We start from the raw sequence: 43,823 nt of genomic DNA, 5'->3' as shown, positions 1-43,823 counted from the left end.
GCTCGTCGTGTTCGACACGCGCAAGGAGGTCATGGACAAGCTGGTCGCGCGCGGTGCCATTGCTGCGTCGTCGCCGAAGGACGTCGCTGACCAGGTCGAGACCGTGATGGCGAGCCTGCCCTCGCTGCAGGCTTCGCTGGACGTTGCCACCGGTGCAAACGGCGTGATCGAGGGCAAGCGCGCGAAACGTTTCATTGATCTCTCCACCGTCGGCTCGGCGATGGCCGCGAAGATTCACGGCCTGCTCGCCCAACGCGGCATCGTGCAGATCGACTGTCCGGTCTCCGGCGGCGTCGGCGGCGCGGAGAAGGGCACGCTTGCGGTGATGGTGTCAGGCCCGAAAGCCGAGTTCGAGCTGCTCAAGCCCGCACTCGAGGTGATCGGAAAGGTGTTCTTCATCGGCGAGAAGCCGGGCGCGGCGCAGACCATGAAGCTCGCCAACAATTTCCTGTCGGCCACCGCGATCGTGGCGACGTCGGAGGCCGTGGTGATGGGCGTCAAGGCCGGGCTTGATCCCGCCGTGATGATCGACGTCATCAACGCGGGGTCGGGCATGAACACCGCGAGCCGTGACAAGTTTCCGCGCGCGGTGCTGCCGCGCACATTCGACTTCGGCTTCGCCACGGGGCTGATGGTGAAGGACGTGCGGCTGGCGCTGGAGGAGATGAAGCAGCTTGGCCTGTCGATGGAAGTCGCCAACGCGGTCGGGCGGCTGTGGGAGACGATCATCGCCGCGGAGGGCGCCGAGTCCGATTTCACTGCTGCGATAAAGCCGATCGAGAAGAAGGCGGGTGTTGTGGTCGGCGGGACGAAATAACGCCGGTTCCGTCGATCAATTGCTCACAGCCACGGCGCCGGCATATCCATCGCGATCAGTTGCTCCACCTCAATGCGCGGGCGCACCACGGCGTATTGGTCACCCTTCACCAGCACCTCGGGCACCAGCGGCCGGGTGTTGTATGTGCCGGCCTGCACGGCGCCATAAGCACCCGCGGTCATGATGACGAGGAGATCGCCGGGCGCGGGTGTCGGCAGCGTGCGGTCGAGCGCGAGATAGTCGCCGGTCTCGCAGACCGGGCCGACGACATCGGCCTTGATGGTGGCGGCGCCCTTCGCCGGCTGCTTCACCGGCAGGATGTCGTGATGCGCCTCGTACAGCGTCGGGCGGATGAGGTCGTTCATGGCGGCGTCGATGATGACGAAATTCTTGCCGTCGCCGTGCTTCACATAGATCACCTTGGTGACGAGAATGCCGGCATTGCCGACGATCATGCGGCCCGGCTCGAACATCAGCGTGCAGCCGAGATTGTGGCTGACGCGCTTGACCATGGCGGCATAGGCGGCGGGCGCCGGCGGTGCCTCGCGGTCCATGTAATAGGGAATGCCGAGACCGCCGCCGAAATCGACGTGGCTGATGTCGTGGCCGTCCGCCCGCAGCGTCTGCACGAATTCGGAGAGGATGCGGAACGCGGTCTCCATGCCGGACAGGTCGGTGATCTGGCTGCCGATATGCACATCGGTGCCGGTCACCTTGATTCCGGGCAGCTTCGCCGCGCGCGCATAGACCTCGCGGGCATGGACGATCGGGATGCCGAACTTGTTCTCGGACTTTCCGGTGGAAATTTTTGCGTGCGTGCCGGCATCGACGTCGGGATTGACACGGAGCGAGATGCGCGCGGTCTTGCCCATCTCGGTCGCGAGGCGCGACAGCAGCTCGAGCTCCGGCTCGGATTCGACGTTGAGGCAGAGGATGTCGGCGGCGAGCGCCGCGCGCAGCTCTGTTTCGGTCTTGCCGACGCCGGAGAAGACGATCTTGCTGGCGGGAATGCCGGCAGCCAAGGCGCGCTTCAGCTCGCCGCCCGAAACCACGTCGGCGCCGGCGCCGAGCTTGGCGAGCGTCCGCAGCACCGACTGGTTGGAGTTCGCCTTCATGGCGTAGCAGACCAGCACCTTCTCGCCGGCAAAGGCTTCGGTGAAGACGCGGTAGTGCCGCTCCAGCGTTGCGGTCGAATAGCAATAGAACGGCGTACCGACAGCGGCAGCCAGCTCGGACAGGTTCACCGCCTCGGCGTGCAGCACGCCGTTGCGATAGTCGAAATGGTTCATGGCGCAGGCTCGGTTGTCCCGGCTTATTTCTTGCCGGGAGGTTCGTCCAGGAGCGGGTCGAGAATAAACGATTTCTTCCGGCCTTTGGCCGCCGCGGGCGCGGCATCCGCGCTGGCAGTGGGGTCGAACAGGCTCGGCGCCTTCTGGGCCGCGGTCTCGGTCTCGACGGGCGCAGCGCCGGTGGCTGTAGGCGCGTTGGAGGCGGTCGGCGGCAGATCCAGCGGGCCCTTGCGGCCGCAGCCGGCAAGCGCGAGCGCCGTCAGGCTCAAGACAATGATGGCCCACCCCGAGCCGGCCGGGCGAAACTTTGACGTCACGACGAAATCCCCACTACGCGCGGCGCACCATACAGAGATTGGCGCGTTCTGGCGAGAGCCGGATGACCATGAAACATAAGCGAAATTTTGCCCTCAGCCCAATTTTCGCTCTTTTTCCAGCCGCTTCGTCCAGGCCTTGGCCTGGGACGTCACGTTCTTCGGCGCGGTGCCGCCAAAGCTGGTGCGGCTCTTCACCGACGATTCGACCGAGAGCACGCCGAGCACGTCTTTGGTGATCTTGGGCTCGATCGCCTGCATCTCCTTCAGCGGCAGCTCGTGCAGCGCGATGCCGCCCTCGGCGGCCTTGGCGACGATACGGCCTGTGACGTGGTGAGCCTCCCGGAACGGCATCTTCAGCGTCCGCACCAGCCAGTCGGCAAGGTCGGTCGCTGTAGCGTAACCCTCGCCCGCGGCCGCCTTCATCTTGGCTTCGTCCGGAACGAGATCACGGACCATGCCGGTCATGGCGCGGATTGCCAGCGACAGCGCGGCAAAACCCTCCATGGCGCCCTGCTTGTCCTCCTGCATGTCCTTTTGATAGGCGAGCGGCAGGCCCTTCATGACGATCAGGAGGCCGTTGAGCGCGCCGATGACGCGGCCGGTCTTGGCGCGCACCAGCTCGGCGGCATCCGGATTGCGCTTCTGCGGCATGATCGAGGAGCCGGTGGTGAACTTGTCGCTGAGCCGGATCATGCCGACCAGCGGCGAGGTCCAGATCACGATCTCCTCGGCAAAGCGCGACATGTGCACGGCGCAGATCGAGGCGGCCGACAGCGTCTCCAGCACGAAGTCGCGGTCGGAGACGGCATCGAGCGAGTTCGCCATCGGCCGGTCGAAGAGGAGCGCCTTCGCGGTGGCGTGACGGTCGATCGGGAACGAGGTGCCGGCGAGTGCGGCCGCGCCCAGGGGCGATTCGTTCAGCCGCTTGCGGGCGTCCTGGAAGCGGCCGCGGTCGCGCGCGGCCATCTCGACATAGGCCAGCAGGTGATGGCCGAAAGTGACGGGCTGCGCCGTTTGCAGATGCGTGAAGCCGGGCATCACGGTTGCGGCGTGCTCCAGCGCCCGCTCCACCAGGGCCTGCTGGAACGCGGCGAGCGCGGCATCGGTCTCGTCGATGATGTCGCGGACGAACAGGCGAAAGTCGGTGGCGACCTGGTCGTTGCGCGAACGCGCGGTGTGCAGCCTCCCGGCGGCCGGGCCGATCAGCTCCGACAGGCGGCTCTCGACATTCATATGGATGTCTTCGAGCGCGCGCTTGAATTCGAAGCCCCCCTTGCCGATCTCTGACAGGATTGTGTCTAGACCCTTGCCGATATTTTTCGCATCAGAAGCCGTGATGATGCCCTGATTGGCCAACATCGCGGCGTGAGCCTTGGACGCGGCAATGTCCTGGGCGAAGAGGTGACGATCGACGTCGATGGAGACGTTGATCTCTTCCATGATCTCGTCGGGACGTTCCGAGAACCGGCCGCCCCACATCTTGTTGCTCATGATTCCCTGCTCACGCCTGATTTTGCCGCACGTTTGCTGGCCGCGGCCAGCCGTATTAAGAGGCCCCTGATAGCCATATCTGCGACCGGATGACAAACGATATGCTGGAACCGAAGCCCTCCGCTACGCGCCGCATCCCCCTCGTCGTCGCCACCGTGGCGATCGTCGGGCTGGCCGGCTTTGCCGCGCTGTATGGGCTCGGCCTCAGCCGGGCGCCATCAGGCGATCCGACCTGCAAGGCGGCGGTGGCGACCGCGCAGAAAATCGCTCCGTTCGCGCATGGCGAGGTGGCGGCACTGACCATGGCAAGCGCCCCCGTGAAACTGCCCGACCTCGCCTTCGACGATTCCGACGGCAAGCCGAAGAAGCTGTCCGACTTCCGCGGCAAGACCCTGTTGGTGAACCTCTGGGCGACCTGGTGCGTGCCTTGTCGCAAGGAGATGCCGGCGCTGGACGAGCTCCAGGGCAAGCTGTCGGGCCCGAATTTCGAGGTGGTAGCGATCAACATCGACACCCGCGACCCGGAGAAGCCGAAAACCTTCCTGAAAGAGGCCAATCTGAGCCGGCTCGCCTATTTCAGCGACCAGAAAGCCAAGGTTTTTCAGGATCTTAAAGCCGTCGGTCGGGCGCTGGGCATGCCGACCTCGGTGCTGGTCGACCCGCAGGGGTGCGAAATTGCGACGATCGCGGGGCCGGCGGAATGGGCGAGCGAGGACGCGCTCAAGCTGATCCGGGCAGCAACCGGCAAGGCCACCGCGTCGCTTTGAAGCTTAGGCGGTGACGTTGAGATTGCCGCCGACGCCCGGGCCGACATTGGCAAGAGAAGGCTGAACGGCGCCGAGCAGCGTCAGGATGGTGGATTTCTCCATATCCGCGTTCTGCTTGGTCAGCGTCGCCGCAATATTCGACTGCAGCGCGCCTTGCTGAGCGGCCAGCATGGTGCTGACCATTGCCATCATGTCCATGACGCGAACCCTCGTACCGGCCGTAACCTAGGCGCGAGGGGTTAATGGGACATGAATTGGCACGCGGCTGCGGCGTGGCCGCCGTCTGTGTCCCGGACAAGGCGCGACACGGAGGGACGCGCCGCCGAGCCGGGACCCAGCCTCATCGTGCACGTGGCTTCTGGGCCCCGGCTCTGCAGCGCACCGCTAACGCGTTGCGCAGCGTCCGGGGCACGACACGACCCTTACCTTGTCGGCACCGGCTTGGCGCCGCGGTAATCGTAGAAGCCGCGCTGGGTCTTGCGGCCGAGCCAGCCGGCCTCGACGTATTTCACCAGCAGCGGGCAAGGGCGGTACTTGGAGTCGGCCAGCCCCTCGTGCAGCACCTGCATGATGGACAGGCAGGTGTCGAGCCCGATGAAATCGGCGAGCTCGAGCGGACCCATGGGATGGTGGGCGCCTAGTTTCATCGCCGCGTCGATCGCCTCGACGTTGCCGACGCCTTCATAGAGCGTGTAGATCGCCTCGTTGATCATCGGCAGCAGGATGCGGTTGACGATGAAGGCCGGGAAATCCTCGGAGACCGCGACCTGCTTGCCGAGCTTGCCGACGAATTCCTTGGCGGTCTCGAAGGTGGCATCGTCGGTGGCGATGCCGCGGATGAGCTCGACCAGCTCCATCAACGGCACCGGATTCATGAAATGAACGCCGATGAAGCGTTCCGGGCGGTCGGTGGCGGCGGCGAGGCGCGTGATCGAGATCGAAGACGTATCGGAGGCGACGATCGCCTCCGGCTTCAACACCGCGCAGAGCTCGTGGAAGATCTTGCGCTTGACCTCTTCCTTCTCGACCGCGGTCTCGATGACGAGGTCGCAGTCGGCGAGGTCGTCCAGCTTCTCGGCCAGCTTGATACGCGCGATCGCCTTGGCCTTGTCGTCCTCGGTGACGACCTTCTTGGAGACTTGGCGCGCCAGATTGCCGTTGATGGTGGCCATGCCCGACTTGAGGCGGTCGGCCGAAACGTCGTTGAGCACCACGTCGAAGCCGGCGAGCGCCGCGACATGCGCGATGCCATTGCCCATCTGCCCCGCGCCGATCACGCCGACCTTCTTGATCACTGCCGCCATATTGTCATCCACCGGAACGGCGCGCCGGGGGGCGCGCCCTGCCTATCCCCTTGAGCCGGGAGGTCCGATTTAATCAGAACCTTGGCTCGAAACCTAGATTGGATCGCTTCCAAGGCACGCCCCACGCCAAAGAAAACGCCTCAGAAATGCAACACCGGCCGGAGTTTATACCTCCGGCCGGTGTTTTCGATGCCTTTTACTTGCCGAGCTTGCCGAGTTCGGCTGTCAGCTCCGGAACCGCCTGATAGAGATCGGCGACCAGGCCGTAATCAGCGACCTGGAAGATCGGCGCGTCCTCGTCCTTGTTGATCGCGACGATCACCTTGGAGTCCTTCATGCCGGCCAGATGCTGGATGGCGCCGGAAATGCCGACCGCGACATAGAGCTCGGGGGCCACGACCTTGCCGGTCTGGCCAACCTGCCAGTCGTTCGGCGCATAGCCGGCGTCGACCGCGGCGCGCGAGGCACCGACACCGGCGCCCAGCTTGTCCGCGAGCGGCTCGATGTACTTGGCAAAATTCTCGCGGCTCTGCATGGCGCGGCCACCGGAGACGATGATCTTGGCCGAGGTCAGCTCGGGACGATCGCTCTTGGCGACCTCCTCACCGACGAAAGTCGACAGGCCCGGATCGGCCGCCGCCGCCACGGTCTCGACCGGGGCGCTGCCGCCCTCGCCCGCTGCGGCGAAGGTGGAGGTGCGCACCGTGATGACCTTCTTGGCGTCCTTCGACTTCACCGTCTGGATGGCGTTGCCGGCATAGATCGGACGCTCATAGGTATCGGGCGCGACCACCTTGGTGATCTCCGAGACCTGCATGACGTCGAGCAGAGCGGCGATGCGAGGCATCACGTTCTTGAAGCGCGAAGTCGCAGGCGCGACGATCGCGTCATAGCCGGACGCCAGCGACACGACCAGCGCAGCCAGCGGCTCGGCGAGATCGTGCGCGTAGAGGTCGCCATCGGCGAGCAGCACCTTCTTCACGCCATTGAGCTTGGCAGCGGCGTCCGCCGCGGCCTTGGCGTTCTGGCCGGCGACCAGCACCTCGACATCCGCGCCGAGCGCGCCAGCTGCGGTCAGGGCCTTGTTGGTGGCGTCCTTGAGCGACGCATTGTCGTGTTCGGCAATCAGAAGCGTCGTCATCAGAGCACCCCGGCTTCGTTCTTGAGTTTCGACACCAGCTCGGCGACGTCCTTGACCTTGACGCCGGCCTTGCGGCCCGCGGGCTCAGCCGTCTTCAGAACCTCGAGACGCGCGGCGATGTCGACGCCGTAATCGGCGACCGTCTTCTCCGCGATCGGCTTCTTCTTCGCCTTCATGATGTTGGGCAGCGACGCGTAGCGCGGCTCGTTGAGGCGGAGATCGGTGGTGACGATTGCCGGTCCCTTCAGCTTCACGGTCTGGAGACCGCCATCGACTTCGCGCGTCACCTTGAAGTCGGCACCTTCGACCTCAAGTTTGGAGGCGAAGGTCGCCTGCGACCAGCCGAGCAGAGCGGCCAGCATCTGGCCGGTCTGATTCGAGTCGTCGTCGATCGCCTGCTTGCCGAGAATGATCAGGCCCGGCTGCTCTTCTTCCGCAACCTTCTTCAGGATCTTGGCGACGGCGAGCGGCTCGACGGTGCCTTCCGCCTTCACCAGGATGCCGCGATCGGCGCCCATGGCAAGACCGGTGCGGATCGTCTCGGACGCCTGCGCCGGTCCGATCGAGACCACCACGACCTCAGTGGCCTTGCCGGCTTCCTTCAGGCGCAGCGCTTCCTCGACAGCGATTTCGTCGAAGGGGTTCATGGACATCTTGACGTTGGCGAGTTCAACGCCCGATCCATCGCCCTTGACGCGGACCTTGACGTTGTAATCGACCACCCGCTTTACCGGCACTAAGACCTTCATCGATCCTCTTTCACTCAATTTGGGAGGGGGGTTATCAACTGGCGCGGAACCTAAAGGCCTGATCTGCCCCGGTCAACGCGCCAACGGGCCTAATTTTAGCCTCCTGAAATGCGGGCGCGCGATGGGTCAGCGGTTCTGGCCGGGAACCCAGAGCACGTCGCCCACGCCATTGCCGTTCACCGCCCGGCTGGCCACGAAGAGAAAGTCGGACAGGCGGTTCATATATTGGATGCCAGCCGCGCTGACCGTCTCGCTGGGCTGGGCCGCCAGCTCCACGATCACGCGTTCCGCCCTGCGGCATATCGTGCGCGCCACATGCAGATGGGCCGCCGCCGGCGTGCCGCCGGGAAGCACGAAGGAGGTCAGCGGTGCGAGCTTGTCGTTGAGCGTGTCGATGTCGCGCTCGAGCCGCTCGACCTGGCTCGCCACCACCCGCAGGCGCTCCGCCTTACCTTCCCGCTCCGGCACGGCGAGATCGGCACCAAGATCGAACAGATCGTTCTGGATGCGGCCGAGCATCGCATCGAGCTCGGGCATCTCCCCGGTGTGGAGCCTGACCACGCCGATCGCGGCATTGGTCTCGTCGACGGTGCCATAAGCCTCGATGCGCAGATCGTATTTCGGACGCCGCTCGCCGGTTCCGAGCGCCGTCGTGCCGTCGTCACCGGTCTTCGTGTAGATGCGGTTCAGCACCACCATGATCAACGTCCCATCGCCCAGACCGCGAGCATCGCGATGATGATCGCCACGAACTGAAGCAGCACGCGCCAGCGCATCAGCTTCTGCGAGGTGTTGGGCGAGCCGCCACGCATCATGTTGATGAGCCCGAGCAGCAGCACCAGCGCCACGGCGCCGGCTGCGGCCGGCAGGATGAAAGTACTCAGGAGAGATGCCATTTGAGGGTAGATAACACCGTGTGCGCCGGTCCGCCATGGTGCCGCGACGGTCTCCGGCGTCATTTCCGGGGCGCTTCGCGAACTGGCTTTTGGGCCAATAATATCAGATGGTAGCGCGATGATTTCCGATTTGCGCCCATTGCCTGTTCTCCCGATCTCTCCCTGCACGCAGGGCGAGAGAGCAGCGGTGTAGGTGCCACGTGAAAGCGATCCGCTACATCTACGTCGTCGCGATGGACGCGTTCTACACGTTCTTGGCCGATGACGGCTGGGCGATCGCAAGCCACATCGCGCTATCGACGCTGATGGCGCTGTTCCCGTTCCTGATCGTGCTGACCTCGCTCGCCGGCTTCTTCGGCTCCAAGGAACTCGCCGATCAAGCCGCCAGCCTGATGCTCCAGATCTGGCCCAAGCAGGTCGCGGATTCGATCTCAGGGGAGGTGCATGATGTGCTGACCACCACCCGCACCGGCCTTTTGACCATCGGCGCGGCGCTGTCGGTCTATTTCGCCTCCAACGGCGTCGAGGCGCTCCGGATCGCGCTCAACCGCGCCTATGCGGTGGTGGAGATGCGGAGCTGGTACTGGCTCCGGCTGGAATCGATTGCCTATACGATCATTGCGGCCTTCACGGCCCTCGCCATGGCGTTCCTGATCGTGCTCGGGCCGCTGATCATCGAGGCCGCTCGGCGCCACATTCCGCTGTTCGTGGAATCCAACGAAAGCATCCTCACCTGGCTGCGCTACGGCATCACCATCAGCGCGCTGGTGGTGGCGCTGATCATTCTGCATGCCTGGCTGCCGGCGGGGCGGCGCAGCTTCTTCCAGATTCTGCCCGGCATCGTCTTCACCATCGTGGCGTCGCTGATCTCCGGCATCGTGTTCGGACAATATCTGGCGCGCTTCGCGAACAATTACGTGACGATGTATGCGGGGCTCGCCTCGGTGATCATCGCGCTGGTGTTTCTGTACTTCATCGCCGCGATCTTCGTTTACGGCGGCGAGCTGAACGCCGCGATCATCAAGTCGCGGCTTCCTCACGGCGTGTCGCTTCAAGCAGCGCAGTCGCTAGCGCCCGCGGAGACACAGGCTTGACCAGGAAGGCGTCGGCCCCGGCTTGGCGCGAGGCGGCCTCGTCCTCGCCGCGGCCGGACACGCCGATGATCGGGATGTGGGCCAGCGGCGTCGGCAGCTTGCGGATCCGCCGGATGGCCTCGATGCCGTCGATGCCCGGCAGCACCATATCCATCAGCACCGCGTCGAACGCGCCCTGCTCCAGCCGATTCACGGCGTCCTCGCCGCGCCCGATGAACTCGGCATGATGGCCGAGCTCGGTCAGGATGGTGTTGAGCACGACGCGGCCGAACGGGTTGTCCTCGACGCTGAGCACGCGGAGCGCAGCAACCGCCTCGGGCTCGCTGCCGTCCTTTGCCTTCCGGGTCTTGCCCGGTCCCGCCGCGTCCAGCGACACCGTCAATGTGAAGGTGGCGCCCCCACCGCGGCGCGGAGCGACATTGATGTCGCCGCCCATCGCCCGCGCCAATTGCTTGACCGAGGAGAGCCCCAAGCCTGCGCCGCCGAAACGTGAGGCAATGGTGACATTGGCCTGGGTGAATGGGCGGAACAGCCGCTTGATCTCGGCCATCGTCAGGCCGATGCCGCTGTCGGACACCGCAAAGGCCACGCCGACCTTGCCCTTTGCTTTGCCTCTAGCGGGACGCCACGGCTCGACGGCGAGGGCCACTCCGCCCTCGTCGGTGAATTTCACGGCGTTGTCGATCAGGTTCTCGAGCGCGGCGCGCAGGCGGACGGAATCACCGACCACGAGCCCTGGGATCTTTTCGGCGATCTCGACCTTGGCCTGGAGACCTTTGGCCGCGGCGCGGCCGGCCAGCGAATCGCCGGCGGTGCGGGCGAGCGTCTTGAGATCGAACAGGTCCTGCCGCGGCGTGCTGCCGCCCTTCCCCGTTCTGGCAGCATCCACGAACAGTGTGGCGAGGCTCGCCAGATGCTCGGCACCGGCCTTGATGGTGTCGGCCCAGCGCCGCTCCCGCTCGCCGAGATCGGAGGTCGCGAGCAGGTCGCTGATCGCGAGAATGCCGGTCAGGGGGGTGCGGACCTCATGAGCAAAAGCGGCCAGCGCCGCCTGAACGACATCCGGCGCAACCGCCTTGGTGCTGCGCTTGCGCAGCTGGCCGGCCGCCTTCCCGGCCGCCTTGGGCCGCTGCCGAAGCGGCCGCCGCCTGGACGTCCGGGTGGTGCGCACTGGACGCGTCTTCGCCGCCATGAATCCCCTTCGAAGTACCCTCTTCGAACCCCGCGCGGGCCAAGCATGGCACGGAGCAACGCCCGGAGTCACGGCGACGTTTCGCTAACCCCCAGAGAAACTTAACCTAATCCCACCAGCCGGCGGATCGTGGCAGGCGTGACGCCGGCCGCGCGCAACTCGCGCAGACCGGTCGAGCGGCTCGATTTCGACAGCTTCCGACCCGCCTCATCGCGAATCAGCCGGTGATGGCGATAGGCCGGCTCGGGCAGGCCGAGCAGGACCTGGAGCAGGCGGTGCACCGAAGTGGCGTAAAACAGGTCCTGCCCCCGCACGATCTCGCTGACGCCCTGGAGCGCGTCGTCGACGACAACCGAGAGATGGTAGCTGGTCGGCGTCTCCTTGCGGGCCAGGATGACGTCGCCCCAGGCCTCGGGCCGCGCCGGGACGATGCCGCCCCCGCCATCCGGCCCCTCGCCGAGCTCGTTCCAGCTCAGGCCGGCGACGCGACGGCACGCGGCCGCCATGTCGAGCCGCAGCGCATAGGGCGCGCCCGAGGCGATCAGTCGTGTGCGTTCGTCAGCCGGCAGCGATTTGGCATCACCGGGGTAAAGCGGCGCGCCATCGGGATCACGCGGCCAGGGCCCATGGGCCTCGCGCGCCGCCACCAACTTAGCGATCCCGGCGCGGCTTTCGAAGGCGGGATAGACAAGTCCGAGCGCAGAGAGCTTTTCCAGCGCAGCGCGATAATCGGCGAGATGTTCGGATTGACGCCGCACTGGCGTCTCCCAGGCAATCCCGAGCCAGGCGAGATCCTCGTAGATCGCCGTCTCATAGTCCGGCCGGCACCGCGTCGCATCGATGTCCTCGATCCGCAGCAACAAAAGCCCGCCGGTCTTTCTCGCGCGATCGAAGTTGAGCAGCGCGGAATAGGCGTGGCCGAGATGCAGGAAGCCGTTCGGGCTCGGAGCGAATCGGAAAACGGGTGGCATGGATACTCACGAGACTTGTCATGGCCGGGCTTGACCCGGCCATCCATCTTCCAAGACTCTGTTACGATAGGAGATGGATGCGCGGGTCAAGCCCGCGCATGACGAGCAGGGCCTTCATGACCATCCACCTCGAAACCCAGTCCGATCTCGAAGAGGCCGTTCACGCGCTGATCAAGCGCGATCCGCGCCTCAAGCCCGTGCTCGAGATCGCGGGCATGCCGGCGTTGCGGCGGCGCGAGCCGGGGTTTACGGGGCTCGCGCACATCGTCTGCGGGCAGCAGCTCTCCACCGCGAGTGCCGCGGCGATCTGGGGACGGCTGTCGGCGGCGTTCGATCCGTTCGACCATGGCGCGGTGCGCCGCGCCCGCGCCGACCGGCTGGGGCGGCTCGGCCTCTCTGCCGCCAAGATCAAGACCCTCAAGCATCTCGCCCGCGAGATCGCCGCGCAGCGGCTGAACCTCGACGTGCTCGCGGAGGAGGATGCCGACGCGGCGCATCACACCCTGATCGCGCTGCCCGGCATCGGCCCCTGGACGGCCGACCTCTACCTCTTGTTCTGCCTCGGCCACGGCGATGCCTGGCCGGCCGGCGACCTCGCCGTGCAGGAAGGCATCCGCATCGGGCTCAGCCTCAAGGCGCGGCCGACGGAGAAGCAGATGGCGCCGATCGCCGAGCCCTGGCGTCCGCTGCGCGGTGCGGCGGCGCATCTGTGGTGGAGCTATTACCGCGCGGTGAAGAAGCGCGAGGGCGTGCTCGCGGCATCGGGCTAGCCGCGCAGTCGCGCGCGGTCGGTCCGGGCGCATTCGGCGACGAATTCGATCACGGCGCGCACCGCCGGCAGCTCGACGAGGTCGGGGTGGGCCAGCAGCCAGAGATCCGCAACGCTGGCGAGCTTCTGCGGGGCGACGCGCACGAGATCGGAATAGGCTTCGGCGACGAAGCACGACAGCGCGGAGATTCCGATGCCGGCGCGGACCGCCGCCAGCATGTCCCCCTGGGACGAGCAGCGCATCGCCACCCTCGCCTGCCGCGTGACGACGTCGCTCCAGCGCGCAAGCTGCGCATTGGACGTCTGGTCGGCGAAGCCGATGACGCTGTGCTCCTTCCAATCGCCGCGCCGTTCGGGCAGGGGCCGCCCGGCGGCATAATCGCGCGAGGCATAGAAGCCGGTGCCGAGACGGCCGATCTTGCGGCCGACCAGGTTCTCCTCGCCACTGTCGAACGGCCGCAGCACCACGTCCGCCTCACGCCGGCGCACGCTCGCCGGAAACGGATGGGTGATGATCTCGAGCTGGATATGATCGTGCGCACGCAGGAAGGCAGGCAGGCGCGGCATCAGCCAGTGCGAGGCGAGCGTCGCGCCGATCGACAGCTTGACGATGCCGCGCGCCTTGTGTCCACCCGCCGCCACTGCAGTCTCGGCCCGCAGCGCTGCGGCCGCCATGGCCTCGGCGTGCTCGCGCAAGGCCCGTCCATCCGCGGTCAGCGCCAGGCCGTCGGCGGCGCGCGCCACCAATCTTGTGCCGAGCTGGGCTTCCAGCGCCGCGATCTTGCGGCTGACGGTGGGATGACTGGTGTGCAGGCGGCGGGCGGCGGCGGTGAAGCTGCCGGTATCGGCGACCGCGACGAAGGTCTTGCAAAGGTCCCAATCCATTCGGCGGCCCTGTTCATACCTGAATGATCGTCCGTTCATTATTGAACGGCCGGGCCGCGCCGTCCAACCTTATAATGGGATCAAATCCGCGGCCCCCGGGCGGTCCATCCGCCCGCGCGACAATCAAAACGGAAACGCCTCGTCATCCGCCAGCCGGCGGGACCGCGTTTCGGGAGGACATGATGGCACTGCCCACTCTCTTGAAGGATTCGCTCGAGCTGCCCGTGGTCGGCTCGCCGCTGTTCATCGTCTCCGGCCCGGAGTTGGTGATCGCCCAGTGCAAGGCGGGCGTCGTCGGCTCCTTTCCCGCGCTCAATGCCCGCCCGGTCGAGAAGCTCGGCGAATGGCTGAGCCGGATCGAAGACGAGCTCGGCGAATACAAATCGCGCAATCCCGGCAAGAAGGTCGCGCCCTACGCCGTCAACCAAATCTGCCACGCCTCCAATGACCGGCTGATGAAGGACATGGAGACCTGCGTCAAGCACAAGGCGCCGATCATCATCACCTCGCTGCGGCCGCCGGCGGAGATCGTCGAGGCGGCACACTCCTATGGCGGGCTGGTGTTCCACGACGTCATCAACGTCAAGCACGCGCGCAAAGCGGCCGAGCAGGGCGTCGACGGCCTGATCCTGGTCTGCGCCGGTGCGGGCGGACACGCCGGCACGCTGTCGCCCTTCGCGCTGGTGCGCGAGGTCAAGCAATGGTTCGGCGGCGCCGTCCTGCTGTCGGGCGCGATCAGCGACGGCTATGGCATCGCCTCGGCGCTGACGCTGGGCGCCGACCTCGCCTATATGGGCACGCGCTTCATCGCGACGCAGGAAGCCAACGCCGACGAGGCCTACAAATCGGCGCTGACGCAGCACGCCGCGCACGACGTCGTCTACACCAACCTGTTCACCGGCGTGCACGGCAATTATCTCGGCCCGTCGATCGCTGCCGCCGGCCTCGATCCGGACAATCTCCCCGTCGCAGACAAAACGAAGATGAATTTCGGCTCCGGCGGCAACATGAAATCGAAGGCGTGGCGCGACATCTGGGGATCGGGCCAGGGCATCGGCCAGATCACCGACGTCCCGCCCGTCGCGGAGCTCGTCGACCGCATGAAGCGTGAATTCGATCAGGCGAGGCAGGATTTCCTGATGCGCGTCAGCGCCTGACGACGTTGTCCAACGACAGGATTGGACTGGCAACAAACGGGAGGACATCATGAAGCTGGCAGCCGCTTTGATCGGCCTGTGCCTGCTGGCGTTCGCCGGCGGCGGCGCCCATGCCGAGGGCAGCGACGAGATCCGCATCGGACAGACCCTGCCCTATAGCGGCCCGGCCTCCGGCTTCGGCGCGATCGGCCGGACGCAGGAAGCCTTCTTCGAGAAGATCAATGCCGAAGGCGGCATCAACGGCCGCAAGGTCAAGTTCATCACGCTGGACGACGCCTATTCGCCGCCGAAGACAGTCGAGCAGACCCGCAAGCTCGTCGAGCAGGACGAGGTGCTGATGATGTTCGGCTCGCTCGGCACCGCAACCAATAGCGCCGTGCAACGCTACCTCAACGGCAAGAAGGTGCCGCAGCTGTTCGTGCTGTCGGGCGCCACCAAATGGGCCGATCCGCAGAAATATCCATGGACCATGCCCGGCATGGCCGCCTATGAATCCGAAGGCGTGGTCTACGCCAAGCACGTGCTGCGCACCAAGCCAGGCGCCAAGATCGCCATCCTCTCCCAGAACGACGATTTCGGCCGCGACTATGTCGCCGGCTTCAAGCGCGCGCTCGGCGACAAGGCTGCCGGCATGATCGTTGCGGAGGCGACCTACGAGACCAGCGCGCCGACGATCAGCTCCCAGCTCTCGACCCTGAGGGCGTCGGGCGCCGACGTGCTGTTCGGCGTCGTGCTCGGCAAGTTCACCTCGCAGATGATCAAGGGCGTCGCCGAACTCGGCTGGAAGCCCGAGCTGTTCTTCGTGCCGACCTCGGCCTCGTCGATCTCGTTCCTGGAGCCCGCCGGGCTCGACAACGCCGTCGGCCTGATCTCGTCGAGCAACCAGAAGGACACGATGGATCCGCAATGGACCAGCGATCCCGGCGTGAAGGAGTATTTCGCCTTCATGAAGCAGTACATGCCGAATGCGGACCTCTCCAACTCCAACTATGCGGCCGGCTACCATTACGCGACGCTGCTGATGACCGTGCTGAAGGCGTGCAAGGACGATTTCAGCCGCGACAACATCATGCGCCATGCCGCCTCGCTGAAAGAGGTGAAGCTGCCGCTGCTGCTGCCCGGCATCTCCGTCAGCACGGGCCCCGACGACTATCTGCCGTTCCAGCAGCTGCAGCTGCGGCGCTTCAACGGCAAGAGCTGGGTGGGCTTCGGCGACGTGCTGGACGATCGCTGACTCCAACGGAATGGGACAGACCATGATCATCAGCGGCGAACGCCGGATCGGCCATGACGAGATCCAGGCGCGCATCAGACGCGCGGCGAACGGGCTTCGCGCCCTCGGCCTTGCCGAAGGCGCACCGGTTGCCATGATGCTGCGCAACGACTTCGCCTTGTTCGAGGTGGTCGCGGCCTCGGCCGCGCTCGGCAGCCCTGTGGTGCCGATCAACTGGCACCTGAAGGCGGAGGAGGTCCGCTACATCCTGACCGACAGCGGCGCGAAAATCCTGATCTGCCACGCCGACCTGCTGCCGCAAATCCGCGGCGGCATTCCGGAGGATGTCCACCTGCTCGTGGTCGCGACGCCGCCCGAGCTGGCGGCGACCTTCGCCATTCCCTATGAGCTGACCGAGGTCCCGGCGGGCCTCACCGATTGGGACCGCTGGCGCGACGGCCACACGGACATGCAGGAGCCGCCGCGCCGGGCCGCGGCGATGATCTACACGTCGGGGACAACAGGCATGCCGAAGGGCGTACGCCGCATGCCAATGCAGCCGGAGCAGGCCGCCGCCTCCGAGCGGGTCGGCGCGATCGCCTACGGCATCAAGTCGCGCGAGGGCCAAGTCGTGCTCATCAACGGGCCGATGTATCACTCGGCACCGCATTCCTACGGCATGATGGCCTTCCGCAACGGCTGCACCATCGTGCTTCAGCCGCGCTTCGACGCCGAGGAGCTGCTGGCGCTGATCGAGCGCCACCGTGTGACGCATATCCACATGGTGCCGACCATGTTCGTCCGTCTGCTGCGCCTGCCCGAAACGGTCAGGCAGCGCTACGACCTGTCGTCGCTGCGCTTCGTCGTGCATGGCGCGGCGCCCTGCCCGCCCGAGGTGAAGCGGGCGATGATCGAATGGTGGGGACCGGTCATCAACGAATATTTCGGCTCGACCGAGACCGGCATCCCGGTCTGGCACTCGGCCGAAGAGGCGCTGAAGAAGCCCGGCACGGTCGGCCGCGCCATCGAAGGCGGCATCGTCAAGATCTTTCGCGACGACGGCAGCCTCTGCGATGTCAATGAGGTCGGCGAGATCTATATGCGCCAGACCGCGGTGCCGGATTTCGACTATCACGGCAAGGCGCAGGCGCGCGCCGAGGCCGGCCGCGACGGTCTCGTCAGCGTCGGCGACGTCGGCTATCTCGACGAGGACGGCTATCTGTTCCTGTGCGACCGCAAGCGCGACATGGTGATTTCGGGCGGCGTCAACATCTATCCCGCCGAGATCGAGAACGTATTGATCGCGATGCCCGGCGTACGCGATTGCGCCGTGTTCGGGATCCCGGACGCGGAATATGGCGAGCGGCTGTGCGCCTGCATCGAGCCCGACAGGGCCGAGCAGCTCTCGGCCGCCGCGGTGCAGGCTTTCTTGCGCGAGCGTCTGGCCAACTTCAAGGTGCCGAAGGAGGTCAAGTTCCTGGATGCGCTGCCCCGCGAGGCAACCGGAAAGATCTTCAAACGCAAGCTGCGCGATCCGTATTGGGCGGACCGCAGGCCGGGCGGCACTTAAGTCGTTCTCCGGCCGCGTCCGCACGCGTGGAATTCCGGCCATATTCCGTCCGGGCAGGGCCGCATGCCGGCCTCGCCCGGGTTCGCGGCTTTTGGCGGGCGGCGAAACCGTATAGCGTTCGATCTCTGAGGAAACGCCGCGAAGACGGCCATGAGGTCGCGCATGCTGGACCGGACGCAGGATATTTCCATCGCCGCACAGACCTGGCTCGACGAGTTCGAGCGCATCCTGGGCAGAGCCGATCCCGCGACGCTGGGCCCGCTCTTCCTCGGCGACGGCTTCTGGCGCGACGTGCTGGCGCTGAGCTGGAACCTGCAGACAATCGCGGGCCGCGACGCGATCACGCAGGAGTTGGCGGCGCGCGCGCCCAAGGCGGCGCCAACCCATTTCAAGATCGCACTGAACCGCGCGCCGCCGCGCTGGGTGACGCGGGCCGGCACCAACTGCATCGAAGCGATCTTCCACTTCGAGACCGCGATCGGTCGCGGCAGCGGCATCGTGCGGCTCGTGCCTGATGCTGCCGACGGCGACCGCCTGAAGGCATGGACGCTGCTGACAGCGCTCGACGAGCTCAAAGGCTTCGAGGAACAGCTCGGCACCTCGCGCCCGCGCGGCCAGGCCTATTCGCGCGACTTCCGCGGGCCGAACTGGCTCGACCAGCGCAACGCTTCGCGCGCCTATGCCGATCGCGATCCGGCCGTGCTGGTGGTCGGCGGCGGCCAGGCCGGGCTCGCGATCGCTGCGCGGCTGAAGCAGCTTAAGGTCGATACCCTGATCGTCGATCGCGAGACGCGAATCGGCGACAATTGGCGCAAGCGCTATCACGCACTGACTTTGCACAACCAGGTGCAGGTCAATCACCTGCCCTATATGCCGTTTCCGCCGAACTGGCCGGTCTATATCCCCAAGGACAAGCTCGCCAACTGGTTCGAGGCCTATGTCGATGCGATGGAGCTGAACTTCTGGACCGGCACCGAGTTCGAGGGCGGCTCTTATGATGAGGCCAAGGGCCACTGGACCGTCACGCTGCGGCGCGCCGACGGGAAGCGCACCATGCATCCGCGCCATGTGATCATGGCGACCGGCGTCAGCGGCATCGCCAATATTCCGGACATTGCGACCCTCGACAATTTCAAGGGCACGCTGGTGCATTCCAGCCGCTACGAGGACGGTGAGAATTGGACCGGCAAGCGCGCCATCGTCATCGGCACCGGCAACAGCGGTCACGACATCGCGCAGGATCTTCATTCCAGCGGCGCCGAGGTGACGCTGGTGCAGCGTTCGCCGACGCTGGTCACCAATATCGAGCCGTCGGCGCAGCTGGCCTACGCGACCTATAACGAGGGCACGCTCGAGGACAACGACCTGATCGCGACCTCGATGCCGACGCCGCTCGCGAAGAAGACGCATGTGATGCTGACCGAGCAGTCGAAGCAGCTCGACAAGGAGCTGCTCGACGGCCTCTCGCGCATCGGCTTCAAGCTCGATTTCGGCGAGGCCGGAACGGGCTGGCAGTTCAAATATCTCACCCGCGGCGGCGGCTATTATTTCAACGTCGGCTGCTCCAACCTCATCGTCGAGGGCAAGATCAAGCTCAGGCAGTTTTCCGAGATCGAAGGCTTCGTTGCCGAGGGCGCGCGGATGACGGACGGCTCGATCATTGCCGCCCACCTGATCGTGCTCTCGACCGGCTACAAGCCGCAGGAATATCTGGTGCGCAAGCTGTTCGGCGATGGCATCGCCGACCGCGTCGGCCCGATCTGGGGTTTTGGCGACGGCTTCGAGCTGCGCAACATGTATGCGCGCACCAAGCAGCCCGGCCTCTGGTTCATCGCCGGGAGCCTCGCGCAATGCCGGATCAACTCGAAATATCTCGCGCTGCAGATCAAGGCGATCGAGGCGGGGATTTTGGCAAGGGCTTTGGCTATGCCGTTGAGCACAGCTTGAGTAACACCGTCATTGCGAGCGCAGCGAAGCAATCCAGACTGCCCCCGCGGAAAGATTCTGGATTGCTTCGCTGCGCTCGCAATGACGACGCGGATGCAGACGTGCACGGCAGAAAGATCTGAAGGAAAGGACCACCCATGCCAGCCATTCTCGGCACCGGCGAGCATCGCTACCGCGTCGTCGACAATTTCGCGAAATTGCCGGACGGCTGGCAGCTTACCGACGTCGCCTCAGTCGCGGTCGACAGCAAGGACCGCGTCTACGTCTTCAACCGCGGCGCCCACCCAATGGTGGTGCTGGATCGCGAGGGCAATTTCCTGCGCAGTTTTGGCGAAGGCCTGTTCTCGCGCGCGCACGGCCTGCATATCGACGCCGACGACAATCTCTATTGCACCGACGACGGCGACCATACCGTGCGCAAATGCACCACCGACGGCAAGGTGCTGCTGACGATCGGCATTCCCGCAAAGCCGGCGCCGTTCATGAGCGGCGAGCCGTTCCACCGCTGCACCCACACCGCGCTGTCGCCAAGCGGCGAGATCTACGTCTCCGACGGCTATGGCAATGCGCGCGTGCACAAATTCACGCCCGACGGCAAGCTGATCAAGAGCTGGGGCGAGCCGGGCACCGATCCCGGCCAGTTCAACATCGTGCACAATATCGCGACCGATGCCGACGGCTGGGTCTATGTTGCCGATCGCGAGAACCACCGCGTCCAGGTGTTCGACGCCGAGGGCAAATACGAGACGCAGTGGAACAATCTGCACCGGCCCTGCGCGCTGTGCTGCTGCGGCGGGGCCAAGAGCCCGACCTTCGTGATCGGTGAGCTCGGCCCCGGCCTTGCCATCAACCGCAATGTGCCCAATCTCGGCCCGCGGCTGTCGATCGTGGACGCCAAGGGAAATCGCATCGCGCGGCTCGGCGGGGAGGAGGGGCCGGGCGTCGCCAGCGGCAAATTCCTCGCGCCGCACGGCATCGCGCTGGACTCGAAGGGCGATATCTATGTCGGCGAGGTCGGCGTCACCAACTGGCAGACCAGCTTTCCGGACGAGGAGATGCCGGCCACGGTACGCGCGACGCGCTGCCTGCAGAAGCTCGAGCGGGTAGCGGAATGAGCATCGGCGCGTGACCGGCGGTTCCGGGCTAACCTTGCCCGGCCCTTCGGAATCACGGCGTTTTTGGGCACTCCGCCACCCCGACGCCGCATTGGCCGCGGCTGAATAAGTCGCTCAACGGGCTTCACAATCCCGTCACGCTGCATGTAGTATGTCAATACATGCTGCTTCGCAGCGTATACTGGAGGCCGGGAGCGTTACTTGAACGCACATGTCTCGCAAGGCAGTTGGCCGGTGTTGGTGCTGAATGCGGACTTCCGGCCGCTGAGTTACTACCCACTGTCGTTGTGGTCGTGGCAGGACGCGATCAAGGCGGTGTTCCTCGACCGCGTCAACATCGTCGCACATTACGATCAGGCGGTTCGAAGTCCCACGCTGGAAATGCAGCTGCCCAGCGTCGTCTCGCTCAAATCCTTCGTCAAGCCGACCACCCACCCCGCCTTCACCCGCTTCAACGTCTTCCTGCGCGATCGTTTCGCCTGCCAATATTGCGGCTCGCCCGAAGACCTCACCTTCGATCACATCATCCCGCGCAGCAAAGGCGGCCAGACCACCTGGGAGAACGTGGTCGCGGCGTGCTCGCCGTGTAATTTGCGCAAGGGCAACCTCACGCCGGCGCAAGCCAAGATGTTTCCGCGCCAGACCGCTTTCGCACCGACCGTGCACCAGCTCCACCGCAACGGTCGCCTGTTTCCGCCCAACTATCTGCACGACAGCTGGCTGGACTATCTGTACTGGGATACGGAGCTGGATCCGTAGGGGGCTAGCCAGCGCGCTCTGCTATCCCCGCTGCAAGGCGAGCGTCACGCAGAGGCAGAGAGAGCCGATCGTCCCGTCGCGTCGTACCCTGTCCATACCCAGCACTTGGCAGGCCGGCGTCGGCCCCTCCACCTCGGCTGGTGCATGCGGGCCATCGCATAGCAGGGAACCCACAGCTTCCACGACCGTTCAGACCGTGGGCCAGGCACGCTCGCCTGCGCACGTTGCGCCCCACGCATGTTTCAGATGGCAAGATATCAAATGAGGGAAGGCCATGCCCACAGCCGAGCACGATCACGTCTACAAGATTCTGGACCTCGTCGGATCGTCCGAGACATCGATCGAGGATGCGATCAAGAACGCCGTCAGCCGCGCCTCCAAGACCGTTCGCGAAATTAGATGGTTCGAAGTCGTACAGACGCGCGGTCATGTCGAGAACGGCGCCGTACGTCATTTTCAGGTGACGCTGCGCGTCGGCTTCACGCTGGAGGAATGACGCCGGGGACGGCAAGCAAAGCCGTCAGGCTGGGGTGTGGTTAACGTCCGACGACGAGTGTGAACCGAGAGAGCGACGGTTCCCCGGTCGAGTACGGACCCCGCACAATCATCGCAGATATTGCAACAGGCCGTTAAGACCAAAGTGAGAGGTTTGCTCCGATTTGGAGCAAGCCTGATGGTCACCAGCCGCGAACTCGGCAAGACGCGCCTTCCGCTCTGGGCGGCCGGCTTCGTCGTGCTGATTTGCGTGGCGATCCTCGGCCTGAGTGCCTGGCGTGAATGGGAGGCGCGCAACGCCGATCTGAGGAACGCCGAGATCGACGTCACCAACCTTGCTCATTCGCTGATCCAGCACGCGGACGATACGTTCGAGCTCGCCGATACGATTCTTGTCGGGCTGGTCCATCGGCTGGAAATGGACGGAACGGGTCCGGACGCGATCATGAAGCTCCAAGCCTATCTGCCGATCCGCAAATCATCGGACCGCATCCGCGGCATCTTCGTGTATGATGCAACCGGCCGCTGGCTCGCCACGACGGAACGCCTCGACTTCTCCAAGCTCAACAACAGCGACCGCGATTATTTCCAGCGCCATCGCGATTCCCCGGAGACGGGCACGCTGATCGGGCGGCCCGTCAAGAGCCGCTCCGGCGGCCAATGGATCATCACCGCATCCCGCCGGATCAACGATTCCGACGGCGGCTTCGCCGGCGTTGCCCTGCTCACGATCGACGTCAGCTATTTCGTCAAGTTCTACGAGCGGTTCGACATCGGGCCGAACGGCTCGGCATCTCTGCTCAACGGCAGCGGCATCATGCTGGCGCGCAGCCGCGACGAGAGCGGCGCCTTCGTCGGACGCGACCTGTCGGATGCGCCCTTGTTCAGGAGCTGGAAAAGCCGCCCCGCCGCGGCGGTCTATTATTTCAAATCGCCGATCGATGGTGTGGAGCGGCTAAGCTATTACCAGCGCAGCAGCCGCTATCCGCTGATGGTGCTGGCGAGCAAGTCGCAGGACGACGTGCTCGCCCCCTGGCGGCGCGCAGCAGCAGCACGCATGAGCTTCGTCTCCGGACTCGTCCTGTTGATCGCGGTGATCGGCTACTATCTCGTCCGTCAATTGCTGCAGCGACAGCGCACGGCACAGGCCCTGGTCGCCAAGGAAGCCAATTTCCGCCTGTTGGCCGAGCAATCCAGCGACATGGTGACCCGGATCGGGCTGGATAACCGGCTGCTCTACGTCTCTCCCTCTTGCGCACGCATCACCGGCTGGTCGGCCGAAGAGCTGCTGGGCACCTCGGCGCTGGCCGGCATTCACGCGGACGACATGGAACGGGTCGAGCAGGCCATCGCCGCGCTGAAGAATGGCGAGGCGGAGGAAGCACGGTTCGTCTATCGGCAGCGTCATCGCGACAAAGGCGAGATCTGGGCCGAGGCGGCGCTACATGTGACCGTGGCATCCGACAGCGGCGTGGTCGATGGCGTCGTCGCAGTCGTCCGCGACATGACCGAGCAGAAGGATCTTCAGGACAGGCTCGCCTCGCTGGCAACCACCGACGGTCTCACCGGCCTTGCCAACCGTCGCGCCTTCGACGACCGCCTCGCCGACGAATGGGCGCGGGCTCGCCGCGACGGAACGCAGCTCTCGCTCCTGCTGATCGATGTCGATCATTTCAAAAAATTCAACGACCTCTACGGGCATCTGGCGGGCGACGCCTGCCTGCGCGCGCTGGGACGGATTCTATCCGCCCAGGCCAGGCGTCCAGCCGACCTCGCGGCGCGATATGGCGGCGAGGAATTCGCCGTGCTGCTGCCGAACACCGGCCCCGAAGGCTGCGCCGAGGTCGGAGAAGGGATTCGCCAGGCGCTGCACGATCTCGCCATGCTGCATGCACAAAATCCGCCTTCCCGGCTGGTAACAGCGAGCGTCGGCGGCGCTGCGGCTCTTCCGTCCCAGACTGCGATGGACTCTAGCACGCTGGTCGCCACCGCCGACCGTGCGCTCTACGCCGCCAAGGAGAGCGGCCGAGACCGGCTGGTGATGTCGGGCCAGGTGATAGCTTGGCCCGCGAAAAGCGCATGACCTGATCGGCCGGATTTGTTGTCCGCGATCCGGCAGGATATGTCCAAGAGCACGGCCTGCCGCTCGACTGAAGCTGCGTTTCGTCAGGCCAGATGGCACGCCACGAAATGCCCGCCCGCGCCCTCCTTCAGCGGCGGCGCGCTTTCCGCGCAGCGGGGTTGGGCGATCGGGCAGCGGGTGTGGAAGTGGCAGCCGGAGGGCGGCTTCATCGGACTAGGCACGTCGCCCTTGAGGCGGATGCGCTCGCGCTTCAGCTTGGGATCGGGCACCGGCACCGCCGACAGCAGCGCCCTGGTGTAGGGATGCTGCGGGTTGCGGTAGAGGTCACTGGCTTTCGCGAGCTCGACGATGCGGCCGAGATACATCACCGCCACGCGGTCCGAGATGTGCTCGACCACCGAGAGGTCGTGCGCGACGAACAGATAGGTCAGGTTCAGCTCGGCCTGGAGGTCCTCCAGGAGGTTGATGACCTGGGCCTGGATCGACACGTCGAGCGCGGAGACCGGCTCGTCGCAGACGATCAGCTTCGGCTCGACCGCGAGCGCGCGCGCGATCACGATGCGCTGGCGCTGGCCGCCGGAGAATTCATGCGGATAGCGCCGCATGTGCTCGGCCTTGAGTCCGACCTTGACAAGGAGGCCCGCAACGCGCTCCTCACGCTCTTTCGGGGAGGAGGCGAGATTGTGGATGGTGAAGGCCTCGCCGAGAATGGCCCCGACCGTCATGCGCGGATTGAGCGAGGCGAACGGATCCTGGAACACCAGCTGCATGTTCCGTCGCATCGCGCGCAGATCGTTGCCGCCGAGCTTGCGCACGTCCTGGCCGTCGAAGGTGACCTCGCCATCGGTCGGCTCGATCAGGCGCAGCACGCAGCGCCCGGTCGTCGACTTGCCGCAACCGGATTCGCCGACGAGACCGAGCGTCTCGCCGCGGTTGACCGAGAACGACACGCCGTCGACCGCATAGACGGTGCCGACCTGGCGCGACAAGAGGCCGCCGAGCACAGGGAAATGTTTCTTCAGGCCGCTAACGCGGAGCAAGGGCTCGCTCATGACGCGGCTCCCAGGTTCGGATCGCCGAGATGACAGGCCATGCGGTGACCGGGCGCGATCTCGCGCAGCAGCGGCTCCTTCTCGGTGCAGACATTCATCGCGAACTTGCAGCGCGGCGCGAAGCGGCAGCCGACCGGCGGATTGATCAGGATCGGCACAGAGCCGCCGATCGCCTCGAGCCGCGTCTTGTGCTCGCTGTCGAGATCGATGCGCGGGATCGAGCGGATCAGGCCTTGCGTATAGGGGTGACGGGGATCGCCGAAGAGGTCGTCGACGGGCGCCTCCTCCACCACCTTGCCGGCATACATCACGACGACGCGCTGCGCGGTCTCGGCGACGACACCCATGGCATGGGTGATCAACATCACCGCCATGCCGAAGCGGTCCTTCATATCCTGCAAGAGGTCGAGGATCTGCGCCTGGATGGTCACGTCGAGCGCGGTGGTGGGCTCGTCGGCGATGATCAGCTTCGGCTTGCAGGCGAGCGCCATCGCGATCATCACGCGCTGGCGCATGCCGCCGGAGAATTGGTGCGGATAATTGTGCACGCGGCCTTCGGCGTTCGGGATCTGCACCAGTTTCAGCATCTCGATGGTGCGCTCGAGCGCCTGCTTCTTGGTCACCGCTTCGTGCCGCCGCAGGCTCTCGGCGATCTGCTCGCCGATGGTGAGCACCGGATTGAGCGAGGTCATTGGCTCCTGGAAGATAAAGCCGATCTCCTTGGCCCTGATCTCGTCGAGCTGGTTGCTGGTCAGCGGCACGAGATCGCGCCCCTCGAAGATGATCTGACCCGCCGCGATCCGGCCCGGCGGCATCGCGATCAGCTTCAGGATCGACATCGCGGTCACGGTCTTGCCGCAGCCAGATTCGCCGACGACGCAGAGCGTCTCGCCCTTGTTGATGGAGATGTCGACGCCGTCGACGGCCTGGAGGATGCCGTCGTCGGTGGAGAAATGGGTTTTCAGGCCCTTGATCTCGAGCAGCGGCGCCATCAGATCACCCGTCGCGCATCGAGCGCGTCGCGCAGGCCGTCGCCGATGAAGTTGATGGCGACCACCGCGACGAAGATCGCGCCGCCCGGAAACAGCGCCCAGTGCGGGCCGATGTCGAGAAAATCCTTGGCATCATACAGCAGCCGGCCCCAGGTCGGGGTGTCCGGCGGGAAGCCGAGGCCGAGGAAGGACAACGTCGATTCCGCGATGATCGCGGCGGCGACGTCGATGGTGCCGGCGATGATCACCGGGCCGACCGCATTGGGCAGGATGTGCCGCACCACCTGCCGCACCGGGCTGGCGCCGAGCGCGCGAGCAGCTTCGACGAACTCCTTTTCGCGGAGCGACAAGAACTGGGCACGCACCAGCCGCGCCACGGGCATCCAGCGCAGACCTCCGATCACGAGCACGATCAGGATGAAGATGCCGCCTTCAGGCCCGAACACCTGCTTCAGCCCGTCGCGGAAGAGATAGATCAGCAGCAGCAGCAGCGGCAGCTGCGGCAGTGACAGGAACAGGTCGGTGAGCCACATCAGCCCGTGCCCGAGCGCGCCGCGCGACATGCCAGCGAGCGCGCCGATCAGCGTGCCGATGATGACAGCGACCAGCATCGCGGCGAGCCCGACCGCGAGCGAGATGCGGCCGCCATAGATCATGCGCGCCAGGATGTCCTGGCCGAGATCGTCGGTGCCGAAGGGGTGGGCGAGCGACGGACCCTGCAGGCCCGCGACAATATCGATCTCGTTGATCTTCACGCGCCACACGAACGGCCCAAGCACGACGGCGAGCACCAGAATGAGGAGCAGGACGGCGCTGATCACGGCGAGCCGATGACGGCTGTAGCGCCGCCACGTCTCGCGCCAGGGCGAGTAGACGCGCCGCTCAGCGGAGGGAGATGCGAGGGTCAAGCCAGCCATAAAGCACGTCCGCGATGAGATTGAACAGCACGACCAGGCACGCGAAGACGAAGGTCACGGCCATCACCACCGGCGTGTCGTTGGAAAGGATGGAGGAGATCAGCAGCGAGCCGATGCCGGGAATGCGGAAGATCTGCTCGGTGACGATGGCGCCGCCGAACACCGCGGGCATCTGCAACGCGATCAGCGTCACCACGGGGATCATGGCGTTGCGCATCACGTGCTTGATGATCACCGTGGTCTGGCCGAGGCCCTTGGCCCGCGCCGTGGTGACGTAATCGAGCCGGATGACGTCGAGCATCGCCGAGCGCACGAAGCGCGTCATCGATGCCGCCTGGAACAGGCCGAGCACCGCCACCGGCATGATCGCCTGACGGATCATCTCCAGCACCCAGCGGATGCCGGTGGCCTTGATATCGGTGGTGTAGACGAAAGGCAGCCAGTCCAGCGTGACCGAGAAGATCAGGATGAACAGGATGCCGGTGAAGAAGGTGGGCAGCGAGAAGCCGACGAAGGCGAGCGTGTTCGCGATCTGGTCGAACAGCGAATACGGTTTCGTCGCGGCATAGACGCCGACCGGAATCGCGATCAGCAGCGCCAGGATCTGCGCCGAGCCGATCACGTAGAGCGTGGCGGGCAGGCGCTGGAGGATCAGCGTGTCGACGTTCATCCGGCTGACGAAGGAGAAGCCCCAGTCGCCGTGCAGCATGGCGTTGAGCCAGTGCAGGTAGCGGAGGTAGATCGGATCGTCGAGACCGAACTTGGCCCGGAGCGCCGCCTGCACTTCGGGCGGCACGTTCGGATTGGTGGCTAGCTCGGAGAACGGATCGCCGGGCGCGAGCGCGAGCACGACGAACAGCACCAGCGAGATCGCCAGCAAGCTCGGAACGGCAATCAGGAGGCGACGCAGGACATATTGACTCATAGGGAAGAATCCCGTTTAGCCCGCGCTCATGCCTCCCGGTACCAGTCTTGGATGTTGTCGGTCCGATTGGCCCAGCCCGAGAGCGCCGGCCGCAACGTGTTGGAGCAGGCATCCACCAGCAGGCGATGCATCACCGGAATGAACACGGTGTCCTGCCACAACAGGTCATTGCACTTGATGTAGAGCGCGGCGCGCTTGACCGGATCGGTCTCGGTCTCGGCGGCAGCAATGGCGTCATCATACTCCTTGTTGACATAGCGCGGGAAGTTCTGCCCCTGCCATTTGTTCTCCTTGGTGGCCACATTGGCGGAGATGTAGCGGCGCATGTGCAGGGCCGGATCCGGCTGCGTCATCGGGATCTGGAACTCCTCGATGTCGGCATAGAACTTGGGATAGGTGTCCGGGTTGGCAACGTCCGATGAGAAGAACACCGAGGCGACGACCGATTTCAGCTCCACGTCGATGCCGGCCTTCTGACAGGCCTGCTTGACAATGGCCTGGGTCTTCTGGCGCGGACCGTTGGTCGAGGTCTGATACAGAAGCTTGAATTTCTTGCCGTCTTTCTCGCGGACGCCGTCGGCGCCGACCTTCCAGCCGGCGTCATCGAGCATCTTCGACGCCTTCTCGATGTTGAACTCCCACGAGGTGTTCTTGGAGACGAATTTTTCGGGACCGTTGAGGTAGTTCGCCGTGGTGCGTCCGGCCCGGCCGTAGATCGCTTTCTTGACGGAGTCGCGATCCACGAGCAGGGCGAGGGCCTTGCGCACGTTCGGATCCGACAGGATCGGGTGCTTGGTCTTGATCGAGGAGCGCTCGCCGTCGATCTCGACGTTGGGGTCGGTGAAATTGATGGCGATGAACTCGATGTCACCACCGGTGGCATAGACCGTTTTGCCCTTGCCGCCCTTCTCCAGACGCAGCAGCACGTCGTCTTCGACCTGCATGTTCCAGGCGAAATCGAATTCGCCGGTCTGGATCACCGCGCGCGCCGCCGAGACGGCATCGCCGCCGCCCTTCATCTCGATCGTGTCGAAATGCGGACGGTTGGGCATGTGATAGTCGGGATTGAGTTCGCCGCGGACCACATCACCCGGCTTGAACTCGACGAATTTATAAGGACCGGTGCCGACCGGGGTCAGATTGTTCGGCGCCTCGCGGGATTTCGAACCCTTGTACTCCGCGAACAAATGCTTGGGGAGAACGCATCCATAAGCGCCGACAAACGCGTTGGCCCAGAAGGGCGTCGGGGTCTTGAACAGGATGCGAATCGAAAGATCGCTCACCTTCTCGACCGTAATATCACCATAGGTGCTGATGCTGACGGCAGCCGTGGCGGGATCGCTGGCGTATTGCCAAGTGAAAACGAAGTCGTCGGCAGTCAGCGGCTTGCCATCGTGCCATTTCACTCCCGGCTTGATTTTCCAGACCACCGATTTGGCATCGGCGGCGAGACCGCCGTTTGCAAGCGAAGGAATCTCTGCTGCGAGGATCGGGTTGAGATTGCCGTCGGCGTCCCAGCTCGCGAGCGGTTCGTAGAAAAGCCGCGATCCGTCCTGGTCCTTGGTGCCGGTGGCGAAATGCGGATTGAGTAGCGTCGGCCCCTGCCACCACAGCACCTTGAGAGGGCCGCCACCCCCGCGCTTGGTCGGCTTGTAGACCGCGGGGCTCTGCGCCATGGCAACGCCGCCGAGCGCGAGGAGCTGGTTGGCCAGGGGAGCGGTGAAACCGACCGCGGCGAGGCGCTTGACGAAGGCGCGGCGGTCCATCCGCCCGTCCTTCACCTGACCGATCATCGAACGCAGCTCTTTTTCCAGCATGGTTGTCCCCCGTCTGGTTCCGACATGGATGCAGGCGGCCGCTCGCGACCGCCGGGTTTGGCTGGCGGTAGATGGCACACCGAATGGGGTGCACGTCAACTGGGACCGTGTGTATGCAAACGGTCTTCTGGCTGTCCGTTGGGCAAAATTGCGTTCCGCAGCCCATCCGTTCGGCAATCCAGCATTAATATCTGCTGGATTGCGCGCTGCACTGCGGAAAATTTGTTCGCTGGATCAGACGAAGTATCGAGGCAAAATTCCTACGCGACGGACATGTCGAGCGGCGGTGCGACGTGATCCGGCAACGGACAGACGTAAGGCGTCCGGGCCGTCCGCTTCTGGAGATCCGCCTTGGCAGCCTTGATCAGCTCCGGTTCCGTCAACGCCTTGATGCCGAGACCTGCCATCGCCTTGGCGGCCTGCACCATGGCCTTGTGCGCGTGCGGGCTCTTGCCCTGCGCCACCACCTGCCAGGTGTGGAAGGGCGTGCCGATTGCAACCGTCGGTGCGTGCACCTGCACGGTCGGCACCACCCAGCTCACGTCGCCGACATCGGTCGAGCCTACAAGCGGGTTACGCTTGGCATCGAGCGGCACCAGGAAGTCGGCCAGCGGCCGATCGGTCGGCTCCATGCCGATCGCGTAATAGACCGAGGCGATGTCCTTGTCGCTCAAGGTCGCACGAATCTGGCCGGCAAAGCGCTTGTCCGCATCGTCGAAATGCGGCGGTCCGAGCTCTTCCATGACCTGATGCAGCGCCTGCTCAAGCGGCGTGTTCGGCAGGATGTTGGAGACCGCGGAGATGATCTTCATCTCGACCTTGGTCTCGGTCATCAGCGCCGCGCCTTGCGCGATCTTGGACACGCGCTCGACCAGCTCGTTCATGCCGGGAAGATCGCGCGCGCGGATCGAATAGCGCACGCGCGCATGGGCCTGCACCACGTTCGGCGCGATGCCGCCGGTGTCGAGCAGCGCATAGTGCACGCGCGCGTCGCTCGGCATGTGCTCGCGCATGTAGTTCACGCCGACATTCATCAATTCCACCGCATCAAGCGCCGAACGGCCGAGATGCGGCGAGGCCGCCGCATGCGAGGTGCGGCCGGTGAAGATGAAATCGGCGCGCGTGTTCGCGAGCGACGGCGTCACCGCCACTTCCCAGAAGCTGTGCGGGTGCCAGGTGATGGCGATGTCGGCGTCCTCGAACGCGCCGGAGCGCACCATGAAGGCCTTGGCCGCGCCGCCTTCCTCCGCCGGGCAGCCGTAATAGCGCACGCGCCCAGGCACCTTGTTCTCGGCCAGCCAGTCCTTCACCGCCGTCGCGGCGAGCAGCGCGGCGGAACCGAGCAGGTTGTGACCGCAGCCATGGCCGTGGCCGCCGGTCTCGACCGGGCGATGCTCGGCGACGCCTGCCTCCTGGCTGAGGCCCGGCAGCGCATCGTACTCGCCCATGAAGGCGATGACCGGACCGCCCTCGCCCCACTCGCCGATCAGCGCAGTCGGGATGCCGGCGACATTCTCGGTGATGCGGAAGCCTTGATGACGCAGCTCGGCGAGATGCTCGGCGGCGGACCGCGCCTCGGTGTAGCAGACCTCAGGCATGCCCCAGACCCTGTCGCTGAGGTCGATGAAACGTGCCTTGATCGTGTCGATGCCACGCCAGATGTCGCTGCGGTTGTCCATGCTTGTCGTCCGTGATCCCTTGGTCAAACGAAGCGGCAATGGTTAGCAGCTTCACTGCACGGCGCCTAGCACCGCGCCGGACAGCAGCCATGCGGCGGCGGCCGGATCATATGACCTCCCGTGCACGAGGTGTTTCCGGGCCTTTCGAAGATTTCACGCACCGTTCTCCCGAATAGTTGGGAACGAGGCTTTCAAGACGGCCTGCTCCGGCCTAAATTGGGCGTGCTTCGCACATCGCTCCGCCAGCCTTGCCGGAGCGATGCTCTCAGCCAGGAGAACTCCATGAGCACTCTGACCGAATGGAGAGTGCCGCCGGCGAACCAGCCGCGGGCGAGCGACTATGGTTTCGATCTCGACCGCGCACTCGGCTCCGTCGTCGGCCTGCACGCCATCATCCCCCCGGACGCCTTCAGCGCCGAGACTCTGGGCACTGAACGGGCCGGCAACGGCGTCGTGATCGACGACGGCCTGGTGCTCACGATAGGTTACCTCATCACCGAGGCGGAGACGGTCTGGCTGCACCGCGCCGACGGACGCGTGGTGGAGGGCCATGCGCTCGGCTTCGATTCCGAGACCGGGTTCGGGCTGGTGCAGGCGCTTGGCCAGCTCGACATTGCGCCGCTGCCGCTCGGCTCTTCGGCGGCGACACGGATCGGCGACCGCGTGGTGGTCGGCGGCGCCGGCGGACGCACGCGCTCGGTCGCGAGCCAGATCGTGGCCAAGCAGGAATTCGCCGGTTACTGGGAATATCTGCTGGACGAGGCCATTTTCACCGCTCCGGCGCATCCGAACTGGGGCGGCACGGCACTGCTCAACGAACGCGGCGAGCTGATCGGCATCGGCTCGCTCCAGCTCGAGCGCGAACGTGACGGCGAGGCCGAGCACGTCAACATGATCGTGCCGATCGATCTCCTGAAGCCGGTCCTGGAGGACTTGCGCAAATTCGGCCGCGTCAACAAGCCGGCACGGCCCTGGCTCGGGCTCTACTCGACCGAGATCGACAACCGCGTGGTGGTGATCGGAATCTCGGCCAACGGACCGGCCGCCCGCGCTGAGCTCAAGACCGGCGACGTCATTCTCGCCGTGAACGGTGACAAGGTGACGAGCCAGACCGCCTTCTACAAGAAAATGTGGGCCCTCGGCGCCGCCGGCGTCGACGTGCCGCTCACAATTCATCATGAAGGCGTCACCTTCGACGTCACCGTGACGTCGACCGATCGCTTCAAGCTGTTGAAGGCGCCGAGGCTGCACTGATCCAATAGGCTTTGAGGAAGCGGGCGATGACCGAGGCCGTGGTGGACGACATCGTGGCCGTGCTGCCGCCGCTGCTCAACGCGCTGAAAGCCCTCGGCTTCTTCCAGCGGCATCTGCATCCGCCGGCGTTCGCCGCGGTGATGGATGCGATCGGCACGCCGGACGAGGCGCTGCAGACGGCGCACGCAGCTGTCGGGGATTGGCCGGAGCAGTTCGCCCGCCTGCGCGACCGGCTCGATCGCGCCTGCGGCGAGACGCTCGCCGCTTTTGCCGGCATTCGTGAGGTCGAGCGTGGCCATGGCGATCTCGTCGCGGTCTTCCGCGCCCTGCGCCATGTCCCGCGCGCGCAGGAGGCGCTCTATCCGCTGGCAGCGCAGTTTCCGCCCGTGAGCGGCTTCTTCCTCAACGCCGCCAATCGCGACAATACGGATGTGTTGTCGCGGCTCGAAGCTGGCGCGAGCGAAGATGCCGGCATCTTCCACGACCACAACGAGCCCGGCAGCCGCGGCGGCTTCTCGATCTATGTCCCCGAATATTATACGCCCGAGCGTGCCATGCCGCTGGTCATGGCGCTGCATGGCGGCAGCGGCAACGGACGCGGCTTTCTGTGGAGCTGGCTGCGCGACGCCCGCAGCCTCGGCGCGATCCTGGTGGCGCCGACCGCGACCGGCCAGACCTGGGCGCTGATGGGCGAGGACACCGACACGCCGAATCTCTTGCGCATCCTCGATGCGGTGCGCGGCCGCTGGCGCATCGACCCCTCGCGCATGCTGCTGACCGGCATGAGCGACGGCGGCACCTTCTGCTACGTCAACGGCCTCGACGGCGCCTCGCCCTTCACGCATCTCGCGCCCGTTGCGGCGACCTTCCATCCGCTGATGGCGGAAATGGCCGACGCAACGCGCCTGCAAGGCTTGCCGGTCTTCATCACTCACGGCAAGCTCGACTGGATGTTTCCGGTGCAGACCGCGCGGCAGACGCAGGCGGCGCTGTCCGCCGCCGGTGCCCAAGTCACCTATCGCGAGATCGACGATCTCAGCCACACCTATCCGCGCGAGATCAATGCGGAGCTGATGCAGTGGCTGAATGGAAAATGAATAACCTCTCCTTGAATGCGCCGCATGGTCGCGGAACCATCACTCCGGGCCGACGTTATCGCCCGTCACCGGAGGTTCGCCATGCAGATTTTTCTCGGAATGATCCTGGGCGCGCTGCTGCTTGCGGGCGGCGTCTACGTCTATGATTCCATGCAGACGTCGTCGGTCGCCAATGGCCAGGTCGCGACCACCAACCGTACCATCGTAAACTGGGACGTCGCCAAGGCCGATTGGGATGCGCTGCGCGATCGCGCGCACAAGGACTGGGTCCGGATCTCGTCGAAGTAATTTCGTCCGATCGACATGAACGAGGCGCCGTCGCAGCTCCGCGACGGCGCCTTTCTATTGGGCCCTGAAATATCGCCGGCTCAATTCATCTTGGCCTTGCGGGCGTCGGCGATCACCTGCTCGAACTCGGTCATGCTGAGCACCCCGGGCACGCGATACTTGCCGACGATGAAGGACGGGGTGCCCTGGAAGCCGAAAGCTTCAGCCTGCTCGTTGTTGCGCTTGAGGATGGCGTCGATGTCCTTGGCATGGCCGGTGAGATCGCGCTTCAAGCGGTCCATGTCGACCCCGGCGGCCGCGAGCAGTTCGTTGATGCGCGGCTCGCTCAGGCGCGAGCTGACGCCGATCATGGCGTCATGGGCCTGGTGGTACTTGTCCTGGAATTTGGCCGCCAGCGCACTCCGCGCCGCGGTGACCGAAACCGGCCCGAGGATCGGCCAGTCCTTCATCACCAGTCGCACCTTGCCGTCGTCCTGGACCACCTGGCGCAGCTCGGGCTCGAGTTTGCGGCAATAGGGACAATTGTAGTCGGACCATTCGACGATGGTGATGTTGCCGTCGGGATTGCCTGCGACGGGCGTGTCGGGATCGCGCAGCACCTTGGCTTCGGTCAGCACCTCGTCATCCCCGGTGGCCGCGCGCGCCGAAACGATGCCACGCACCGCGAGAGCACCCGCTCCGATCAGCGTCAAGGCTGCGCGCCGGCTCGGCGCATTGTTCCCAAATCCAGTCATGTCTCGTCCCATTCCGGTCCCATCTTGCGGATATACGCCCGCGGACCGGCCATCGTTACGGGTCATATAGAATGCCGCGGGCGCGATTGCCATGCGAATTGCGCCCGGATCGACTAAGCCGCCGGCAGCATCGCCATCAACGTCCCGCTCATCGTGGCAATCAGCTTGGTCTTGCCGTCATGCTCGGCGTAGGCCTTTGCCTCGCAGAAGGTGAGCGTACGGCCGGGCTTGACCACTTCGGCCTTGAAGACGAAACGCTCGCCGCGGGCGGGCGCGAGCAGCGTGGTCTTGAATTCGACGGTGAGGATACCGGCCTCCGCCGGCATCAAGCTGAAGGCCGCAACGCCGCAGGCGTTGTCGAGCCCGGCCGTGATGATGCCGGCGTGGATGAAACCGTTCTGCTGTGTGAGGGCCGGCGCATGCAGCATCGCCAGCTCGACCTCGCCGGGCGCGAGACGGACGATCACGATGCCGAGCGTGCGCATGGCCGGTTGGGCATCGAACATGGCGATGGCCGCCGCGCGATAGCCCGGGTTTTTCGGCTCGAAGGCGGTCATGGCTTACACCTCGGCTGGTTCGGCAAGATGCTTCAAGGCCGCTTCACGGATGCAATCGGCGAACGGGGCCGACTTGCGGAGCTGACGGTCCATGTGCACGCCGGTGATCTCGCACGTCGCGGCGAGCTCACCGGTCTCGGCATTCGTCATGTCGTGCCGGAAGCGGATCGATCTGTCCCTGATCTCGAGCAGATGGCTGCGGATCTCGACGATGTCGCCGGCGAGCAGCTCGCGCTTGTAGGCGATGTTCTGCTGCACCGCGGCCATGCCACGGCCGGACGAACGCAGATAGCTCGGCGTCAGGCCAAGACGAGCGAACAGATTCCAATTGGCCTCGTCGAACTTGCCGACATACCACATGATGTTCATGTGCCCGACATGGTCGCATTGCCACGGATAGACCGTGCCGCGATAGGTCGCCTCCTGCTCCATCGCATGTCCTCCCGCAATTCGTCTTTGATCGTTGATACGGTAGCGTATCAAACCCGTATCGCGTTAGCAATACGGCACCGTATCAGGACCGGGTGAGGCTACCTTCATGAGCGACGGCAAGGGCGACGTCTGGGTCGAGGCTGGATTTGCCGAGCTCGCCCGCGCGGGGGTGGATGGCGTGCGGGTCGAGGTGCTCGCCAAGAACCTCGGCGTCACCAAGGGCGGTTTCTACCGGCGCTTCGCCGACCGCGCCGCGCTGCTTGAGGCCATGCTGGAAGCCTGGCGCAAGGGCCGCATCGCCGCGATCGCGCAGCAGACAAGCCTCGACGGGCAAGCCCCCCGCGAGCGGCTGAAGGCGGTGATCCAGCTTTATTCCGAGCGGCTCAATCCGGAAGGGATGGCGATCGAGCTCGCGATCCGGCAATGGGCCCGCTCGGACGAGAGCGCCGCGGCGGCGGTGGCGAGCGTCGACGCGGCGCGGCTCAGGCACGTCGGCGACCTCTATCGCGCGACCGGGCTTGCGACCGAAGAGGCAGACGCGCGGGCCTTCCTGTTCTACTGCTTCATCTTCGGCCAGAGCCTGTTGTTCGTCGAGAGCGGTCCGCGCAAGCGGTCGCAGCTCGTGGCGAGATCGGCCGAGAAGCTGCTTGACTGAGCAAATGGCCGGAGCGCAGCTCCGGCCATCGTGTCAGGTCGAGGCTCAGGCGGCGCCCTTCAGCTTCCTGGTGCATTCGCTGTAATAGCCGCCGCCCTTCTGGATCCATTTCAAGCCGCCGTTGCCATTGGTGGTCTTGTTGGCATTGTACTGGTCGACGCAGGTGTGCAGGCGCGCCTTGCCGGGAGTCTCCTTGGCATACTTCGGATCAATCGCGTTCGGGTAGACCGCGGGTCCGGCCGGCAGGGCCGGCGCGGCGGCTGGCGCCTCCTCCTTCTTCGCCTGCTTCGGCTCCGCAGGAGCAGCGGGCGCAGCCGCAGTCGGCGCAGCGGCGGGCGTCGCATCGGCACCGCATTGGGCCTTGCGGAAGTCATTCCACTTCATGGTGCCGAGCGAGCCGTCCTTCTTGGCGGCCTGGTACTTCGCGCTGCACTCCTGCGCGGTCAGTGCCTGCGCCGGCGCGCTGGCCAGCAATGCCGCGACACCGGTCGCTGCGATCGCACACAACAATTTCGTCTGGATGGTCATCCCTGGGTCTCCTGCTTTGTCTTCCGCAACGGAAGTGAATTGAGGATTGCTATCCTAGCGTGCCGGCCGCTTGCGACAAGGATGCGATGCGTTGCGCCGGCAAAATATAGTGATCCTGCCGCTCAACTCATTCATGTCGCGTTCAGCAACGCGAGCCGACGTTCCGGCCTTCCGCAATTCTCGCAAGCAGAGTGCACCACATGACCTTCACGTCCCGCCTCGCCGCTGTTGCTCTCGCGTCCCTGCTCGTCACCGGCACCGCCTTCGCGCAGACCGCGGCGCCGGCCGCCAAGACCGACACTGCCGCCACTGCCCCCGACAAGAAGGCAACGAAGGAGCGATCGGCGGAATCGCTGGAATGCTCCAAGCAGGCGGACGCCAAGGGATTAAAGGGGAAGGAGCGCAAGAAATTCCGTCGCGAATGCAAGAAGGAGGCGAAGGCCGGCAGCGCAGCCGCCGCTCCCGCAGCTCCCGCCGCCGACAAGAAATAAGCACGTCACAATTCCTTCCGAGCATCCGCGGAAGGCCTCGCGCATCGCGGCATGACGAGCCTGCAATTGTGCGCCTCGCGCCGATTTGCGATAAGGTGGCGTGAAGCAAATCACTGCCTCCCTGTCGTTCGAATGGCCGAGCCGTGCCAAGATCCTGAGCACGGTGGAGACGCTCGTCATCGGCACCGCCGGCGGCCTCGTGTTTCTGCTTGCCGGCCTTCCCGGCGGGCTGATCTCGGGCTCGATGATCGCGGTCGGGATCGCTGCAATCGCCGGCCGCCAGCTGAGCCTGCCGCCGATCCTGACCCAGACCGTGCTGGTGCTGCTCGGCATCTCGCTGGGCTCGGTCGTCTCGCGCCATTTGCTTCAGCAGGTCAGCGCCTATCCTCTCACCATCGGCCTGCTTGCGTTCGCCACGTTCTGCTCCACGTTCGGCTCGAGCTATTACCTTCAGCGCATCCATGGCTGGGACCGCACCTCGGCTTTCCTGGCCGGCAGCCCCGGCGCGCTGTCGCAGATCACGATCCTGGCGGTCGAGCGCGGCGCCGACCTGCCGGGCATTGCGGTGGTGCAGACCATGCGCGTCATCATCCTGACCGCCGCGCTGCCGATGGTGCTGGCGATTGCAGGCGTCGCGCCCTCCGCTGCGCCGTCGCTGACGACGACGATCGCCTCGCCGCTCGATCTTCTGGAGCTTGCCGCGGCCTCGCTGGCCGCAGCGCTCGTGTTGCGGCTGATCAGGTTTCCGGCGAGTTGGATGTTCGGCGCGATGATCGCCTCCAGCGTGCTGCATGGTGCCGGGTGGGTCGAGGGCGGCCTGCCGGACTGGGTCCGCGGCGTGGCGCTGATCGGGATCGGCGCACTGATCGGTAGCCGTTTCGCGCGGATGCGGATCAAGACGCTCGCCGGCCACCTCCGCGCGGCCCTGGGCTCGTTTGCCGTAGCGATCGCCGTCTCCGCCATCTTCGTCGGCATCGTGGCGCTCACCACCCAGGTGAAATTTTCCGACGTCGTTGTCGCCTTCGCGCCGGGCGCGATGGACGCGATGCTGGCGCTGGCCTTGACGCTGCACATCGACCCGATCTTCGTCGGCGCCCACCACCTGTCGCGTTTCGTCTTCGTGACGATCGCAACGCCGGGCATCGTGCACCTGTTCGGGCGCACGCAGGACGACGTGGATGATTAGTGAGCTCTCCTCATCCTGAGCTCTTGTGGGGTGGGCAAAGGCGCACTTGCGCCGTGCCCACGCAGCAATGCTGGTCCAGATATGGTGGGCCCGGCGCGCGAAGAGCGCACCTTTGCCCAACCTACGGCAGTTGCGTGCGCTTTGCCGTCCGTACAAATCCCCAGGCGGCGATCGCGGCCATCAAGAGCGAGATCAGCACGTTGTAGCCGGCGAGCGAGAGGCCGAGGAAGCGCCACTGTACCTCGTCGCAGCGCACCACCTTCACGGTGTCGAGCTTCGACAGCAGATCGGCGGCGCTGCCGAGATTGACGACGGGACCGGAGCAATCGGTCGGTCCCTTCCAGAACCCCCATTCGACCCCGGAATGGTAGGCGCCGAGGCCGGCATTGGCGAGCATCGCCAGGGCGAGGATCGCGAGCCCCGCCAGCAGCAGCGGCCGCGGCGCGCCGCTTCGCGCCGCCAGCGCCGTGAGCGCACCGAGCGGTATCGCAAGGTAATAGGCGTAGCGCTGCTCCAGGCACAATGGACAGGGCAGGATCTCCAGGACGAGCTGGAAGAACCAGGCGCCCGCAATCGTGGCTGCGCCGATCAGCGTGACCAGGACCGCGGCGGTCAGTGCCGGGCCCGCGGCGGCCGGCTTGAACGCAGGTATGGCGGCACTCTGGGTGGTCACGGCAGCCTCTTTCGCATCTCTCGCGCTCCAAGCCTCTAGCCCCGGCCCATGCGGCTGTCGAGAACGGCCGGGATCACTTTGGCGCGGGTTGACCCCGTCCCGTCCATGGCTATAGTCCGCCGGCTTCGCGACGCCGCCTCTAGGCCGACCGAGGGCCCCTGTGGCGGAACTGGTAGACGCGCTCGACTCAAAATCGAGTTCCGCAAGGAGTGCTGGTTCGATTCCGGCCAGGGGCACCAATCAAGCTTTTCAGGGCCGTTCTAAATCGTCCGCAAGCGTTCGCGCAGTGCTCGGAAAGCCTTGAAAACTAGACACTTCCGCGTACATTCTTGTTCGTCACTGTTTGTTCTTCTCCGATCCCAGCCGCCTGATTTGCTGGTATTTTTGCTGGTATCGTGCTGGTATCAGGAGAACAAACGTTCACGGCGACTTTCGCTTTTGCGAATGAAGGAATTGAGCAGATGGCCGCCAAGGACGACGGCGCGTGCGCCAATCCCAAGCACATTAGGACCGACGTCGATTGCCGCGCCGCTCGACCGAAATTCGCCAATGGCGCGTGGACTTCCGCCAAGATTTCTGACGTGACCGGCGGATGGCTCTATCTCTTCGTCACGCCGGACGTGAGCAGGCCTGGCAACGCTGCCTCCAAGCTCTGGCGGATGGACTACCGCTTCCACGGCCGCCAGAAAACCTACTCAATCGGACCTTACGGCAACGGGAAGGATGGCACGTTCTCGCTCGCCGACGCGCGGCGCGAGCGCGACAAGGCCAAAGACCTGCTCAAGGACGGCAAAGATCCAAGCACCGAGAAGCAGCTCGACAAGCACAGGCAGGCGGCCTCCCGGCCTTTCGGGCAATGGGCCGACGAGTGGCTCGCGAAGAAGAAGGTGGAGAAGGTCAAACGCGGCAGGATCGTCGCGGTGCGCGACCCCAAGACCATCGAGGTGCTTGAGCTGCGCGTCGGCTACATGAAGAAGCGCTTCGGCAACCTGCGCAGGCAGGATATCAAGCGTCCGGACGTGCTCGCCTTCATGCGTTCATATGAAAACGAGGGAAAGCTGGAAACCCGCGACCGCGTGCGCAGCATCGGTGAGCAAATCTGCGACTATGCCGACGTCGAAGGCGACGGCTACAATCCATTCCGCAATCTGAAGGGGCAGATAATTGCCAACATTTCGACTCCGCGTCCAGGCGTCACCGAACCACGTGACGTGACGCGCGTCTTCAAGCTCATTAGCGCGCCTTGGACTAGAGCCAGGTTTGGTGACGTTGTTGGCCTTGCCTTGCGCTTTGATGCGCTGACCATTCCCCGCCCCGGCATGGTCAATGAAATGGAGTGGAGCGAGGTCGATTGGGATGCCGAACGCTGGACCATTCCAGCCGCCAAGATGAAGACTGGTTGGGACCATGTCGTGCCCTTGTCACTGCAGGCACTCGCAATCCTGCGTAGCGTTCAGAAGCTGACGGGTCATCGCCGCTACGCGTTTTCCTGCTCGAAGGACGCACCGCTATCAAACAACACGCTCAACAAGCGCTTGCGGCTGCTTGGCATTGACACCAAAACTTATCATTGTGCCCACGGATTTCGGACTACCTTCTCGACCCTGTCTCACCACGAAGAGATCAAAGACGCCAAGGCCTGGGATGGTGATGTCGTCGAGTTGCAGCTTGCGCATCTCGATAACTCTACAGTGGAAGGTCTCTACAAGAAGCACGGACCACTCGCCTTGATCGGCTCACGCACAAAGCTAATGCAGCATTGGGCTGATCGAATCGACCACTGGCTCGATCCCAAGAGGGTGATGCCGATCAAGAGAGGCGCGCAGGCTTAAGCCTGTCTATCATCAAACTGGTTACCGTCGCCCGGTTCAACCCGTGGCAAGCTCATGTGATAATCGTCGGCGCTTGCATCTCGTGCCGGAAGCAAAAAATCGTTCGCCAGCTCTGGGCCACGGCTTGGGACAATTCAAATCGCCAATGAGCGCGAAACGATTTCTAAATCGCCTGGCGCGAGCTGGCGCACCGCTGGATGCGGTTTAGGCACGCGCAACATCACGCCCGAGCACCTAGCAGAAATGCGGCTGATCACGCACGTCAGACGCCGCCAAACGTCCTGGTTGCAATGTTAATATCCCTCGCCAACCGGCCGGGGGAATACGTATGATTAATGCATTTCGCAATATCGCAATGACACTCACCTTTGTCGTAGTCGCCGGCAGCAACATAGTCTGGAATTTATTTGATGACTACGTCGCCTGCGGCCTTGCACTAGTCGCTTCAGTCACCGCCGGCTTTTGCGTCGAGCGCACCTTCATCAATCGGTCACATCGCGAATGATCCGACGTTACGGCGGACTGGCAGGCTAATGGTGAGCCCATAGGGTCTGACGGACCAACTACGACCGCGAAGCACAGACAATGACAGTCGATCGGATTATCACCGCGAGCGGCACGAAGCGGGAAGCGCCCAAGCTGAAGGTGCTCGATTGCCAGGTCCCATCGCGACCGTTGCGAGCCCATGCGTCGGCGATGGAGGCATTGCGCGCCTGGTACGACGTGCAGTCAACCGTCAATACCGTCGCGCTCTATGACGCCGCAGCAGCGCTATTCGGTTCGGATTTCCACCGGGCCGAATACCACGAGCTCGAGTGAACATATCTCGACGCGCTTGCAGTTGGGCTGCGAGGAAGGTCAGGGTCTTCCAGCGCCGTGGGGGACCTTGGCCTGAAGCCTGCGCCCGCGCGGCGCCCATCCCCGCAAGGGTGCCATATCGGTCCTGGTCTAGGTCTCGTCGATGAAGACGAGCCGCTCAGCTTCGACGCGATGTTGATATTTTTGCCCACAGGGCTCGCCGCCGCGCGATCTCGGATCGATCGCGTTCGCCAGCCGCCACGCTTTTTTTGAAGCTGAGCTTCTCGGCGTGCACAAAGTCCCACTCCGAGTGGTAGTCGACCTTCAGGCTCGGCCGGCTAGCTGGGCGATCAGCCCACGTAGGGTGAACTCACCATTCTTGATCCATTGTGACAGCCAGAGCGCATGCTCGCCCGAGATCGTCTTTGGCTTGTAGCCGCCGATCTGCACTGCCGGTCTTCTCGACCCTCTGGATCCACCCGATCGCTGTGCTGATCGCCACTCCAAATCACCTGGCGGCCTGGTTGCGAGACATCCCGCCCCCGATCGCGGCCACGACACCCTTGGGTAGATCTACAGAGTAACCTTGCCCATCCATGCAGGCCTCCGCCCAGCCAGCATGGTCAATCAGAGACGCACCGATTTGGGAATCCCAAGTCGATTCAAACTAACCCCATCCCGCTATAGCGAGCATAATGGACTAGCACTCTCGTGGTAGCTACCTGGTAGCTACGACAATCCGCCACCACTGGGTGTTTTCGCTAAACGATTGGTTTCATTGGTACAGTTGGGTGGGCTCGAACCACCGACCTCCTGTTCCACAGACAGGCGCTCTAACCAACTGAGCTACAACTGCATCCTTGCGAGCCGCGCCTTGGGCTGCCTGAAAAGGCCTGCTGCCTGAGGGGGGCTGGACGGGGCGGAAACTAGGTGCAACGGCTCGGTTTGGCAAGGCCGCAATGGGGTGAAAAACCCGGTGAAATCGCCTTCGGTGCGAGGATTCGGCGCGGTGGCGGGCATCGGAGCGGTGGGCTGTGTCTGCCGGCTTAAGGCCAAGTCCCCGAGCGGAAAGAACCCTCACCCGTCGCCCGGCGATGCTTCGCATCGCCCGGGCGCCGGCCTCTCCCGCAAGCGGGAGAGGCGAAGAAAAAACCCGGGCCGTTCGGCCCGGGTTTCCTCAACTCAAACCGGCCTCACCGCTCAGGCGGCGGACGGATAGTACTTGGAGGCGCTGGCCTTGATCGGCTCGGCGGTCTCATTGGCGACGCGCTGGGTGAGCTCGACCAGCTCCTTGGCCTGGGCCTGGAAGGTTTCGAGCTGCTTGCGGGCGTGGCCGGTCCACAGCTCCATCGCTTCCGACGGCGACTTGGCGCCGAACAGCTGCTGGGCGAAGTCGAGCTGGGCGTTGCTGTTGGCCTTCATGAACTCGACCAGCTTGGCGGTGTACTCGCTCGCGCCCTTGGAGGCGCAGGTGAACACGGCCTCGACGGTGCCGTTGTGGGTCTCGGCGGCGTCCTTGAACTTGGCGTAGTTCTCGCGGGCCTGCGCCGCGCCCTTCTCGGCGAACGCACGCATCTGCTCGGGAACCTCGAACGGGATGATCGAGGCAGAAAACGGATCAGTCGCACCTGTCATGTTGGTCCCTCACGCTAATTGAAAAATGGAGTGAGCCTTTCTGGCGCGCCCGCCGGCCCCCACCATGGGCCCTCGCATTGAGCGGGAACGAAGACTGGAAACGCGAAACAATCGAGATGGCTCGCCCAGCGCCAGAATTATGGCTGCCTATCATGTCAACATTGTGCATCGCAACGCGGCAGACAGGTGCGGTGCGCAAATTTAATCTAGGTGAGGGCGAGGTTCCGAGGTCAGGGAACCGGGGGTTGAGGGAGGGGGAG

At 64.8% G+C, this 43,823-nt stretch carries 44 protein-coding genes, 2 tRNA genes and 1 pseudogene; 21 read left to right on the top strand and 26 right to left on the bottom strand.

Going from position 1 to position 43,823, the window contains the following annotated elements; translation table 11 throughout:
• On the top strand, nt 1–817 hold an 817-nt coding region (locus HZZ16_RS35255; RefSeq protein WP_197955222.1), incomplete at its 5' end, for an NAD(P)-dependent oxidoreductase.
• A gap of 23 nt (nt 818–840) precedes the next feature.
• Here the strand turns inward: HZZ16_RS35255 and lysA are convergent.
• From lysA to argH, 3 genes are all read right to left on the bottom strand, one after another.
• The gene (gene lysA, locus HZZ16_RS35250) at nt 841–2,106 is read right to left on the bottom strand and encodes a diaminopimelate decarboxylase (RefSeq protein ID WP_197955220.1); all 1,266 of its coding nucleotides are present in this window, start codon (nt 2,104–2,106) and stop codon (nt 841–843) included.
• A gap of 23 nt (nt 2,107–2,129) precedes the next feature.
• Nucleotides 2,130–2,423 (bottom strand): LPS translocon maturation chaperone LptM, encoded by a 294-nt coding sequence (lptM, locus tag HZZ16_RS35245; protein WP_197955218.1) that lies wholly within the window; start codon nt 2,421–2,423, stop codon nt 2,130–2,132.
• Between the two features lie 93 nt (nt 2,424–2,516).
• Nucleotides 2,517–3,914 carry an argininosuccinate lyase gene (argH, locus tag HZZ16_RS35240; RefSeq protein WP_197955216.1) on the bottom strand — a complete coding sequence of 466 codons (1,398 nt, stop codon included), beginning with the start codon at nt 3,912–3,914 and terminating at the stop codon, nt 2,517–2,519.
• Between the two features lie 101 nt (nt 3,915–4,015).
• Between argH and tlpA the strand changes: the two genes are divergently transcribed.
• The gene (gene tlpA / locus HZZ16_RS35235; protein WP_197955211.1) at nt 4,016–4,681 is read left to right on the top strand and encodes a thiol:disulfide interchange protein TlpA; all 666 of its coding nucleotides are present in this window, start codon (nt 4,016–4,018) and stop codon (nt 4,679–4,681) included.
• A 3-nt stretch (nt 4,682–4,684) separates the two neighbouring features.
• Here the strand turns inward: tlpA and HZZ16_RS35230 are convergent, their stop codons facing one another.
• The 6 genes from HZZ16_RS35230 to HZZ16_RS35205 form a co-directional block, all read right to left on the bottom strand.
• On the bottom strand, nt 4,685–4,879 hold the full coding sequence (locus HZZ16_RS35230) for a putative motility protein (RefSeq protein ID WP_197955210.1): 195 nt from the start codon (nt 4,877–4,879) through the stop codon (nt 4,685–4,687).
• 224 nt (nt 4,880–5,103) lie between these two features.
• The gene (locus HZZ16_RS35225; protein WP_197955209.1) at nt 5,104–5,985 is read right to left on the bottom strand and encodes a 3-hydroxybutyryl-CoA dehydrogenase; all 882 of its coding nucleotides are present in this window, start codon (nt 5,983–5,985) and stop codon (nt 5,104–5,106) included.
• A gap of 196 nt (nt 5,986–6,181) precedes the next feature.
• Complete coding sequence (locus HZZ16_RS35220; protein ID WP_197955208.1) at nt 6,182–7,126, bottom strand: electron transfer flavoprotein subunit alpha/FixB family protein; 945 nt, start codon at nt 7,124–7,126, stop codon at nt 6,182–6,184.
• On the bottom strand, nt 7,126–7,875 hold the full coding sequence (locus HZZ16_RS35215) for an electron transfer flavoprotein subunit beta/FixA family protein (RefSeq protein WP_197955206.1): 750 nt from the start codon (nt 7,873–7,875) through the stop codon (nt 7,126–7,128). The genes HZZ16_RS35220 and HZZ16_RS35215 overlap by 1 nt, the downstream gene beginning before the upstream one ends.
• 126 nt (nt 7,876–8,001) lie before the next feature.
• On the bottom strand, nt 8,002–8,574 hold the full coding sequence (locus HZZ16_RS35210; protein WP_197955204.1) for a cob(I)yrinic acid a,c-diamide adenosyltransferase: 573 nt from the start codon (nt 8,572–8,574) through the stop codon (nt 8,002–8,004).
• A 2-nt stretch (nt 8,575–8,576) separates the two neighbouring features.
• Entirely contained in the window at nt 8,577–8,771 is a 195-nt protein-coding gene (locus HZZ16_RS35205; protein WP_028178512.1) for a twin transmembrane helix small protein, read from the bottom strand.
• Nucleotides 8,772–8,971: 200 nt separating this feature from the next.
• On the opposite strand from HZZ16_RS35205, the gene HZZ16_RS35200 reads away from it, so the two are divergent.
• The gene (locus HZZ16_RS35200; RefSeq protein WP_197955197.1) at nt 8,972–9,865 is read left to right on the top strand and encodes a YihY/virulence factor BrkB family protein; all 894 of its coding nucleotides are present in this window, start codon (nt 8,972–8,974) and stop codon (nt 9,863–9,865) included.
• Here the strand turns inward: HZZ16_RS35200 and HZZ16_RS35195 are convergent.
• Nucleotides 9,792–11,057 (bottom strand): ATP-binding protein, encoded by a 1,266-nt coding sequence (locus tag HZZ16_RS35195; protein ID WP_197955196.1) that lies wholly within the window; start codon nt 11,055–11,057, stop codon nt 9,792–9,794. The genes HZZ16_RS35200 and HZZ16_RS35195 overlap by 74 nt on opposite strands.
• 101 nt (nt 11,058–11,158) lie before the next feature.
• A complete protein-coding gene (gene gluQRS, locus HZZ16_RS35190; protein WP_197955195.1) occupies nt 11,159–12,028 on the bottom strand; it encodes a tRNA glutamyl-Q(34) synthetase GluQRS in 870 nt (289 codons plus the stop codon).
• A gap of 116 nt (nt 12,029–12,144) precedes the next feature.
• Here gluQRS and HZZ16_RS35185 point away from each other — a divergent pair, with 116 nt between their 5' ends.
• Nucleotides 12,145–12,798, top strand: a complete 654-nt coding sequence (locus HZZ16_RS35185) for a DNA-3-methyladenine glycosylase family protein (RefSeq protein WP_197955194.1) — start codon at nt 12,145–12,147, stop codon at nt 12,796–12,798.
• Here the strand turns inward: HZZ16_RS35185 and HZZ16_RS35180 are convergent.
• Nucleotides 12,795–13,682 carry a LysR family transcriptional regulator gene (locus tag HZZ16_RS35180; protein ID WP_197955193.1) on the bottom strand — a complete coding sequence of 296 codons (888 nt, stop codon included), beginning with the start codon at nt 13,680–13,682 and terminating at the stop codon, nt 12,795–12,797. The two genes, HZZ16_RS35185 and HZZ16_RS35180, sit on opposite strands and share 4 nt — an antisense overlap.
• A gap of 182 nt (nt 13,683–13,864) precedes the next feature.
• Here HZZ16_RS35180 and HZZ16_RS35175 point away from each other — a divergent pair, with 182 nt between their 5' ends.
• The 8 genes from HZZ16_RS35175 (at nt 13,865) to HZZ16_RS35140 (ending at nt 24,021) form a co-directional block, all read left to right on the top strand.
• On the top strand, nt 13,865–14,839 hold the full coding sequence (locus tag HZZ16_RS35175; RefSeq protein ID WP_197955192.1) for an NAD(P)H-dependent flavin oxidoreductase: 975 nt from the start codon (nt 13,865–13,867) through the stop codon (nt 14,837–14,839).
• A 49-nt stretch (nt 14,840–14,888) separates the two neighbouring features.
• Complete coding sequence (locus HZZ16_RS35170; protein WP_197955189.1) at nt 14,889–16,073, top strand: ABC transporter substrate-binding protein; 1,185 nt, start codon at nt 14,889–14,891, stop codon at nt 16,071–16,073.
• A 22-nt stretch (nt 16,074–16,095) separates the two neighbouring features.
• Nucleotides 16,096–17,622, top strand: coding sequence for an acyl-CoA synthetase (locus HZZ16_RS35165; RefSeq protein WP_197955188.1), 1,527 nt, complete (start codon nt 16,096–16,098; stop codon nt 17,620–17,622).
• A 162-nt stretch (nt 17,623–17,784) separates the two neighbouring features.
• Entirely contained in the window at nt 17,785–19,569 is a 1,785-nt protein-coding gene (locus tag HZZ16_RS35160) for a flavin-containing monooxygenase (protein ID WP_197955179.1), read from the top strand.
• 137 nt (nt 19,570–19,706) lie between these two features.
• Complete coding sequence (locus HZZ16_RS35155; RefSeq protein ID WP_197955177.1) at nt 19,707–20,684, top strand: peptidyl-alpha-hydroxyglycine alpha-amidating lyase family protein; 978 nt, start codon at nt 19,707–19,709, stop codon at nt 20,682–20,684.
• 201 nt (nt 20,685–20,885) lie between these two features.
• Nucleotides 20,886–21,443 (top strand): HNH endonuclease, encoded by a 558-nt coding sequence (locus tag HZZ16_RS35150; protein ID WP_025033554.1) that lies wholly within the window; start codon nt 20,886–20,888, stop codon nt 21,441–21,443.
• A gap of 274 nt (nt 21,444–21,717) precedes the next feature.
• Nucleotides 21,718–21,939, top strand: a complete 222-nt coding sequence (locus HZZ16_RS35145) for a dodecin (RefSeq protein ID WP_197955176.1) — start codon at nt 21,718–21,720, stop codon at nt 21,937–21,939.
• Nucleotides 21,940–22,116: 177 nt separating this feature from the next.
• Nucleotides 22,117–24,021: a sensor domain-containing diguanylate cyclase gene (locus HZZ16_RS35140; RefSeq protein ID WP_197955175.1), complete on the top strand. Its 1,905-nt coding sequence runs from the start codon at nt 22,117–22,119 to the stop codon at nt 24,019–24,021.
• An 83-nt stretch (nt 24,022–24,104) separates the two neighbouring features.
• Here the strand turns inward: HZZ16_RS35140 and HZZ16_RS35135 are convergent, their stop codons facing one another.
• From HZZ16_RS35135 to HZZ16_RS35110, 6 genes are all read right to left on the bottom strand, one after another.
• The gene (locus tag HZZ16_RS35135) at nt 24,105–25,073 is read right to left on the bottom strand and encodes an ABC transporter ATP-binding protein (protein ID WP_197955172.1); all 969 of its coding nucleotides are present in this window, start codon (nt 25,071–25,073) and stop codon (nt 24,105–24,107) included.
• On the bottom strand, nt 25,070–26,065 hold the full coding sequence (locus HZZ16_RS35130) for an ABC transporter ATP-binding protein (RefSeq protein ID WP_172785985.1): 996 nt from the start codon (nt 26,063–26,065) through the stop codon (nt 25,070–25,072). Before HZZ16_RS35130 ends, HZZ16_RS35135 begins: the two co-directional genes overlap by 4 nt.
• Entirely contained in the window at nt 26,065–26,982 is a 918-nt protein-coding gene (locus tag HZZ16_RS35125) for an ABC transporter permease (protein WP_197955171.1), read from the bottom strand. Before HZZ16_RS35125 ends, HZZ16_RS35130 begins: the two co-directional genes overlap by 1 nt.
• The gene (locus HZZ16_RS35120) at nt 26,948–27,907 is read right to left on the bottom strand and encodes an ABC transporter permease (RefSeq protein ID WP_197955170.1); all 960 of its coding nucleotides are present in this window, start codon (nt 27,905–27,907) and stop codon (nt 26,948–26,950) included. Before HZZ16_RS35120 ends, HZZ16_RS35125 begins: the two co-directional genes overlap by 35 nt.
• A 26-nt stretch (nt 27,908–27,933) precedes the next feature.
• Entirely contained in the window at nt 27,934–29,724 is a 1,791-nt protein-coding gene (locus HZZ16_RS35115) for a peptide ABC transporter substrate-binding protein (RefSeq protein WP_197955169.1), read from the bottom strand.
• Nucleotides 29,725–29,984: 260 nt separating this feature from the next.
• Nucleotides 29,985–31,403, bottom strand: coding sequence for a M20 family metallopeptidase (locus HZZ16_RS35110; protein WP_197955167.1), 1,419 nt, complete (start codon nt 31,401–31,403; stop codon nt 29,985–29,987).
• Nucleotides 31,404–31,685: 282 nt separating this feature from the next.
• Here HZZ16_RS35110 and HZZ16_RS35105 point away from each other — a divergent pair, with 282 nt between their 5' ends.
• The 3 genes from HZZ16_RS35105 (at nt 31,686) to HZZ16_RS35095 (ending at nt 34,042) form a co-directional block, all read left to right on the top strand.
• Nucleotides 31,686–32,657, top strand: coding sequence for a S1C family serine protease (locus HZZ16_RS35105; RefSeq protein WP_197955165.1), 972 nt, complete (start codon nt 31,686–31,688; stop codon nt 32,655–32,657).
• 26 nt (nt 32,658–32,683) lie between these two features.
• On the top strand, nt 32,684–33,754 hold the full coding sequence (locus HZZ16_RS35100) for a carboxylesterase family protein (protein WP_197955163.1): 1,071 nt from the start codon (nt 32,684–32,686) through the stop codon (nt 33,752–33,754).
• Between the two features lie 81 nt (nt 33,755–33,835).
• Nucleotides 33,836–34,042, top strand: coding sequence for a hypothetical protein (locus HZZ16_RS35095; protein WP_197955162.1), 207 nt, complete (start codon nt 33,836–33,838; stop codon nt 34,040–34,042).
• Nucleotides 34,043–34,122: 80 nt separating this feature from the next.
• On the opposite strand, the gene HZZ16_RS35090 is transcribed toward HZZ16_RS35095, so the two are convergent.
• From HZZ16_RS35090 to HZZ16_RS35080, 3 genes are all read right to left on the bottom strand, one after another.
• Nucleotides 34,123–34,776 carry a DsbA family protein gene (locus tag HZZ16_RS35090; RefSeq protein ID WP_197955160.1) on the bottom strand — a complete coding sequence of 218 codons (654 nt, stop codon included), beginning with the start codon at nt 34,774–34,776 and terminating at the stop codon, nt 34,123–34,125.
• A 113-nt stretch (nt 34,777–34,889) separates the two neighbouring features.
• Nucleotides 34,890–35,333, bottom strand: a complete 444-nt coding sequence (locus HZZ16_RS35085) for a PaaI family thioesterase (RefSeq protein ID WP_197955158.1) — start codon at nt 35,331–35,333, stop codon at nt 34,890–34,892.
• 3 nt (nt 35,334–35,336) lie between these two features.
• Entirely contained in the window at nt 35,337–35,765 is a 429-nt protein-coding gene (locus HZZ16_RS35080; protein ID WP_197955155.1) for an acyl-CoA thioesterase, read from the bottom strand.
• 106 nt (nt 35,766–35,871) lie between these two features.
• Here HZZ16_RS35080 and HZZ16_RS35075 point away from each other — a divergent pair, with 106 nt between their 5' ends.
• Nucleotides 35,872–36,420, top strand: a complete 549-nt coding sequence (locus tag HZZ16_RS35075; RefSeq protein ID WP_197955154.1) for a TetR/AcrR family transcriptional regulator — start codon at nt 35,872–35,874, stop codon at nt 36,418–36,420.
• Nucleotides 36,421–36,465: 45 nt separating this feature from the next.
• Here the strand turns inward: HZZ16_RS35075 and HZZ16_RS35070 are convergent, their stop codons facing one another.
• Nucleotides 36,466–36,948, bottom strand: a complete 483-nt coding sequence (locus HZZ16_RS35070; RefSeq protein WP_197955152.1) for a hypothetical protein — start codon at nt 36,946–36,948, stop codon at nt 36,466–36,468.
• A gap of 200 nt (nt 36,949–37,148) precedes the next feature.
• Here HZZ16_RS35070 and HZZ16_RS35065 point away from each other — a divergent pair, with 200 nt between their 5' ends.
• A complete protein-coding gene (locus HZZ16_RS35065; RefSeq protein WP_197955151.1) occupies nt 37,149–37,439 on the top strand; it encodes a PsiF family protein in 291 nt (96 codons plus the stop codon).
• Between the two features lie 100 nt (nt 37,440–37,539).
• Complete coding sequence (locus tag HZZ16_RS35060; protein WP_197955150.1) at nt 37,540–38,625, top strand: AbrB family protein; 1,086 nt, start codon at nt 37,540–37,542, stop codon at nt 38,623–38,625.
• A 121-nt stretch (nt 38,626–38,746) separates the two neighbouring features.
• Here the strand turns inward: HZZ16_RS35060 and HZZ16_RS35055 are convergent, their stop codons facing one another.
• On the bottom strand, nt 38,747–39,298 hold the full coding sequence (locus HZZ16_RS35055) for a disulfide bond formation protein B (RefSeq protein WP_197955149.1): 552 nt from the start codon (nt 39,296–39,298) through the stop codon (nt 38,747–38,749).
• 154 nt (nt 39,299–39,452) lie between these two features.
• Here HZZ16_RS35055 and HZZ16_RS35050 point away from each other — a divergent pair.
• From HZZ16_RS35050 to HZZ16_RS35040, 3 genes are all read left to right on the top strand, one after another.
• Nucleotides 39,453–39,537, top strand: a tRNA-Leu gene (locus HZZ16_RS35050).
• Nucleotides 39,538–39,759: 222 nt separating this feature from the next.
• Nucleotides 39,760–41,130, top strand: a complete 1,371-nt coding sequence (locus HZZ16_RS35045; protein ID WP_197955148.1) for a tyrosine-type recombinase/integrase — start codon at nt 39,760–39,762, stop codon at nt 41,128–41,130.
• Nucleotides 41,131–41,715: 585 nt separating this feature from the next.
• Nucleotides 41,716–41,949 carry a hypothetical protein gene (locus HZZ16_RS35040; RefSeq protein ID WP_197955147.1) on the top strand — a complete coding sequence of 78 codons (234 nt, stop codon included), beginning with the start codon at nt 41,716–41,718 and terminating at the stop codon, nt 41,947–41,949.
• A 25-nt stretch (nt 41,950–41,974) separates the two neighbouring features.
• On the opposite strand, the pseudogene HZZ16_RS37735 reads toward HZZ16_RS35040, so the two are convergent.
• The 3 genes and pseudogenes from HZZ16_RS37735 to HZZ16_RS35030 all read right to left on the bottom strand — a co-directional run.
• A pseudogene (locus HZZ16_RS37735) lies at nt 41,975–42,526 on the bottom strand (transposase); the annotation flags it as partial.
• A gap of 181 nt (nt 42,527–42,707) precedes the next feature.
• A tRNA-His gene (locus HZZ16_RS35035) sits at nt 42,708–42,784 on the bottom strand.
• Nucleotides 42,785–43,128: 344 nt separating this feature from the next.
• Nucleotides 43,129–43,563 carry a phasin gene (locus tag HZZ16_RS35030; RefSeq protein ID WP_197955146.1) on the bottom strand — a complete coding sequence of 145 codons (435 nt, stop codon included), beginning with the start codon at nt 43,561–43,563 and terminating at the stop codon, nt 43,129–43,131.
• Nucleotides 43,564–43,823 lie beyond the last annotated feature (260 nt).

The sequence above is a fragment of the Bradyrhizobium glycinis genome (genome assembly GCF_016031655.1).
Lineage (GTDB): Bacteria > Pseudomonadota > Alphaproteobacteria > Rhizobiales > Xanthobacteraceae > Bradyrhizobium > Bradyrhizobium glycinis.
This window is presented reverse-complemented; position numbering and strand designations above follow the sequence as displayed.

Coding starts and splice junctions, on each gene's coding strand:
- lysA (WP_197955220.1), bottom strand. CDS start 2,106: ATGAACCATTTCGACTATCGCAACGGCGTGCTGCACGCCGAGGCGGTG.
- argH (WP_197955216.1), bottom strand. CDS start 3,914: ATGAGCAACAAGATGTGGGGCGGCCGGTTCTCGGAACGTCCCGACGAG.
- tlpA (WP_197955211.1), top strand. CDS start 4,016: ATGCTGGAACCGAAGCCCTCCGCTACGCGCCGCATCCCCCTCGTCGTC.
- HZZ16_RS35230 (WP_197955210.1), bottom strand. CDS start 4,879: ATGGACATGATGGCAATGGTCAGCACCATGCTGGCCGCTCAGCAAGGC.
- HZZ16_RS35225 (WP_197955209.1), bottom strand. CDS start 5,985: ATGGCGGCAGTGATCAAGAAGGTCGGCGTGATCGGCGCGGGGCAGATG.
- HZZ16_RS35220 (WP_197955208.1), bottom strand. CDS start 7,126: ATGACGACGCTTCTGATTGCCGAACACGACAATGCGTCGCTCAAGGAC.
- HZZ16_RS35215 (WP_197955206.1), bottom strand. CDS start 7,875: ATGAAGGTCTTAGTGCCGGTAAAGCGGGTGGTCGATTACAACGTCAAG.
- HZZ16_RS35210 (WP_197955204.1), bottom strand. CDS start 8,574: ATGGTGGTGCTGAACCGCATCTACACGAAGACCGGTGACGACGGCACG.
- HZZ16_RS35205 (WP_028178512.1), bottom strand. CDS start 8,771: ATGGCATCTCTCCTGAGTACTTTCATCCTGCCGGCCGCAGCCGGCGCC.
- HZZ16_RS35195 (WP_197955196.1), bottom strand. CDS start 11,057: ATGGCGGCGAAGACGCGTCCAGTGCGCACCACCCGGACGTCCAGGCGG.
- gluQRS (WP_197955195.1), bottom strand. CDS start 12,028: ATGCCACCCGTTTTCCGATTCGCTCCGAGCCCGAACGGCTTCCTGCAT.
- HZZ16_RS35185 (WP_197955194.1), top strand. CDS start 12,145: ATGACCATCCACCTCGAAACCCAGTCCGATCTCGAAGAGGCCGTTCAC.
- HZZ16_RS35180 (WP_197955193.1), bottom strand. CDS start 13,682: ATGGATTGGGACCTTTGCAAGACCTTCGTCGCGGTCGCCGATACCGGC.
- HZZ16_RS35175 (WP_197955192.1), top strand. CDS start 13,865: ATGGCACTGCCCACTCTCTTGAAGGATTCGCTCGAGCTGCCCGTGGTC.
- HZZ16_RS35170 (WP_197955189.1), top strand. CDS start 14,889: ATGAAGCTGGCAGCCGCTTTGATCGGCCTGTGCCTGCTGGCGTTCGCC.
- HZZ16_RS35165 (WP_197955188.1), top strand. CDS start 16,096: ATGATCATCAGCGGCGAACGCCGGATCGGCCATGACGAGATCCAGGCG.
- HZZ16_RS35160 (WP_197955179.1), top strand. CDS start 17,785: ATGCTGGACCGGACGCAGGATATTTCCATCGCCGCACAGACCTGGCTC.
- HZZ16_RS35155 (WP_197955177.1), top strand. CDS start 19,707: ATGCCAGCCATTCTCGGCACCGGCGAGCATCGCTACCGCGTCGTCGAC.
- HZZ16_RS35145 (WP_197955176.1), top strand. CDS start 21,718: ATGCCCACAGCCGAGCACGATCACGTCTACAAGATTCTGGACCTCGTC.
- HZZ16_RS35140 (WP_197955175.1), top strand. CDS start 22,117: ATGGTCACCAGCCGCGAACTCGGCAAGACGCGCCTTCCGCTCTGGGCG.
- HZZ16_RS35135 (WP_197955172.1), bottom strand. CDS start 25,073: ATGAGCGAGCCCTTGCTCCGCGTTAGCGGCCTGAAGAAACATTTCCCT.
- HZZ16_RS35130 (WP_172785985.1), bottom strand. CDS start 26,065: ATGGCGCCGCTGCTCGAGATCAAGGGCCTGAAAACCCATTTCTCCACC.
- HZZ16_RS35125 (WP_197955171.1), bottom strand. CDS start 26,982: ATGGCTGGCTTGACCCTCGCATCTCCCTCCGCTGAGCGGCGCGTCTAC.
- HZZ16_RS35120 (WP_197955170.1), bottom strand. CDS start 27,907: ATGAGTCAATATGTCCTGCGTCGCCTCCTGATTGCCGTTCCGAGCTTG.
- HZZ16_RS35115 (WP_197955169.1), bottom strand. CDS start 29,724: ATGCTGGAAAAAGAGCTGCGTTCGATGATCGGTCAGGTGAAGGACGGG.
- HZZ16_RS35110 (WP_197955167.1), bottom strand. CDS start 31,403: ATGGACAACCGCAGCGACATCTGGCGTGGCATCGACACGATCAAGGCA.
- HZZ16_RS35105 (WP_197955165.1), top strand. CDS start 31,686: ATGAGCACTCTGACCGAATGGAGAGTGCCGCCGGCGAACCAGCCGCGG.
- HZZ16_RS35100 (WP_197955163.1), top strand. CDS start 32,684: ATGACCGAGGCCGTGGTGGACGACATCGTGGCCGTGCTGCCGCCGCTG.
- HZZ16_RS35095 (WP_197955162.1), top strand. CDS start 33,836: ATGCAGATTTTTCTCGGAATGATCCTGGGCGCGCTGCTGCTTGCGGGC.
- HZZ16_RS35090 (WP_197955160.1), bottom strand. CDS start 34,776: ATGACTGGATTTGGGAACAATGCGCCGAGCCGGCGCGCAGCCTTGACG.
- HZZ16_RS35085 (WP_197955158.1), bottom strand. CDS start 35,333: ATGACCGCCTTCGAGCCGAAAAACCCGGGCTATCGCGCGGCGGCCATC.
- HZZ16_RS35080 (WP_197955155.1), bottom strand. CDS start 35,765: ATGGAGCAGGAGGCGACCTATCGCGGCACGGTCTATCCGTGGCAATGC.
- HZZ16_RS35075 (WP_197955154.1), top strand. CDS start 35,872: ATGAGCGACGGCAAGGGCGACGTCTGGGTCGAGGCTGGATTTGCCGAG.
- HZZ16_RS35070 (WP_197955152.1), bottom strand. CDS start 36,948: ATGACCATCCAGACGAAATTGTTGTGTGCGATCGCAGCGACCGGTGTC.
- HZZ16_RS35065 (WP_197955151.1), top strand. CDS start 37,149: ATGACCTTCACGTCCCGCCTCGCCGCTGTTGCTCTCGCGTCCCTGCTC.
- HZZ16_RS35045 (WP_197955148.1), top strand. CDS start 39,760: ATGGCCGCCAAGGACGACGGCGCGTGCGCCAATCCCAAGCACATTAGG.
- HZZ16_RS35040 (WP_197955147.1), top strand. CDS start 41,716: ATGACAGTCGATCGGATTATCACCGCGAGCGGCACGAAGCGGGAAGCG.
- HZZ16_RS35030 (WP_197955146.1), bottom strand. CDS start 43,563: ATGACAGGTGCGACTGATCCGTTTTCTGCCTCGATCATCCCGTTCGAG.